Source organism: Paraliobacillus sp. X-1268 (genome assembly GCF_003426095.1).
Classification (GTDB): domain Bacteria; phylum Bacillota; class Bacilli; order Bacillales; family Amphibacillaceae; genus Paraliobacillus_A; species Paraliobacillus_A zengyii.
Genome location: NZ_QJSK01000009.1, coordinates 1 through 57,671 on the forward strand (window position 1 = coordinate 1; position 57,671 = coordinate 57,671).

Annotated in this window: 50 protein-coding genes and 1 tRNA gene (1 of these 51 running past the window's edge); 38 read left to right on the plus strand and 13 right to left on the minus strand. The window is 35.8% G+C overall.

The genetic code is table 11. The features are described 5' to 3' along the window. The first annotated feature begins 412 nt into the window (after positions 1-412). The 19 genes from D2K62_RS11340 to larE all read left to right on the plus strand — a co-directional run bounded on the left by D2K62_RS11340 (position 413) and on the right by larE (position 25,798). The gene (locus tag D2K62_RS11340) at positions 413-1,942 is read left to right on the plus strand and encodes an extracellular solute-binding protein (RefSeq protein ID WP_198671303.1); all 1,530 of its coding nucleotides are present in this window, start codon (positions 413-415) and stop codon (positions 1,940-1,942) included. A 286-nt stretch (positions 1,943-2,228) separates the two neighbouring features. After that, positions 2,229-6,836, plus strand: a complete 4,608-nt coding sequence (gene pelA, locus D2K62_RS18965; protein ID WP_198671304.1) for a pectate lyase — start codon at positions 2,229-2,231, stop codon at positions 6,834-6,836. A gap of 239 nt (positions 6,837-7,075) precedes the next feature. Then, the gene (locus D2K62_RS11370) at positions 7,076-8,044 is read left to right on the plus strand and encodes an ABC transporter permease (RefSeq protein ID WP_117161487.1); all 969 of its coding nucleotides are present in this window, start codon (positions 7,076-7,078) and stop codon (positions 8,042-8,044) included. Between the two features lie 21 nt (positions 8,045-8,065). Then, positions 8,066-8,956, plus strand: a complete 891-nt coding sequence (locus D2K62_RS11375) for a carbohydrate ABC transporter permease (protein WP_112179983.1) — start codon at positions 8,066-8,068, stop codon at positions 8,954-8,956. Between the two features lie 200 nt (positions 8,957-9,156). Then, the gene (locus D2K62_RS11380; RefSeq protein WP_117161488.1) at positions 9,157-10,275 is read left to right on the plus strand and encodes a hypothetical protein; all 1,119 of its coding nucleotides are present in this window, start codon (positions 9,157-9,159) and stop codon (positions 10,273-10,275) included. A 22-nt stretch (positions 10,276-10,297) separates the two neighbouring features. Further along, positions 10,298-11,506, plus strand: coding sequence for an MFS transporter (locus D2K62_RS11385; RefSeq protein WP_117161489.1), 1,209 nt, complete (start codon positions 10,298-10,300; stop codon positions 11,504-11,506). A 12-nt stretch (positions 11,507-11,518) separates the two neighbouring features. Continuing rightward, positions 11,519-11,833 carry a cupin domain-containing protein gene (locus D2K62_RS11390; protein WP_112179986.1) on the plus strand — a complete coding sequence of 105 codons (315 nt, stop codon included), beginning with the start codon at positions 11,519-11,521 and terminating at the stop codon, positions 11,831-11,833. A 37-nt stretch (positions 11,834-11,870) separates the two neighbouring features. Then, positions 11,871-13,400: a glycoside hydrolase family 28 protein gene (locus D2K62_RS11395; RefSeq protein ID WP_117161490.1), complete on the plus strand. Its 1,530-nt coding sequence runs from the start codon at positions 11,871-11,873 to the stop codon at positions 13,398-13,400. A 20-nt stretch (positions 13,401-13,420) separates the two neighbouring features. After that, positions 13,421-14,986 carry a glycoside hydrolase family 43 protein gene (locus tag D2K62_RS11400; protein WP_112179988.1) on the plus strand — a complete coding sequence of 522 codons (1,566 nt, stop codon included), beginning with the start codon at positions 13,421-13,423 and terminating at the stop codon, positions 14,984-14,986. Positions 14,987-15,012: 26 nt separating this feature from the next. Next, on the plus strand, positions 15,013-16,110 hold the full coding sequence (locus D2K62_RS11405) for a glycoside hydrolase family 88/105 protein (RefSeq protein WP_117161491.1): 1,098 nt from the start codon (positions 15,013-15,015) through the stop codon (positions 16,108-16,110). Between the two features lie 360 nt (positions 16,111-16,470). After that, positions 16,471-16,965 carry a hypothetical protein gene (locus D2K62_RS11410; RefSeq protein ID WP_112179990.1) on the plus strand — a complete coding sequence of 165 codons (495 nt, stop codon included), beginning with the start codon at positions 16,471-16,473 and terminating at the stop codon, positions 16,963-16,965. A 22-nt stretch (positions 16,966-16,987) separates the two neighbouring features. Further along, on the plus strand, positions 16,988-19,213 hold the full coding sequence (locus D2K62_RS11415; RefSeq protein WP_117149264.1) for a glycosyl hydrolase family 28 protein: 2,226 nt from the start codon (positions 16,988-16,990) through the stop codon (positions 19,211-19,213). Positions 19,214-19,242: 29 nt separating this feature from the next. After that, positions 19,243-20,088, plus strand: a complete 846-nt coding sequence (locus D2K62_RS11420) for a sugar phosphate isomerase/epimerase family protein (RefSeq protein WP_112182649.1) — start codon at positions 19,243-19,245, stop codon at positions 20,086-20,088. A gap of 26 nt (positions 20,089-20,114) precedes the next feature. Then, complete coding sequence (locus tag D2K62_RS11425) at positions 20,115-21,383, plus strand: nickel pincer cofactor-dependent isomerase, group 22 (protein WP_112179992.1); 1,269 nt, start codon at positions 20,115-20,117, stop codon at positions 21,381-21,383. Positions 21,384-21,406: 23 nt separating this feature from the next. Continuing rightward, positions 21,407-22,177, plus strand: a complete 771-nt coding sequence (locus D2K62_RS11430; protein ID WP_117161492.1) for an SDR family oxidoreductase — start codon at positions 21,407-21,409, stop codon at positions 22,175-22,177. Further along, on the plus strand, positions 22,177-23,655 hold the full coding sequence (locus D2K62_RS11435; protein ID WP_117161493.1) for a gluconokinase: 1,479 nt from the start codon (positions 22,177-22,179) through the stop codon (positions 23,653-23,655). The genes D2K62_RS11430 and D2K62_RS11435 overlap by 1 nt, the downstream gene beginning before the upstream one ends. A gap of 34 nt (positions 23,656-23,689) precedes the next feature. Then, positions 23,690-24,448, plus strand: a complete 759-nt coding sequence (gene larB, locus D2K62_RS11440) for a nickel pincer cofactor biosynthesis protein LarB (RefSeq protein ID WP_117161494.1) — start codon at positions 23,690-23,692, stop codon at positions 24,446-24,448. 24 nt (positions 24,449-24,472) lie between these two features. Continuing rightward, positions 24,473-24,952, plus strand: coding sequence for a nickel pincer cofactor biosynthesis protein LarC2 (larC2, locus tag D2K62_RS11445; protein WP_117161495.1), 480 nt, complete (start codon positions 24,473-24,475; stop codon positions 24,950-24,952). Between the two features lie 21 nt (positions 24,953-24,973). Continuing rightward, complete coding sequence (larE, locus tag D2K62_RS11450) at positions 24,974-25,798, plus strand: ATP-dependent sacrificial sulfur transferase LarE (protein WP_232828010.1); 825 nt, start codon at positions 24,974-24,976, stop codon at positions 25,796-25,798. Positions 25,799-25,880: 82 nt separating this feature from the next. Here the strand turns inward: larE and D2K62_RS11455 are convergent, their stop codons facing one another. Beyond that, positions 25,881-26,870: a LacI family DNA-binding transcriptional regulator gene (locus D2K62_RS11455; protein ID WP_117161497.1), complete on the minus strand. Its 990-nt coding sequence runs from the start codon at positions 26,868-26,870 to the stop codon at positions 25,881-25,883. A 250-nt stretch (positions 26,871-27,120) separates the two neighbouring features. On the opposite strand from D2K62_RS11455, the gene D2K62_RS11460 reads away from it, so the two are divergent. From D2K62_RS11460 to glsA, 4 genes are all read left to right on the plus strand, one after another. After that, positions 27,121-28,614, plus strand: a complete 1,494-nt coding sequence (locus tag D2K62_RS11460) for a tagaturonate epimerase family protein (protein ID WP_117161498.1) — start codon at positions 27,121-27,123, stop codon at positions 28,612-28,614. A gap of 26 nt (positions 28,615-28,640) precedes the next feature. Further along, positions 28,641-30,044 carry a glucuronate isomerase gene (gene uxaC, locus D2K62_RS11465; protein WP_198663171.1) on the plus strand — a complete coding sequence of 468 codons (1,404 nt, stop codon included), beginning with the start codon at positions 28,641-28,643 and terminating at the stop codon, positions 30,042-30,044. A gap of 406 nt (positions 30,045-30,450) precedes the next feature. After that, entirely contained in the window at positions 30,451-31,173 is a 723-nt protein-coding gene (locus D2K62_RS11470; RefSeq protein WP_112180000.1) for an NAD-dependent epimerase/dehydratase family protein, read from the plus strand. A gap of 145 nt (positions 31,174-31,318) precedes the next feature. Then, positions 31,319-32,248, plus strand: a complete 930-nt coding sequence (gene glsA / locus D2K62_RS11475) for a glutaminase A (RefSeq protein WP_117149260.1) — start codon at positions 31,319-31,321, stop codon at positions 32,246-32,248. 68 nt (positions 32,249-32,316) lie between these two features. Here the strand turns inward: glsA and D2K62_RS11480 are convergent, their stop codons facing one another. The 3 genes from D2K62_RS11480 to D2K62_RS11490 all read right to left on the minus strand — a co-directional run bounded on the left by D2K62_RS11480 (position 32,317) and on the right by D2K62_RS11490 (position 33,798). Then, positions 32,317-32,832 carry a hypothetical protein gene (locus D2K62_RS11480; protein ID WP_117161499.1) on the minus strand — a complete coding sequence of 172 codons (516 nt, stop codon included), beginning with the start codon at positions 32,830-32,832 and terminating at the stop codon, positions 32,317-32,319. 76 nt (positions 32,833-32,908) lie between these two features. Further along, positions 32,909-33,400 carry a large conductance mechanosensitive channel protein MscL gene (gene mscL, locus D2K62_RS11485; RefSeq protein WP_117161500.1) on the minus strand — a complete coding sequence of 164 codons (492 nt, stop codon included), beginning with the start codon at positions 33,398-33,400 and terminating at the stop codon, positions 32,909-32,911. A 62-nt stretch (positions 33,401-33,462) separates the two neighbouring features. Next, positions 33,463-33,798, minus strand: coding sequence for a winged helix-turn-helix transcriptional regulator (locus D2K62_RS11490; RefSeq protein ID WP_112180004.1), 336 nt, complete (start codon positions 33,796-33,798; stop codon positions 33,463-33,465). 116 nt (positions 33,799-33,914) lie between these two features. Here D2K62_RS11490 and D2K62_RS11495 point away from each other — a divergent pair, with 116 nt between their 5' ends. The 3 genes from D2K62_RS11495 (at position 33,915) to D2K62_RS11505 (ending at position 35,970) form a co-directional block, all read left to right on the plus strand. Next, entirely contained in the window at positions 33,915-34,973 is a 1,059-nt protein-coding gene (locus D2K62_RS11495) for an LLM class flavin-dependent oxidoreductase (protein WP_112180005.1), read from the plus strand. A 12-nt stretch (positions 34,974-34,985) separates the two neighbouring features. After that, a complete protein-coding gene (locus D2K62_RS11500; RefSeq protein ID WP_117161501.1) occupies positions 34,986-35,552 on the plus strand; it encodes an NADPH-dependent FMN reductase in 567 nt (188 codons plus the stop codon). 97 nt (positions 35,553-35,649) lie between these two features. Further along, positions 35,650-35,970, plus strand: a complete 321-nt coding sequence (locus D2K62_RS11505; RefSeq protein WP_112180007.1) for a hypothetical protein — start codon at positions 35,650-35,652, stop codon at positions 35,968-35,970. Between the two features lie 527 nt (positions 35,971-36,497). Here D2K62_RS11505 and D2K62_RS11510 read toward each other — a convergent pair. Continuing rightward, on the minus strand, positions 36,498-36,818 hold the full coding sequence (locus D2K62_RS11510; RefSeq protein WP_117161502.1) for a YppG family protein: 321 nt from the start codon (positions 36,816-36,818) through the stop codon (positions 36,498-36,500). A gap of 162 nt (positions 36,819-36,980) precedes the next feature. Between D2K62_RS11510 and D2K62_RS11515 the strand changes: the two genes are divergently transcribed. Together D2K62_RS11515 and D2K62_RS11520 are read left to right on the plus strand one after the other, a co-directional pair. Further along, positions 36,981-37,376: a DUF4181 domain-containing protein gene (locus D2K62_RS11515; protein ID WP_117161503.1), complete on the plus strand. Its 396-nt coding sequence runs from the start codon at positions 36,981-36,983 to the stop codon at positions 37,374-37,376. A gap of 89 nt (positions 37,377-37,465) precedes the next feature. Continuing rightward, positions 37,466-38,311: an MBL fold metallo-hydrolase gene (locus D2K62_RS11520; RefSeq protein ID WP_117161504.1), complete on the plus strand. Its 846-nt coding sequence runs from the start codon at positions 37,466-37,468 to the stop codon at positions 38,309-38,311. 45 nt (positions 38,312-38,356) lie between these two features. Here D2K62_RS11520 and D2K62_RS11525 read toward each other — a convergent pair whose 3' ends face one another. Beyond that, complete coding sequence (locus D2K62_RS11525; protein ID WP_117161505.1) at positions 38,357-40,075, minus strand: ABC transporter ATP-binding protein; 1,719 nt, start codon at positions 40,073-40,075, stop codon at positions 38,357-38,359. A 144-nt stretch (positions 40,076-40,219) separates the two neighbouring features. On the opposite strand from D2K62_RS11525, the gene D2K62_RS11530 reads away from it, so the two are divergent. The 5 genes from D2K62_RS11530 (at position 40,220) to D2K62_RS11550 (ending at position 47,590) form a co-directional block, all read left to right on the plus strand. Beyond that, positions 40,220-41,119: a 5'-3' exonuclease gene (locus tag D2K62_RS11530; RefSeq protein ID WP_117161506.1), complete on the plus strand. Its 900-nt coding sequence runs from the start codon at positions 40,220-40,222 to the stop codon at positions 41,117-41,119. 79 nt (positions 41,120-41,198) lie between these two features. Then, on the plus strand, positions 41,199-42,092 hold the full coding sequence (locus tag D2K62_RS11535; RefSeq protein ID WP_117161507.1) for a PhzF family phenazine biosynthesis protein: 894 nt from the start codon (positions 41,199-41,201) through the stop codon (positions 42,090-42,092). A 315-nt stretch (positions 42,093-42,407) separates the two neighbouring features. Further along, on the plus strand, positions 42,408-45,053 hold the full coding sequence (locus D2K62_RS11540; RefSeq protein WP_117161508.1) for a cation-translocating P-type ATPase: 2,646 nt from the start codon (positions 42,408-42,410) through the stop codon (positions 45,051-45,053). 143 nt (positions 45,054-45,196) lie between these two features. Continuing rightward, on the plus strand, positions 45,197-46,870 hold the full coding sequence (locus D2K62_RS11545; RefSeq protein ID WP_117161509.1) for a sensor domain-containing diguanylate cyclase: 1,674 nt from the start codon (positions 45,197-45,199) through the stop codon (positions 46,868-46,870). 96 nt (positions 46,871-46,966) lie between these two features. Continuing rightward, complete coding sequence (locus D2K62_RS11550) at positions 46,967-47,590, plus strand: SGNH/GDSL hydrolase family protein (RefSeq protein WP_112180017.1); 624 nt, start codon at positions 46,967-46,969, stop codon at positions 47,588-47,590. 72 nt (positions 47,591-47,662) lie between these two features. Here D2K62_RS11550 and D2K62_RS11555 read toward each other — a convergent pair whose 3' ends face one another. From D2K62_RS11555 to D2K62_RS11585, 7 genes are all read right to left on the minus strand, one after another. Beyond that, a complete protein-coding gene (locus D2K62_RS11555) occupies positions 47,663-47,797 on the minus strand; it encodes a lmo0937 family membrane protein (RefSeq protein WP_112180018.1) in 135 nt (44 codons plus the stop codon). 54 nt (positions 47,798-47,851) lie between these two features. Continuing rightward, on the minus strand, positions 47,852-48,124 hold the full coding sequence (locus D2K62_RS19475) for a P-loop NTPase family protein (protein ID WP_369974648.1): 273 nt from the start codon (positions 48,122-48,124) through the stop codon (positions 47,852-47,854). 13 nt (positions 48,125-48,137) lie between these two features. Then, positions 48,138-49,001 (minus strand): D-amino-acid transaminase, encoded by an 864-nt coding sequence (gene dat, locus D2K62_RS11565; protein ID WP_112180020.1) that lies wholly within the window; start codon positions 48,999-49,001, stop codon positions 48,138-48,140. Positions 49,002-49,102: 101 nt separating this feature from the next. Then, positions 49,103-49,999: a metal ABC transporter permease gene (locus D2K62_RS11570; protein ID WP_117161510.1), complete on the minus strand. Its 897-nt coding sequence runs from the start codon at positions 49,997-49,999 to the stop codon at positions 49,103-49,105. Next, positions 49,996-50,868: a metal ABC transporter permease gene (locus D2K62_RS11575; protein WP_112180022.1), complete on the minus strand. Its 873-nt coding sequence runs from the start codon at positions 50,866-50,868 to the stop codon at positions 49,996-49,998. Before D2K62_RS11575 ends, D2K62_RS11570 begins: the two co-directional genes overlap by 4 nt. 1 nt (position 50,869) lies before the next feature. After that, complete coding sequence (locus tag D2K62_RS11580; protein WP_117161511.1) at positions 50,870-51,622, minus strand: metal ABC transporter ATP-binding protein; 753 nt, start codon at positions 51,620-51,622, stop codon at positions 50,870-50,872. A 16-nt stretch (positions 51,623-51,638) separates the two neighbouring features. Further along, the gene (locus D2K62_RS11585; protein WP_117161512.1) at positions 51,639-52,568 is read right to left on the minus strand and encodes a metal ABC transporter solute-binding protein, Zn/Mn family; all 930 of its coding nucleotides are present in this window, start codon (positions 52,566-52,568) and stop codon (positions 51,639-51,641) included. 399 nt (positions 52,569-52,967) lie between these two features. Here D2K62_RS11585 and D2K62_RS11590 point away from each other — a divergent pair. The 5 genes from D2K62_RS11590 to trmL all read left to right on the plus strand — a co-directional run. Next, positions 52,968-53,041: transfer RNA gene (locus D2K62_RS11590), tRNA-Gly, on the plus strand. A 390-nt stretch (positions 53,042-53,431) separates the two neighbouring features. Next, entirely contained in the window at positions 53,432-55,123 is a 1,692-nt protein-coding gene (locus D2K62_RS11595; RefSeq protein ID WP_117161513.1) for an ABC-ATPase domain-containing protein, read from the plus strand. Between the two features lie 33 nt (positions 55,124-55,156). Further along, positions 55,157-56,302 carry a tRNA epoxyqueuosine(34) reductase QueG gene (queG, locus tag D2K62_RS11600; RefSeq protein ID WP_117161514.1) on the plus strand — a complete coding sequence of 382 codons (1,146 nt, stop codon included), beginning with the start codon at positions 55,157-55,159 and terminating at the stop codon, positions 56,300-56,302. A gap of 60 nt (positions 56,303-56,362) precedes the next feature. Next, positions 56,363-57,235, plus strand: coding sequence for an amidase domain-containing protein (locus D2K62_RS11605; protein ID WP_198663170.1), 873 nt, complete (start codon positions 56,363-56,365; stop codon positions 57,233-57,235). 52 nt (positions 57,236-57,287) lie between these two features. Next, on the plus strand, positions 57,288-57,671 hold the 5' portion of the coding sequence (gene trmL / locus D2K62_RS11610) for a tRNA (uridine(34)/cytosine(34)/5-carboxymethylaminomethyluridine(34)-2'-O)-methyltransferase TrmL (protein WP_112180027.1). The gene runs 96 nt beyond the window's last position; the window shows 384 of its 480 coding nt (coding positions 1-384); its start codon is at positions 57,288-57,290; its stop codon lies beyond the right edge, outside the window.

Genomic DNA, 57,671 nt, shown 5'->3' on the forward strand with positions numbered 1-57,671 from the left:
TTGATGTGTTATTGATAGATATTAAACATCATACAATGGCAGAGTATTTTATTTTACTGGTATATTTGGGTAATAAGTGTTTCTTCTTATTCAGCAATAACTGTCTACTCTAGTTTAGCAGTCACAACATGAGAAAAAACTAGAAATATAATCAGCTATAAAAAATGGGTTGATTGTTTCCTCCATGACTGGATTATGATATCTAGGAATAGAATAATCATTATGTAAGATACTTGATAATATAAAATATGTATTATGCAAAAATAAAAGGCTCAACCTTTTGAATATTGAGGTAATACTTGGGATTTCAAACGTTGTTATTTATATGTAATATTGATTATATACAATTTTTAACTTATGAAATAAGATTGGAGATGCAACAAATAATTGTATATCTATGGAGGTTAGTACAATGAGTATTTGGAGAAAGCTTGGTTTAGTCACATTGTTTTTAGTAGCAGTAGTAGTATTATTTGCATGCAATAATGAAAGCGCTTCCGAACAAGGTGGTGAAGAAGGATCAGATAACACCTCGGATACAGAAAATGGGACATATGAGTTTTCAATCATGGCGAATTTACACACACCTGAGGTGCCATCAGAAAAGGTACTAGAAGAAATTGAGAAATTAACAAACACAGATATTGAGATGCAGTGGATTCCTGATAACAATTATGAAGATCGTTTAAACACTGCATTTGCAACGAATACTTTGCCAGAAGCGGTATTTTTGAAGAACCAAAGCACATTTGTCCAATTTAGGGATGCTATTCAGGATGATCAGTTCTGGGATCTAACGGAATTGATTGATGAATACGAAAATTTAAGTAAATTAAAAGAAAATGTTGTAGATAATACAAGGGTTAACGGGAATGTTTATACATTATATCAAGGGCGACCTTTATCAAGACAAGGTATAATTTATAGAAAAGACTGGGCGGATAACTTAGGACTAGAAGCGCCAACGACAACAGAAGAATTTTATGAAATGGCAAGAGCTTTTACTGAAGATGATCCTGATGGGAATGGAAAGGACGATACATTTGGGATAACTGACAGGAGTGATTTGATTTATGGAGCATTTAAAACTGTCTCTTCTTGGTTCGGTACGCCTAACTATTGGGGAGAACAAGATGGAGAGTTGGCTCCTGAATTTATGTTTGATGAATACGTTGAAACAATGGATTTCTTTAAAGACCTACATGAAAACGGATATATTAATCAAGATTTTCCTGTAACAAGTAAAATTGATCAACAAGAATTTATAAAAAATGGAACTGCTGGTATTTACGTAGGTTCCATGGGTGACGTAGGCAGTCTTTATGATGATGCAGTTGCGATTAATCCTGATCTTGAATATGATGTCCAAAATCATATAGCAGGTCCAGATGGTGAATTTGGAATATGGTCAATTCCTGGTTATGGTAACTTGGTTATGTTTCCTAAAAGCGCAATCGAAACAGAAGAAGAGTTGAAGAAAATCTTGGGCTTTTTCGATCAGTTTATGTCACCAGAAGTTATGAACTTAGCTTATTGGGGAATTGAAGGTGAGCATTATGAAGTGACTGATGGAAGTGCGCTTCCTGTGGATGATGCATCATTATTTGAACGAGAAGTTAAACCATATCAGTCAATTGAAATTGGTGAACCTGCAACAAATGGCCGTTATGAAGGTGCATTTGATTATGATGTCAAAGCTAAGTCAGAGGAATTAAATTTAGATAATGAAAAGTATCTAATTGATGATCCTACTGTTCCGTTATACTCTGAGACATTTGCTCAAGACGGCGCTAGATTGCAGCAAATTATTACAGATGCAACTTATCAGTATATTTTAGGACAGTTAGATATGGACGGCTTTAACGATGCAGTTGAAAATTGGAAGTCACAAGGTGGAGATAACATTATTACTGAATATAATGCGGAGTATAGTGTGAATTAACCTTGTAATTTACTTTATGGCGAAATAAGTTTTTGGAGTGCCTGGTTCCTTCGATTTAATAAGGAGGCAGGCATTTTATTTAATCGTGTTAATTATCATAAAAGATTTTAGTCTTTCTTCTACTTCAAAGCTATATACTTTCAATTGAAAGACGTTCACAACTACATCGTGCTTCACATCTTTCCATCTAGAATTAGAGCATACATCATTTATGATTTTTTGTGCTAATAAAGCCAGTAATTGATGCTAATAGTTTAAAAAAGGTAGAAGGAAAGGTGAGAATTCTATGAATGTAGTAGGTAAACGAATTGGCTATCTTGTAATAGTAGCAATGCTTTTGTTTATTTCTGTTTCTTCTGCAACACAGCCAGTAAAGGTACTTGCAAAAGACGTTGTTGTTTTTCAAACTGATTTTAACGATGATACAACTGGTGATATACCAAAAGATATTGATGTGACGGAAAGTGGGGGAACGGTTCGTGTTGTGGATCTTCCTGACGAAAATAATAAAAGCGTTTTTTTAAATGATATTAGTGATGCAACTAATGTTAGTATCAGTAAATCTTTTGAAGACTTAGAAGGTATAGTGACAGTAGAAATGGCATTTATGCAACCGACGTACACAAGCTCGACAAAGGTCATGAGGGTGAAAGGTGACGCAACGCCAGTTATTATTGAAACGAAGAATGGAAGTATAACTTATCGGACTGGTGATAACTATCAACCTTTAATAGAGGTAGTAGAAAACCAATGGTACAAAATAAAAGTGACTATTAATTTAGATACACAAAAGGCAGATGTCACTATTAATGATGAACTTTTATTAGAAGCGACTTCATTAAATGAAGCGGCGACGAAAGTGAACTTTATTGAGACTTTCACACCAAATAGTAGTACAGATGGGCACTATATCGATGATATCAATATTCAGGGATCCTCATCAGAAGAAGAAGAGGAACCAACAGATCCTGAACCAGAGGAGCCAACAGATCCAGAACCAACAGAACCAGAGGAAGATGGAATTAATGGAATTTATGAAGCTGAATATGCAGCGCTTAATGGGGCAATTGTGGATAATCAACATATTGGTTTTACGGGAATAGGTTTTGTTGATTACAATCCAAATGCTCCTGGTGGAAGTATCGAATGGAAAGTTGATGCTCCATTAGACGGAGAGTACAATCTTGATTTTCGTTATGCACACGGTGGTACAGATTTACGTCCTGCAGAGATAATGGTTAATGGAAAGGTAGTGAATGAGGAACTAGTATTTGATTCAACTGGCGGCTTTGCAATATGGGATTATACATCAATTAAAGCAGAGTTAAAAGCTGGAGAGAATACCATTGTTGCAAAAGCTACAGGTGCTAGTGGAGGAGCAAATATTGATCATTTAAAAATTTATATGGAAGTTGATGATATTTATGAAGCGGAAGAAGCAACATTAGAGCCTGACACAGTTATTGTTGATAATCAACATATTGGATTTACTGGCACTGGCTTTATTGACTATAATCCAAATACACCTGGAAGTTGGGTTGAATGGACAGTTGATTTACCAATTGAAGGAGAGTATTACTTGGATTTTAGATATGCTCATGGCGGAACAGATTTACGTCCAGCTGAAATAATGGTAAATGGTGAAGTAGTTGAACCAGAATTAGCATTTGACCCATCTAATGGCTGGGCAACTTGGGTTTATACTTCTACAAAAGCAAATTTAAAAACAGGTGAAAATACTATTCGTGCAACTGGTGTTGGTGCAAGTGGAGGAGCAAATATTGACCATTTGCGAATTCATAATAAAGATGAGGTAGATACCGAAGCACCAGTTGAGGTAGAAGATGCTGAAATAGCAGAAATCGTTAGTGGATTGGAATTGAAGAAACTGAAAGAGTTAGGAATGGTTGTTGATCAAAAAGCTACTGATGAGCAATCGATTACTAGAATTGCCTTCATGTCTTTAATTAATGAAGTCTTTGGATACGTAGAAGAGGAGAAATTTAAAAATCTTAGTAACGATACTCATGTTTGGGAAGTTTCTCTTGAAGAATGGTATTCTTATGTACTGAAAGTAGCAAAGCAGAAAAGATATATGGACAGTCTAGTTGTGGATGGGAATATTAATCCTGATAAAGAGTTAACAAAACAGGAAGCTCAAGATATTATTGCTACTATTCAAGGAGAGTCAACTAGTTCTGTCGGTGAAGATATATTGACATGGGGAGAAGCAAAAGAATTAGTAGAACCTCTTCGAGAAAGTAATAGTAGTGAACAAGTTAATATTGTTGGGGTTCATGCAGTAGCGACTAATCTTATGGTGGTAACGTTTGACGGCTACTTTGAAACATTTGATGTATCTGATCTTGATGTTGTTATTCCAACAAATGAGTGGGAGCTATTGTCGCCAGGTTTTAAAAATTTACGTATTGATAAAGCTGCTCAAGGAATCAATGAATTTGGGCAAACGGTAGTGGTCTTACGCAGTTTAGATGAGTGGGATGAATATGCGGAATATGAGCAACAAATAGAGGAAGTTAGATTTTCGGGTGATCTTGATCAAGCGATTGAAGAAGCAGATAATCTATTAACTTGGCAAATGGACCACGGTGGTTGGACTAAAAATTGGCCGCAAATATACACACGCCCATGGGATGGTTTAGAGTCCCGTTCGGAATGGATAGAAGATGGTAAAGAATTAGGAACGATTGATAACAATGCCACAATTACAGAAATGTTATATCTTGCACAGGTGTATCAGGAAACAAAAGATTCAAAGTATCAAGACAGTTTAGAGAAAGCTTTGGATTTTCTATTTGAATTACAATATCCAACTGGCGGTTTTGCACAAGTATATCCAGCTAGAGGGAACTACTCTGACTATGTAACTTTTAATGATGAGGCAATGGTCAATGTTTTAGAATTAATGGATCTAGTAGCAGAACGCAAATATCCATTTGATTCTGATTTAATTAGTGATGAGTATCTTGTTAAAGTTAATAGTTCAATTGATTTAGCCGTTGATTATATTCTTCAAGCACAAATCGAAGTTGATGGAGTATTGACAGCATGGTGTGCGCAACATGACCCAATCACATATGAAGCAAAAGAAGCTCGCTCATATGAACATCCATCCATTTCTGGTCAGGAGTCAGTCGGCATTATTCGTTATCTAATGTCTAGGCCGCAAACAGTGAGAATTAATCAATCGGTTAAAGCAGCATTAGAATGGTTAGATGAAGTGAAACTTGAGAACACGCGTTATATTAGTGGGGATCCGAATGATGAATACTTTGTAGAAGATACAAATTCGACAGCTTGGTATCGTTTTTATGAAATTGGAACGAATAAACCGATCTTTTCAGGTCGAGATGGTGTTATTAAATATGACATTATGGAGATAGAAGAAGAGAGACGTAATGGCTATTCTTGGGGTGGTCATTGGGGAACATCGTTACTAGATATTGCACAGCAAACTGGTAATTACACAAATAAAGTATTTGTTCAAGTGGCTGAAACGAAATCAGTTGACACATTTGGTAGAACATTAGCCGAAGGAAATGTAAAGGAGTTGGAGGGACAAATGAAGCGTTTAGCCGAAATTGATAGCACAATTACAGTGGCACAAGATGGAAGTGGAGATTATGATACAGTGCAATCTGCAATTGATGCTGTACCTAGTAACAACAGTCAAACTGTAATGATATATGTAAAAAATGGGACGTATAAAGAAGTTATTACTGTTCCAGCTAATAAACCTTTCATTACATTAATTGGAGAAGACGAAAAAGAAACGGTTATCACGTATGATAATTATGCTGGTAGAGATAACGGAGTAGGTGGCACTCTTGGCACAAGTGGCAGTGCAAGTGCATACCTTCGTGCTGATGATCTGATTGTAGAAAATATAACATTTGAAAATTCTTTTGATGAAACAACAGATACTACTGGAACACAAGCGGTTGCGTTATACGCAAGTGGAGATCGACTTTATTTTAAAAATGTAAGTTTTATTGGCAATCAAGATACATTGTATGTAAATGCTGGTACGCATTATTATGACAATGTTTATGTGGAAGGAGATGTAGACTTTATTTTTGGAGCCGCTAGAGTAGTATTTGCTAATTCAGTGATACATTCCTTTGATAGGGGCTCTGAGTCTACAAATGGATATGTTACCGCAGCTAGTACTCTGATTTCAGATGAGTATGGCATGATGATTATGAATAGTAAATTAACGAGTGATGCAGCAGCCGGTACGGTTTATCTAGGAAGACCGTGGCCATCCGGTGGAAATCCCAATGCAATTGGAAGTGTTTTGATTAAAAATAGTGAACTGGGCGCACATATCAATCCAGATGGATGGACATCAATGAGTGGTTTGCAACCTGAAGATGCGCGATTATTTGAATATAAAAATACTGGTCCAGGCGCTGTAGTAAATGACTCCAGAAGACAACTAACAGATGAAGAGGCAGCTGAGTGGACAGTTGAAAATGTATTGAAAGGTTGGAATCCAGTTCCAGATCAAGAGGAACCGGAAGATAATCCTGATGTGGAACAACCAGAAGATGATCCTATTGATGAAAATGAAGAAGTAGATGAAGAACTGGAAGAGAAGGAAGATGAAGCCGTAGATGAAAATCAGCAAGACATAGAAGATAATGAATCTAGTCAGGGTGAAGATTTAGAAAAGGAAAAACAAGAAAGTGCAGTCACTGATAATAACATAGAAGATACTAATTCAAGTGACAAGAATGAAGAAGAAATAAAAGATTCAAAATCTTTGCCAGAAACCGCAACATCGATGTTTAATTGGTTATTGATTGGACTCGTTACATTATTCGCTGGTGTAGTTTTGTATAAGTTGAATCGTAGGAATAAACTAAATTAATTATTAAGGAGCATTCACACATATGAATGCTCCTTTTAAAGTAACGACCTATAACCAACGTGAATATAGGATAATCATTATCTTATATTCACGTTTAAATCATCCTTTCAATAATGTAAACGCATACTTAATTATAGTTAATAACATAATGATTATTTACGTAGTCATTATCTTACTCTACATTGATTGTAAGCAAGGATTGATGGGATAAAGAAAAAATTATAGAAAGGGTTTTGCTAATGGCTAATACAGTAGTAACAGAAGCTAATACAAAAATACCTGTTGATTACAAGAAAAAACGAAGACAAGAATTGTGGAGGCGTACGAAAAAAAATAAAATGCTTTATCTAATGATTCTTCCAGGGATTATTTATTTTCTAATCTATAAATATCTTCCTATGTATGGATTAATCATCTCCTTTATGGATTATAAACCGTATTTAGGTATAACAGGTAGTGAATGGGTGGGGTTTGAACATTTTCGTCGACTATTTTCCAGTCCAGAGTTTTGGAGTATTTTTAGAAATACGCTAGTATTATTTGTTTTACAAATATTCGTATTTTTTCCGATCCCAATTATTATCTCTCTCATGTTAAATGAGGTAAGACATTCATTTTATAAGCGAGGCATCCAGACATTAATTTATATTCCGCATTTTATGTCTTGGGTTGTTATTGTATCTATCAGCTTTGTAATGTTTACTTTGGACGATGGTATTATTAATTCAATGCTGGAAGTTTTTGGATTTGAGAAAATTAATTTTCTAATGAGCTCTGATTGGTTTCGTCCAATGTATATTCTCCAAGTTATATGGAGAGAAGCTGGCTGGGGAACAATTATTTTCTTGGCAGCAATAACCGCAGTGGATCCGCAGTTATATGAAGCTGCAAAAATAGATGGTGCCACTCGTCTTAGGCAAATGTGGCATATTACACTTCCGGCAATTCGAAGTGTCATCATAGTATTACTTATTCTTAAAATTGGTGATGTACTTGAACTTGGTTTTGAGCATGTATATCTATTGTTAAATTCTTCGAATCGAGAAGTAGCTGAAATCTTTGATACGTATGTATATGTCGCTGGTATACAGCAAGGACAATTTAGCTACAGTACAGCCGTTGGATTTTTTAAAGGAGCTGTAGGGTTGGTGATGGTAATATTTGCTAATAAGTTAGCTAAGTTATTTGATGAAGAAGGAATCTATTAATTGGCATAAGGAGTGAAAAACATGACAAAAAAACGAAGAAAAAATAGAGTGTCAGTCGGCAGTAAGGTATTTGATACATTTAATTATATACTGTTGGGACTTATTGGGCTGATAACTATCCTACCATTTATTCATGTATTGGGAAGTTCTTTCGCCACAAGTGCCGAAATTGCTGATACGACGTTTTTACTATTTCCGACTGAATTTAGTTTGAATGCTTATCGTTATATTTTCTCCACTGATACTATTTTTAAAGCATTAGGTGTTTCTATTTCAGTAACGATTGGTGGAACTATATGGAGTATGTTCTTATCAACATTAACTGCTTATGGTCTTTCGCGTAGGGATCTTATAGGTAGAAGGCATATAAATTTTCTTATTGTTTTTACGATGTTATTTAATGGTGGGATGATTCCAACGTTTTTAGTTGTTCAACAGACGGGGTTGTTAGACTCACTTTTGGCACTAATTGTACCTGTTTCGATTAATGCTTTTAATATGATTATTTTAAGGAGCTTTTTCCTTAATCTCCCACAAGGTTTAGAAGAGTCCGCAAAAATAGATGGTGCCAATGACTTTGGTATATTATTTCGAATCGTAATTCCAATTTCATTGCCAGCCATTGCAACGATTTCACTTTTTTATGCAGTTACGTACTGGAACACTTATATGCATGCGATTCTTTACTTGAGTGATGCAGGAAAGTGGCCAGTTCAAGTTCTTTTAAGACAAATTGTGGTACTTGCAAGTGGTATTAGTTATGATGGATCGTCATTTACAGATGTCCCACCACCAGAGGTTACTGTAAAAATGGCAACAATTGTTGTCGCAACAGTCCCAGTTTTATTAGTATATCCCTTCTTACAAAAGTATTTCACCAAAGGTGCATTGCTAGGATCTGTAAAAGGTTAACAAAGAATAGTTGTTTTTCAATATTCAGACTTGATATATAGTACGGCGTAGTGAAACTTTCTTAAGGCTATGTCAGTAAACGGATTCCCTTTCTATGCCTGTGGAAAGGGAGCCAATTTAATTTGAGAAGCGTGTAATTTACGTTGGAATATATAACGATTTATGTCATGAACACAGTCTTTTAGAAAGCGGGTGGGAGCATGTCTACTTACTCAAATGGTTATCTGGGGTTATTAGATAAGATGGATGATTTATTTCCAGATTTGTTTTCTTGGTTAGCAAAGCAATATGATCCAAGTACTGGTGGATTTTATTATGCAAGAAGTTCGAAGACAATCGATGGATTGATCCCAGATATAGAATCAACTGCTCAAGGATTAAATATTTTGATCAGAAATAACTTATTAGATAGTCTATCTGAGGATATGAAAGAACAAATGATTGTTTTCTTTCAAAAGAAACAAGATAGTAAAACGGGCTACTTTTTTGATGACAATCGAGCAATGAGAAATGATGAAGTTATGGTTCACCGTGCTATTAGTTATGCAACAGGTTCATTAAAAAATCTAGGTGCTGGACCTTTGTATCCATTACCAATGGATCAAGATACAGCTCCAGCGTATGTGAAAACAACCGCTTCTTACTTAGAGAAATGGAAAAGTATTGATTTACGTAATAGTTGGCGCGGATGTGACTTATTTGCAAATTCTTGTGTTTATATACGTGAGCTTAAAGAAGAACAACAGCAAGTATATCTAAACCAAGCGGTTTCGTATTTGAAAAGTATACAAGATAAACAAACAGGATTATGGGGTCAAGGTAGTTTATATGTAAGAATTTCTGGGACGTTTAAACTACTGACGTTTTATAATAAATTCCGATTAAAAATGCCTAATCCAGAGTGTATTTATCAAAGTATTTTACAATGTCTTCGTACAGAAGAAGCGGAGGACATGTGTTATATCCGTAATCCTATTAATCTCCTTTCTTACTTGGATATAGCGATACCACCGCCTGATTTAAAAGAGATTATCGAGATAACTAATAATAATATGAAAAAGTTTAAAAAGAAGGATGGAGGATTTTCTAGAGAAATAGTTTGTTCGCCATCTGCACCAAATGTTGCTCAAGTAAAAAGCGGTGAATATTATCCTGATATGCCAGACCCTGTACATTTAGGATTAGGTTTAGAAGAAGGGGATATGAATGCAACTACACAGGCTACATTGATACGCCTGCAACTTTACCAATTGTGTAAAAAAGAGATTCTACCGCTACCAGAAGTGAGTGAATTTCACCATTATCTCAGCAAATATTAATTGAAAGAAGTGCATGAAATAAATGAAAAAATGGAAAATGAATCGAAAGAAGAAATTGTCTTCACAAGCGGTGCAAATTCTATTTAATCATGGGATTTATCAATTTGGAAATTCTTTATCAATTATATTTGTCAATCTATACTTATGGCGCCTTACAAATAGCTTATGGATTAGTGGAATGTACAATTTAATTGCGATATTGGCACAAGCGGTAACAACGATCTTGATAGGAAAGCGTTCTAAAAAAATTGGACGCACGTTGATGTATCGGTATGGAATTTTACTAACCGCACTATTTTATTTATTTATTGTTGTATTACAGGAAAATATAATTCAGCACTTTTATTGGTTCGCATTGATTAAAGGAATTGCTCAGGGTATGTATTGGGTAGCGTATTTCACTATTGTTCATGAATTTTCTTCTGATCAAAATAGGTTTCGTTATTTGGGATGGAACCAAATTGTGATGGGTGGATCTAATTTACTTGGTCCCGCAATTGCTGGTTTTATTATTAGTTTATCAAATGAGCTTAGCGGCTATATGATTGTATTTTCATTAGCATTTTTAATGTTTGTTATTGCTACAATAGGTAGTTTTCAAATTCAAAAGGAAAAGATGCCACACAAGTCATATTATATGAAATATTTAAAATTGATCATTATTCGAGAGCCAAACTTTTTAAAAGCACTTATTGGCTGGTTTGTTCTTGGGTTTCCACAAGGTATTCTCATGTACATTCCACCAATTTTGATTTATAGCATTTTTAATAATGAAAGCGTTGTAGGTTATTTAAACATAGTGTTTTTAAGTTTATCAATCTTATCTAGTTATCTAATTTCTAGATTAGCAGAGATTGAAGCAACAAGAGGATATTTGTTACTTGCTGCTTTAGGGTTTATTTTAGCTAGTCTGTTTTTAATTTGGGATATAAATATGATTACAGTAATTTTGTTTATGTCTGTGCATCATTTGTTTAAACCATTACAAGGAAACGCCTATGCGGCTTTTTACTTCCAATGGATAGATTTGTTGCCACTAAAAGGTGCGTTTCGCGTAGAATCTATTGTGCTTCGTGAAACGTTTATCAATTTGGTTAGGGCGATGGGAATTATTACTTTTATGATTTTTTCAGCAGAGATTGATGGTTCGATTGTAGCCTACGTTATTCTCGCAGTGATGTTGATGCAATTGATCCTTCCTTTCTTTGCAAAGAATAGCCCACATAAATGAGGAGGAATTGTTATGTCGCATATTGGTGAATGGGAAATAGTGGATCCAGGAGTCACGAGAAAGATTCATCCGACTGGTAATGAATTAATGATGATGGAAGTGAAATTTGATGAGGGAGGAGTCGGAAAGATACACAGTCATCCGCATGAACAACTGACATACTGCTTAAAGGGAAAGCTTGAATTTACATTAAATGATTCGATTCATATCTTATCAAAGGGAGAGTCACTGTATATTCCAAGCAATACGGAGCATGGTGTGATTGCATTAGAACCAAGTAGTCTATTAGACACATTTACACCATTACGTGAGGATTTACTTTCTTAGCAATACGTGAAGGGTATAAATAAAGGAGGTCTAAACCATGTATGCTTATAATGTTGTAGAATTTGGAGCGATAAATGATGGTCAAAAAGATAATAGTCTGGCGATTGCAAACACAATAAATGATTGTAGTAAGAATGGCGGTGGGATTGTTTATTTTCCAGCTGGCACTTATAAAACAGGTGTAATTCAGTTAAAAAGTAATATTACTTTGTACATTGATGCTGGTGCAAAGATTTTATTTACGGATGACTTTACTACGTATGATCCTGTACAGACGAGATGGTCTGGCTATCAATGTTATGGATTTTCTCCACTTGTTTATGGAAGAGGATTGAAAAATGTTGCAATTAAAGGTGATGGTGTCATTGATGGGCAAGGGATGGCATGGTGGGAAATTAATAAAGAATTGAAAAATGGTGTCGATTATCAATCTGAAATGACAGATAAAATTAGAGAATTAAATAAGGATTTTACCGAACCAAATGAAACGAATTTAGTTGAGTGGCCGTCACAATTTCTACGACCACCATTAGTACAATTGATTGATTGCGAACAGGTCAAATTAGAAGGTGTTACGTTACAGAATTCTCCTTTTTGGAACACCCATCTAGTATATTGTAATAATGTAACTGTTCGAGATCTGACTATTAAAAATCCATCAGATACCCCGAATGGTGATGGATTAGACATTGACTCATGTTCGAACATAAGAGTGTCTGATTGTCATTTTGATGTTGGGGACGATTGTATCGCAGTTAAATCTGGAATTAATGCAAATGGTAGAGAGATTGGAATACCATCTGAAAACATAACAGTTACTAACTGTACCATGTTACATGGCCATGGCGGAATTGTTATGGGGAGTGAGAACTCTGGAGGAATAGAAAATGTTACTGTATCAAATTGTGTTTTTATTGGTACAGATAGAGGAATTCGGATAAAAACAAATCGTGCGCGTGGTGGCTATATTCGTAATATTCTAGTTAATAATATCGTAATGGAAGATTGTTTATGTCCGATAGCTATCAACGCATTTTATCGGTATGGTGTCGACTTAGATGATCCTTCGATGGTAAAGCATGAGCGAATACCTGTAAGTGAGAAAACGCCGGTAATTGAACACATTCAATTAAGTAATATAAACGCTAAAAACTGTCGCGCAGCAGCTGGTTTCATTTATGGATTGCCAGAGATGCCTATAAAAGATATTTCATTAAATCAGATAACAATAGAAATGATTACGGATGTAGATGCAGTAGGCGGTGAACCTGATATGGTAAAAGAACAACTATATATGGTTGGTGATGGCATCTATGGAAGATACATTGATGGAATTGAATTAGACAGGATTCGGGTAGAGACAAGGCAAGGATCATCTTTATTATTAGAGAATACCAAAAATGTTGACATAAATAATTTCACAACCAAGACCGTTCATCTTGATACGCCAATTATTCAATTAAATCAAGTCAAAGGTGTAAGTATCACTGGTAGACAATTCACTAATCTATCAAAAAGTTATTTAAAGTTAGTGAAAACTGATCTTGATAACGTAATCTTCTATTAATGAGAAGAAGGAGGAAATAAATGAAAACGTTTAAAAACCCAATAATTGCAGGCTTTTACCCAGATCCATCAATTTGTCTTGTTAACGATGACTACTACTTGGTGACATCAACATTCGAGTACTTCCCAGGAGTTCCAATCTTTCATAGTAAAGATTTAGTTCATTGGAAACAGATTGGCCATGTTTTAGACAGACCTTCCCAACTGAACCTTGATGAAACGCCATATTCTAAAGGTATTTATGCACCAACGATTCGATACGACGATGGTATTTTTTATATGATTACGACTTTTGTAGTTAGTCAAACTGGTGCAAGGAAAAATTTTTATGTTACTGCAACAGATCCAGCAGGTCCTTGGTCTGATCCAAACTGGTTAGTCGATGCTCCAGGAATAGATCCGTCTTTGCTTTTTGATGATGACGGAAAAGTATATTATACCGGTAATCGTCGCCCACCTAACGGCAGTGAATATCCGAAACATAATCAAATATGGTTGCAAGAGCTTGACCTAGAGCAGAGAAAACTAGTTGGTCCAACTTTTGCTTTATGGGAAGGTGCATTGAAATATGCGCATGCGCAAGAAGCACCACATCTATATAAGATTGATAATTACTATTATTTGCTGATAGCGGAAGGTGGAACTGGTTTTACACATGCAGTAACGATCGCACGTAGTGAAAATATAACAGGACCATATGAGTCAACCGAGACAAATCCAATTTTAACTCACCGTCACCTTGGAAGGGATCATGAGATCGCTAATGTTGGTCATGCAGATATCGTTCAAACCCAAACAGGCGATTGGTGGATGGTTTGTCTTGCTTCACGTCCATATGGTGGTTACCGAAACCTTGGTAGAGAAACCTTCCTTGTTCCATTTAAGTGGGAAAACGGTTGGCCAGTAGTTAATCCTGGAAAAGGAATGATTGAATCTGAAATGGCATTTCCGAATTTATCAGAACACAAGTGGCCATCGTTGCCTGCTTGTGACCCATTTGAGAAAGAAGTGCTTGATTTACGATGGAACTTTTTGCGAACACCAAGAGGAGATTTCTGGTCATTGACGGAACGACCTGGTTTTCTAAGGTTAAAGCCAAAGAAGGAAACAATAATGGAAGCTAGTAATCCAGCTTTTGTTGGACGACGTCAACAAGATATTAGTTTTTATGCGAGTACAGTAATGGAATTCAAGCCAGAAGACCCTAGTGAATCAGCGGGATTAGTATTGCTACAAAATGAGGGTTTCCAGTTTCGTATGGAGCGAATTTTAAAAGATAATAAACAATATATTCAACTCGTACGTCGAGAAGCTGGTAAGGATGAATTAATTGCTTGTCAGGAACTAGATGATCTAAAAAAACTGTATCTAAAGGTAGAAGCATATGGTCAAGCATATAGTTTTTATTATGGAACAATAGTAGATGAGTGGAGAGCACTAGCAACTGATCTAGATGGAACAATTCTTAGTACGGATAAAGCGGGAGGATTTGTTGGAGCGTATATTGGCTTATATGCCAGTAGTAATGGAAATACAAGTAGTAATTATGCTGATTTTGATTGGTTCGAATACAAAGGCACAGAGTGAAAAACAACTTGTAAGGAGGCAGAGAAATGAAGGAATATCAAGGGAAAACAGGATTGGGTTGGGCAGAAACAGCTTGTCGTAGTTTAATGGATCGATATGAACCAAACTTCCTTCCACCTAAAAATCGTTGGCATTATCACCAAGGGGTTTTTCTTTGTGGTATGTATGATGTATTTTTGCAAACAAAAAACAAAATCTATTTTGATTATGTAAAAGAATACGTGGATAAGTTAGTTGATGAACAAGGGAATTTTCTTTTTGCACGGGGTGAATTAGATGCAATTCAACCTGGGTTACTATTACTACCTTTGTACCAAGAAACCGGTGATAAACGCTACCAATTAGCCGCTCTAAAGCTAAGAAGCTTATTGAAGACATTGAATCGAACGAAACAAGGTGGATTTTGGCACAAAGACAAATATCCATACCAAATGTGGCTCGATGGCTTATATATGGCTGGTCCATTCGCTATTCAATATGGCCAAATGTTTCGGGAACCTGAATTAATTGATTTAATCATGCATGTGGAAAAATTGATGAGAGAGCATACAATGGATGAAAAAACAGGATTGTATTTTCATGGTTATGATGAAAGTAAAGAAATGTCGTGGGCAACAACTAAGGGCCATGCTCCTGAAATATGGGGACGTGCGCTCGGTTGGTATAGTATGGTGTTAGTTAACTTTATTGAACTTTTGGAAGAAGGACATCCAAAAAAAGAGGAGTTACGTGTAGTAGTGCAACAATTAATAGACCGTTTACTACATTATCAGGATAAAGAAACGGGTTTATGGTATCAGATAATAGATAAAGGAGAACGAGAGGATAACTGGCTTGAGAGTTCATGCTCCAGCTTATTTGTTTATGCGATAGCCAAGGCTGTTAACAAAGGCTATATTAGTGAAAAATATTTTAAAAGTGCAAAAATCGGTTATGAAGGTATTTTGAAACATAAGGTGAGTTTAGATGAAAGCGATGGATTTCAGCTGCATGGTATTTGCATTGGAACGTCTATTGGAGAATATGATTACTATATTAATAGAGAGACGAGCGTTAATGATCTTCATGGTGTAGGTGCTTTTATTCTTGCTAGTGTTCAAATAGATCAACATGATGCTGTCTAATATTCCAACTTTCTCATCAGAAAAAAAATGTGAAGCGTTGACTACTTTATTTAAGTTTTAATTACATCTCTTATGTTACTTGACAGTTTCAAAATAAGCCTGCTTCCGAGTTAGCTGAAGCCGTGCCTGCGGAAAGGGAGTCAATTTCATTTGAGGAGCGGGTAAGAAAGAATGACTACAACGGATTTCTTTAATTTCGTAAGATGAAACGTAATAATAATTACAAAAGGAGCAACAAGTCAATCTCAACTTTGGATTGTGAGACTTTATAGTATTACCATGACTTGAAGGCCTGTTTTGCGACACGAAAGTTGAGTAGTAATATTTAACTAAGGATTTCTAAAGAAGGGCAGGTTGAAGATGATGCAGATTTTTAAACGATGGACAATACTTATAGCTTTTAGCTTCCTATTGGCAGGCTGTGGTGATAATGAGGAACAAGTGGATTTACTGTTTTTTACAGATATCGAAGAGACGGAAGTAGAAAAATTACGCACAACGGTTCAAGGACAACTTGATGATAGTCTAAGTCAATCAATCGATCTAGAAGTCTATTCACCTGTCTATGAACGACTAATTTCAGAGATTGCAACTCATAATGGAGACGTTATTCTAGTGGAAGCAGATATGATTTCACCTGCTGTATTAGATCCTGAAGGTTTGGTTGAGCTCGATGATATCGTTACAGATAGCCAAACATATATAGCAACAAATCCAAAAACTGAAGAAGAACATGTATACGGCATAACTATAAGTGCAAGCGAGTACAGTAGCCATGAGCTTGTAGCACTTATACCAATATATAGTGATTATGCAAAGCAGGCTATTACGGTTTTAGAGAAATTGAGCGAGTAGAGGTAAGGGAGGGCGTGAAAAAATGAACGTATTTTTAGCTGGTGACTCGACGATGTCTTATTATCCAGTAGAAAGATATCCGAGAACTGGATGGGGCCAAGTTTTTCAGGACTATTTTAATGATGACGTAATGGTTATTAACGATGGAGCTTCAGGACGATCTACGAGGACGTTTATTGATGAGGAACGTCTAGATAAGATTGATGGGCAACTTAGAGCAGGAGATTATCTATTTATTCAATTTGGTCATAATGATGCAAAAGCAAATAGTGAGCGATATACAGAACCACAAACAACGTATAAACAGAATTTAACTAAATTTGTTGAAGTTGCTTGGAAACGTCAAGCGAATCCAATCTTGTTAACACCAGTACAAAGAAGAAACTTTTATGCTGATGGTACAGTACTAGATTCGCATGATCAATATGCTATCGCTATTAGAGAACTAGCAGAAGAATTAGACGTTCCTTTACTTGATATAACCAGATCAAGTACGGAACTACTTGAGAAAATTGGTGACGAAAAGTCAAAAAAATTATTCATGTGGATAGAACCAAATCAATATGAATATTATCCTGATGGAGAAAAGGATAATACCCACTTTTCTAGAGAAGGTGCAAAGGAAATTGCTAAATTAGTTATAGAGGCTATTAAACAGCAACAACTTCCATTATGTCATTACTTGAAAAAAACGTGGGATAAACAACAACTACCGACTTTTTCAGTTAATAGTCCAGATATACCTAGTAAACAATTTGATATAACGGAATTTGGTGCAATTGGAAACGGAATTTTTGATAATACAGAAGTGATTAAGAAAACAATTGATGCATGTGTTAAAGCTGGAGGAGGAAAGGTGATTGTTCCTGCGGGCATTTGGCTCACTGGATCAATTCAGTTACAAAGTAAAATAAATTTTCATGTAAAAAGTGGTGCTCTTGTACGATTCACAGATAACTTTAATGATTACCCATTAATAGTGTCTAGCTTTGAAGGTAAGGAGACAGTCCGTTGTCAGTCACCAATAGATGGAGAAGGACTTGAGGATATTGCAATCACAGGAAAAGGTATATTTGATGGGGCGGGTCATCAATGGCGACCAATTAAAAAATGGAAGATGACAGGATTACAATGGAAGGAATTAATTACGTCAGGAGGAGTGATTGATGAACAAGCACAGATTTGGTGGCCTACAGAGAATGCTAAGAATGGGGCAAGGATAGTTGATGAACTGGAAAAAAGATCAAATATAAAGATTGATAATTTCTTGCCTGTACGTGACTATTTAAGACCTAATCTTGTAAGTATAAGAAAATGCACTAGAGTATTATTAGACGGTCCAACTTTTCAAAATTCACCAGCTTGGAATATCCATCCGTGGTTATGTGAGCATGTAAAGATCAAAAATATAAAAGTTAGGAATCCTTGGTATGCTCAAAATGGAGATGGATTGGATTTAGAATCATGTCGTTATGCAATCGTGTCTAAATGTGAATTTGATGTAGGTGACGATGCTATCTGTATCAAATCTGGTAAAGATGAAGTTGGGCGCAAGTTGGCAGTACCTAGTCAAGATATATTAATCGAAAAATGTACTGTTTTTAATGGTCATGGGGGTTTTGTTATTGGGAGTGAGATGTCAGGAGATGTACGAAATATTCAAATAAAGGATTGTGTTTTTTCAGGAACAGATAAAGGTGTTCGTATAAAAACAGCAAGAGGTCGAGGCGGTATTATTGAGAGCATTGTAATTCAAAATATCAAAATGCATGATATCTCTAAAGAGGCAATTATTATACAAATGTATTATGAAAGTGAACAAGTTGGAGATGCACAACCATTTACTGAAAAAACACCTATCATTCGAAACATATGGTTAGAAAAAATTAATTGTTATGCTGCAAAAGTAGCAATTGTCTTAAAAGGGCTACCAGAAAGTCCAATAACCGCAATAACCTGTAAAGAAATGTCGCTCACATCTCAAGAAGGGATAACATGCTTATACACAAGTTCCTTGAGACTAGAATCTTTTGAAGGGAATATTGCTCATGACCCTTTGATTCAATTAGATAATTGTGATCATATCCAGATTAGAAAATTCAGAAACAAAAACAAGGTAAAAACATTGGTCAAATTAACTGGCAAAAACACGGAATTAATTGATTTTTCAGGACTTCTTGATACCGAACAATTAGTTGAGATCGGTAGAGAAGTTGATGTTAATCAAATTGTAGGATCCAATAAATAAAGTTACTCACAAAAATGGTAGGTGATCAAATGGAATTAAATCTAGGAATACGGGCACATGATATTAATTATCATACAGCAGAGGAAATAGCTAATGAAGTGGCGAATAAAGGATTATCAGCAATTCAATTAGCACTTCAAAAATCATTTAATCAACTTTCGTTTGAGAAGGGTTTTTTAAATCCTGGCTTTGCAAAACATATAAATAAATCGTTTCAAAATAAACAAATCGATATCGCTGTCTTAGGTTGTTACATTAATATGATCCATCCGAATCAAGAAGATAGAAGGAAAGCATTAGAGCGATTTAAAGAACATATTCGCTTTGCACGTGACTTTAATTGCAGTGTTGTAGGTACGGAAACTGGGAATGTTCATGCGAAAATGGGTTATACAACTGATAATTTCACTGAAAAACCTTTTCTTGCTGTTGTTGATAGTGTTAAGGAACTCGTCAACGAAGCAGAAAAATTCGGAGTTATTGTTGGGATTGAAGGTGGTGTTAATCATCCAGTCCATACTCCCGAATTAATGAAAGAACTAGTAGACCGTGTTGACTCAAATAATCTACAAGTAATCTTTGATCCTGCGAATTATATTACGATTGATAATTATAAACAACAGGAAAAGTTATTTCAAACAGCAGTAGATTTGTTTGGAGATCGAATCGTAATTATTCATGCTAAAGATTTTATAGTTGAATCGAATCAAATTAAGATGGTGCCTGTTGGAGAAGGGCTACTAGATTATCACCAGATTTTCTCTTGGGTAAAAAAAACCAAACCAGCTATTCATGTTTTATTAGAGAATACTAAAGAACCATATATTGAAGCAAGTATTAGTTATTTAAAACAAACATTTGAGATCAGCAAGTAAATAAAAGAAAGGGGTGTGGAGGAGTAATGGGAATTTTACAAGACTTACTAAAAGATATTCCAATTCCGCAAATGGCAGCAGTAAAGCAAACATTTGCAAATCAGCAAATTGATAATTTGTCTGAGGAACTACGTAGTCGTCTCGATCAAGACGGATTAAAGGAGCAGATAAAACCAGGAATGGAAATAGCGGTGGCTGTCGGTAGTCGTGGTCTTGATCGACTTGTTGAATTAACGAAAGAGACGATTCTTTTTTTACAAAGCTTAGGAGCAAAACCATTCATTGTGCCAAGCATGGGTAGTCATGGCGGTGCAACTGGAGAGGGACAAAAGGCAGTACTTGAACATTTAGGGATAACACAAGAGAGCGTCAACGCTGAAATCCGTTCATCGATGGAAGTAATAGAAGTGGGAAAGTTACCTAATGGATTACCAGTTTATATCGACAAACTAGCAGCAGAAGCAGACGGTATTGTTGTGATCAATCGAGTCAAACCTCATACTGCCTTTCGCGGACCAGTGGAAAGTGGCATTATGAAGATGATTAGTATTGGTTTGGGTAAACAAAAGGGTGCTGAAGCCTGTCATCAACTAGGGTTTAAACACATGGCCGAACATGTACCAGCGATGGCAAAGTTAACCTTAGCAAGTATGCCGATTCTATTTGCTGTTGCAACCGTGGAAAATGCATTTGATAAAATTGCTAGGGTTGAAGTTTGGAAACCAGATGAAATTGAAGAAAAAGAAGCAGGTATGCAAGAATTATCGAAACAGTTGTTACCAAAACTGTTCTTTGAAAAAATTGATGTACTCGTAATTGACCAAATTGGAAAGAACATTAGTGGTGATGGTATGGATCCAAATATTACGGGACGTTATCCTACACCTTATGCATATGGAGGACCAGAAGTAACGAAAATGGTCGTACTAGATTTGACTAAGCAAACTGAAGGAAACGCCAATGGTGTTGGTACGGCTGATTTCACAACTCAAAAACTAGTAGATAAAATGGATCGGGATACAACTTATGCTAATGGCTTAACGTCGACAGTTGTAGGACCGACAAATATATCAACAACACTTCCAAATGATAAGCAGGCAATTCAAGCAGCGATCAAAACGTGCAATATTTTAGATTTTACAAAAGTAAAGCTTGTACGAATTAAAAATACGTTGGATATAGGAACAATAGAAGTATCTGCAGCGTTATTAAATGAAGTGGAACAACATGATAATTTAGAAAAACTAACTGATTTGAAGGATATGAAGTTTAATAGTTTAGATGATTTACTGTGATGAACCATAAATGGAGGGGTATAATGAGTGATTTATTTAATTTAAGTGGTAAAGTAGCGGTTGCAATTGGTGGAAATAGCGTTTTAGGTGGCGCAATAGCCAAAGGTTTTGCTCAACATGGTGCAAAAGTAGCGATAGTGGGGAGGGATTTAGAGAAAGCTGAATTGATAGTGAAAGAGATTATCGCAAGTGGTGGTGATGCAAAAGCATTTCAAGCAGATGTAAGTGATTTAAAAACCGTCGAACAAGTGGCAGAAGAAATAGAGGATTGGAGTGGAGGTTGGGATATCATCCTTAATGCACCAGGGCAAAACAGCGCTACACCATTTATGGAATTAGAACCAGATGAATGGGATAGCATTATGGACGTGAATTTAAGAGGACTTGTATTTTCAACGCAAATATTTGCTAAACGAATGATCAATCAAAAAAGAAAAGGTAGCATCATTAATATATCATCTGTTTCATCTACGACTCCTTTATCTAAGGTCTTTACGTATTCAGCCTCTAAAGCTGGTGTGAACAACATCACCCAATTTTTAGCGAAAGAATTTGCCGCAAATGGAATTCGTGTCAACGCGATTATTCCAGGCTTTTTCCCAGCGGAGCAAAACCGTAAAATTTTAAGCGAGGATCGGGTCAATTCAATTATGAATCACACGCCGTTAAATCGTTTTGGTGTTCCTGAAGAATTAAAAGGAGCAGCAATTTATTTAGCTTCAGATAAGGCTTCAGGATTTGTAACAGGTACATTCTTACGCGTGGACGGTGGATTTGGAAGTATGACGATATAATGGTTGAATTGAAAGCGTTTAAAAGAAGAAACGTTGTTATTGGTGTAGATATTGGTACAACGAGTACGAAAGCAGTATTATTTGATTGCAATGGAGGTTTCATTTTTCAAGCAGAAGAGAAGGTAACAACACTTTATCCTGAACAAGGTTATGCCGAGCAAGGACCTGAAGAAATTGAGCGTAAAACAAAACAAGTTTTGCGACAGGTAATTGAGCAAGTTGTCTCTAGAAATGAAAAACTACTAGCGATTGGATTAGCAACAGCAATGCACTCTTTAATTTGTGTCGATGAGAAGAAACAAGCACTATCTAACGCAATTATCTGGTCTGACAGTAGAAGTAGTAAGCAAGCTTCGGAATTGAATAACGATGAAGGGAAGGAGTTCTATTGTAAAACGGGCACACCAATTCATCCAATGTCTCCATTTCTGAATCTAATTTGGATGAAGGAAACAGAGTATTATGCCTATCAAGAGGCTTCCTATTTCATGACAATCAAGGATTATCTGGTATGGAAATGGTTTGATGAAAGATGGATTGATGAAGCGATGGCCTCATCAACAGGATTATACAATCTAAAGAAACATGCTTGGGATCGTGATGCTTTACAGTTAGCGGGCATAACAGAAGCACAATTATCCAAAATAGTTTCGCCAGATACAGTTTTAACTTCCGTCCAGATCGCTAAAGAACTTGGAATAGGAGTAGATATACCATTTATAATTGGGTCTGCTGATGGCCAGTTGGCAAATCTTGGTGACGGCATGATTTTACCTGGTGAAGTTGCAATCTCAGTCGGGACTAGTGGTGCTATTAGACAGTTTATCGACGGTACAGAGGTTGATCCGTTTGAGGAGACTTTTACCTATGCTTTTACAAAGGAGACATCAATTGTTGGTGGTCCGACGAACAATGGTGGAATTGTTCTTCAATGGTTAAAAAATTTATTAGAATTTGAAGGTAGCGACCAGCAATTGATTGCATTGTCAGATGGAGTGAAACCAGGTGCTGATGGTTTGTTCTTTTTACCATATATAAACGGGGAACGTGCACCGTTTTGGAATCAAGATGCAACAGGAAGTTTTGTTGGATTAACAATTAGACATAAAAAAGAACATTTAGTCAAGGCGGTATTGGAAGGTATTTGCTTTAATTTATATCATATCGGTGAGTCATTAGAAAGAGTTGCAGGCGTACCAAAACAGATTTGTGCAAATGGTGGCTTAACCCAATCAGAAAAATGGGTGCAAATTCTTGCTGATGTATTCGGAAAAGAAATTCATCTATCTGAGACACATCATAGTGTTGCGTGGGGAGCGGCTTGGACCGCATTATTTGGTATAAAAGAAGTTGCATCATTTGCAGCGATTAAGGAGAAAAGTGGTCCACAAAAGGTGGTGCAAACAATACGAGAAAACCATCAACAATATCGTCAAATTTATCAAAAATATCGAGACTTAACAAAACTTTTATCGTGAGTTTAAAATTGTAGTTTAACTGAGGTGCTTGAATATGCTAGAGGATATTTTACAACAAGTAAAAGCAGGAACGTTAACTGTTAAAGAAGCAAGTAAAAAGCTAGGGTCTTATGAGAATCTTGGTTTTGCGAAAATTGATCATCAAAGACAACAGCGTACAGGATTTCCAGAAATTATTTATGGAGAAGGTAAAACAATTGAACAACTTAGTACGATCATTGAAGCAATTAAACAAAAAAATAATACCGTTTTAGCTACACGTATTTCGGAACAAAAAGCAACAGCGATTTTAGAGCGTTTTCCGTCTTGTGTCTATGATGCATGTTCACAAATTCTATTTTGGAAAGAAGAGAAAGAAGAGAAAAAAACAAAAGATGGTTATATTGCTATTATTTGCGCTGGTACTTCTGATTTAAAAGTAGCAGAAGAAGCTGCGATTACAGCTGAGGTATTAGGTAGTCAAGTTCATCGAATATATGATGTAGGTGTCGCGGGTTTACATCGATTACTAGATAATTTAGAAGAAATTCAAGGGGCTACCGTTTCGGTTGTCGTTGCAGGAATGGAAGGGGCACTTGCTAGTGTTGTAGGAGGTCTTGTGGCACATCCGGTACTTGCCGTTCCAACTAGTGTCGGTTATGGGGCTAATTTTCAAGGATTATCAGCGCTATTGGCGATGTTAAATTCGTGTTCTTCTGGGATCAGTGTTGTTAATATCGATAATGGTTTTGGGGCTGCTTATAATGCGGTTATGATAGATCGCTTAGCATATTCACATGATTATGCTAAATAAAATATCAAACTTGGAGGTAGCTAAATGGTGAAAAGACATCCCCCTGATCATGAACATGTTGATGATCAAATGATGAAAATGGAGATTAACTTAGACGATACACCGAGTGAATGGCTTGGTTATGTTATGGAACTCCTATTTGAAGCGGGTGCTAATGACGTTTACTATACCCCTATTTATATGAAAAAAAACAGACCTGGAATTCAAGTACAGCTTCTTTGTGCAAGTGATCAGGTTGAGCAGATGAAAGAGATTTTATGGAGAGAGACTACTACTCTAGGAATCCGTTATTATCCTTTAACTGTCCATCGTATGGCGCGGAGATTTATTAAAGTAGCTACTGAGTGGGGAGAGATAACAATAAAACAAGGAATAAGAAACGGAGTAGTTTGGCAAAGTGCACCAGAATATGAGGAATGTAAAGCAATTGCTATGAAACACCAAGTACCACTAAAACAAGTCTATCAAGCTGTTTGGGAGAATACCAAAGTTCGAGAAGAATAAATGAGAGTGAGGAGAATAAAAATGCTAGAAAAAAACCGAAAATTAGGAGAAACACTTTGTGAGATGAGACGTGTGCTTGTTGCTTTTTCTGGAGGAGTGGACAGCACATTCTTATTAAAGAGAGCGCATCAAGAATTAGGTTCTGATAATGTTTTAGCAGTTGTTGTAGCATCTGAATTATTTCGTAAAGAAGAATTTAAAGGGGCAGTTAACCTAGCAAAACAAATGAATATTCCTGTTTTAGAAACAGAAATAAAAGAACTGGAAGACGATTCTATCGTAGCAAATTCACCAGATAGTTGGTATTACAGTAAAAAAATGCTATATAATCACCTCAATAAATTAGCGAAACAAAAAGGTTTTCACTATGTACTGGATGGCATGATTATGGATGATTTAGATGATTTCCGTCCTGGATTAAAAGCGCGAACCGAAGCGGGCGTTAGAAGTATACTTCAGGAAGCTGGCCTTTATAAGCGAGAAATTCGTATCTTAGCAAAAGAACTAGAAGTCCCTGTTTGGGATAAACCAGCATCTTGTAGCTTAGCTTCTCGGATACCTTATGGAACAGTAATAACGAAAGAAAAAATTGATCAAGTCAATCAGGCAGAACAATATATTCAGTCGCTAGGGTTTAGTGTTGTACGTGTACGTCATCATGGGGATGTTGCAAGAATTGAAGCTTTACCAGAAGATATAGAGGCTTTACTTGCGTGTAAAGAAAGGATAGGACAGAAATTACAATTGCTAGGATTTACGTATGTTTCTGTTGATCTATTTGGCTATCGTGTAGGAAGTATGAATGAAGTTTTAGATGAGAAACAGAAACATTCTGAAGTTAGTTAGACGAGGTCTTTATAATAAAAACTAACAAGAGGCGTCTCTAGTAATTATCGAGTAGCGCCTCTTATTATATGTTAGGATAGAATCAATTTTTTACATATGCGCATGAAGATCTCTCTACTAGGGTTGGGTTCATTTTTTTTGTAATTGGATTTACCTGTTCTGTGTCTATCAAAGCGATCATTGCTTCAACAATTTCTTTAGCTAGTTCTTCCAATGACACACCAATTGCTGTTAAAGGTATTTCCAGTGTTTCCATTTGTGGGATATTGTCATAGCTAATCACTGACATATCCTTAGGAATACTAATATTGTTCTCTCTTAAGCAACGGATAACACCGCCACTTATATCATAACTGCCACTCACAATAGCGGTAGGTAATGGATTTGTGTTTATTAGTTTTTTAATTGCTGTATAACCATCATACCAATTCAGCCCATTTGTATTTATTACATGACTATTATCAAAGAATAGTTGATGCTGCTTTATCGCAGTTTCAAAACCTCGATACTTTTCCATTTGTAGTGGATCAGTGGGAGAAATATTCCCGATATAAGTTATTTTTCGATGTCCTAATCGATATAAATAAGCAATGGCTCTTTTCATTGCTTGTTCATGATTAGCATCAATTATTGGGTAGGCAGCCTTTTTTTTACTTGATACACCATAAGAAATGAGTGGGATATTCTGTTCACTAATCGCAACGTTGTTATTTTCTTCAAATAATATAATGCCATCAACCTGAAACTTTCTAAATGTTTCAAGAGCTTTAGGAACAGGATCTACTGATAGAATCATTGAATAATCGGTTTTATCGATTTCATTACTAATGTTCGTGACAAGCGTTGATAAAACGGTTCTTTCTATTGTAGGCCATATTAAACCAATTATTTTTGTTTTCTTACTTACAAGCCGTTGGGCGGCAAAGTTGGGCTCATACCCCATTTTATTTGCTAGAGTAACAATTTTTTCTTTTGTTACTTTTTTAACAAGCGGGCTATCATTAAGAGCTTTGGAAACTGTTGAATAGCTAACACCTGCAACACTTGCTATGTCTTTAATTGTTACTGTCATTTTACATCACCTATCGACTTATATTCTTTTATATCGAGTTATCCCTATAATGTACCATAACTTTAATGCGTTTTCACTTAAAAAAATATAATCTTAAATTTACTAATAAAAACTGTTGTTGAATCATTTTAAATAGGTTATTATTAAAATAACAACGTTGTTATTTTAAATTATAAAAAGGAAAATCAATTATTTGAAAACGGTATCAATTGGGGGAGTAAAAATCATAATTAAAGGGAGAAGTGGAGAAATGGATTCTTTAGTTACAGTACTTCAAACATTAGCAGAAGGAAAAGTTGCCATCTCGAATGAACAGGTTAAAGTTTATCGCGACTCTTTTACAGAATATAAAAAAGATAAGTTGATCATGGTCAAAGATTTAGAAGCGAAATGGATCTTAGCTGTAGGAGATGGTGTACTCTATGAATCACTAACAGGTGAAACGCTAAAGGGATATGGAAAAAGATGTGCCTTATCTCATGAAAATCGTCTAGTCTTAAATCAGTATTTTCCATACACAGTGCCACAGGCTTTTGGAACTGAAATAGCAACAATGGGATTAGGGGATCGTCTTGGATTAGCCTCACCTGGGCATATTGAAACAATTAAACCGTACCGCGTTAAACCGATTTTAGCTCAACAAAGTATTCGTGAATTAACGCTTACTAATCGATCCATGATAGATATTCTCGATGCAGCTGCCTTTGCCGTTTTTCAAGAAGGTTATAAAGATGGGTATGGTGCAGATGGAGATCATATTAAGCTCGAGAAAGATATTGAATATGCACTATCTTTAGGCATATCTTTTCTGACATTAGATTGTTCTGATCAGATTAGAAACGACCTAGAAACTATATCTGTTAGCGATATAGAAGGAGAATACGAGAAGTTGCCTGCAGCAACAAGGGATTATTACTATGAAACCTATTTTAATAAACAATTCGATGTGAATGGGTTAGAAATTGACTATGATAAAGTAGATGTAATTAAGAATGCATTATTATATGGCGAAGCTTTAGATTATACAGAGCACGTCTATAAAACTTATATTCAAAATGCTGAGAAACAAATAGACTTCGAGATATCAATTGATGAAACCGAAACGATAACCTCACCTGCAGCTCATTTTTTTGTTGCTAATGAGTTAATAAGAAGAGGCGTTAATGTCACTAGCTTGGCCCCAAGGTTTTGTGGGGAGTTTCAAAAGGGAATTGATTATATTGGTGATATTACTCAATTTGAAAAGGAATTAAAAGCACATGCGATAATTTCCCAATACTTCGGTTATAAATTAAGCATCCACTCAGGAAGCGATAAATTTAGTGTGTTCCCTAGTATTGGCGAACATACAAATGGATTACTTCATATTAAAACGGCAGGAACGAACTGGCTTGAAGCAGTCAGAGTTATTGCTGCTATTAATCCTGAATTATATCGAAGAATGCATGTTCATGCCCTAGAACATTTTGAAGAAACACTACAATACTATCATATCACGCCAAACCTAGATACAATTGCGCCGTTGGAAGAGCAAACGGATGAATTGTTACCTGCATACATGAATCATGATGCTGCTCGCCAGTTATTTCATGTCACATATGGTATTTTGTTAACGGCAAAAAATGATCAAGGTAAATTTCTATTTAAAGACGCCTTCTTTCAAACATTAAATGAAAATGAAGACGCTTATCGTCAAGCGCTTGTTAAACATATCGGAAAACATCTTGAATTATTGGGATTATAATCTTAGCGACAGAAAGGAAATGTGGAATGAAGCAGTTTATGGATGAAGATTTCCTATTGGAAAGTGATTTAGCTAAAACGCTATTTAATGATTATGCGAAGGATCTGCCAATCATTGATTATCACTGTCATTTGAGTCCGAAAGAAATATATGAAAATAAGATGTTCAAAAATATTACGGAAATATGGTTGTACGGGGACCACTATAAATGGCGAGCAATGCGAGCAAACGGTGTTGATGAAGCATATATAACAGGTGATGCGAATGACTATGATAAGTTTATTGCCTGGGCAAAAACAATTCCAATGCTGATTGGTAATCCATTATATAATTGGACGCACTTAGAGCTCCAACGTTTTTTTGATATTGATACTGTATTTAATGAAGAAACAGCTCCAGATATTTGGGGAGCGGTTAATAAAAAGTTAACGAGTGGTAAGTTCGGTGCCCGTAATTTAATTGAAATGTCGAATGTAGAAGTGATTTGTACAACGGATGACCCGATTGATGATTTGCAATATCACCAAAGACTACAACAAGATGATAGCTTTTCGGTTAAAGTTTTACCAAGTTTCCGTCCAGATAAAGGATTGGAAATAAATCGAGACGGTTTTCAAAATTGGACGAAATCATTAGAAGAAGTATCTGGCGTTGCGATTGCGTCTTACGATGATTTTTTAAAAGCGCTAGAATCAAGAGTGGAGTTTTTTCATGCTATTGGTGGTCGAGTTTCCGATCATGCACTTGACGCAGTGATGTATAGCGAGTCTACGAAAGAAGAAGTAGAGGCAGTTTTCAAACGTGCTATTAATGGAGAAAAAGTTTCCGAAATAGATGAAGGTAAATTTAAAGCGCAAACACTTTTATTCTTGGGAAAACTGTATACCAAGTTTAACTGGGCGATGCAATTTCATATCAATGCGTTTCGAAATAACAATACAAGAATGTTTAATCAATTAGGTCCTGATACAGGTTACGATGCAATGAATGATGGTTTAATTGCCAGACCATTAGTTAAGTTACTCGATTCGTTAGAAAGAGAAAATGCTCTTCCAAGGACAATTCTATATTCACTAAATCCAAAAGATAATAGCACCATAGCAACAATTAGTGGTAGTTTTCAAAGTGGTGGAATTCCAGGCAAAATTCAATTGGGAACTGCATGGTGGTACAACGATACAAAAGCTGGAATGTTAAGTCAGATGGAAACCTTAGCGAGTATTGGTGTATTCAGCCGTTTTATTGGTATGTTAACGGACTCCAGAAGTTTATTATCCTATCCAAGACACGAGTATTTTAGAAGACTAGTATGCTCGTTAATTGCAAAGTGGGTAGAAAATGGAGAAGTGCCAGAAGACGAGGAATCCTTAGGAAAAATTGTTAAAGGTATTTCTTACTATAATGCAAAGAATTATTTTCAATTTGAGTAATGCCACAATTAATATTTTTTAAGACTCTTGTTTAATAAAAGCAAGGGTCTTTTTTTGTCTTTGAAAGAAAAGAAAGAATATAATCTTAGTGCCATTATGTAGTTATTTTATCCGTAGGTCTGGCTACGGAAATACACTAAGCGTTCCTGGGACATAACCTCAGCTAATTTTCAGAAGAAGATCGCTTCTGAAAATGGATCTTCGGTTCGTGGGATTGCGATTACTCATCCCATCGAAAACATTTGCTGTTCCCAAGGAGTCTCCGTGTATTTCCTTCGCCATGATCATGTTGATTGCTTAAAAAGTAAAACACTAGATGCTAACTCTTCTTAGTTTTTTTGTGATAATTACAAATCAACGGGCAATGATAAAAACAAGTGAACAAGAGAAGGGAATTAACCGTTAAATGAAAAAAATCGCAATTATAGGTGGTTCTGGAACCGTAGGCCAGATTTTATACAAAGGTTTAAGTGAAATACATGATTGTTATGTGTTAGATAATCGTATTGAAATGGATCATGCTCATTTTATTTATGTTGATGCTACTGACTATCAGCAACTCTTAGAGAAGATTCCCTCACAAACAGATGTGATTATAAATCTACTCCGGATGGAAACAGATCATGCAATTGAGAATATCGAAGCATTTGATAAAATGACAGCTGTCTTCTTTCAAGCGAGCTATTATATTTTACAGGCTGCAAATCAATTAAACATCTCTAAGGTCATTTTTGCTAGTAGTAATCATGTATCGGATTATTATGAAGAAGACGGGAATTCGTTATTAAATCGAGAAATTAATGTCAAGGATTACCCGTATCCAAAAGGGTTATACGGTGTTCTAAAGCTAGCTTCTGAACAGCTTGGATTTATTTATTATTTAAATAATGACATGTCAATTATTAATATTCGGATTGGTTCTGTACCTGCTGAAAGTGAGCAAAAGGCTATTGAGGAAAATAGCCGCTTAGAAAAGACAATCCTACACAAGGGGGATTTGATTGACTTATTTTCGGCAGCTATTACAGCAAAAGTTAGGTTTGGAACCTATTATGGCGTATCCGATAATCCAGATAAGCCATGGGATATTTCGAATGCGGTAGCAGAACTAGGCTATCAACCAGAGTGAAACAAATATTCTTACAGACAAAATAGACAGGTGAATATATTTATGTCAGTACATTAATATCCAATTTTATATTAGTGTTCTGTCTTATAAAAGTGCATTTTAATTTATTAAAGATATTGGTTCATACTATCAATGGGTGATGTATATGTTTTGTCAAACAAATAAGGAGTTAGAAGCATTAGTGGAGGAAGCAAGGAGTTACACACAATATGGAAAAGTTGCAGATTATATTCCGGCACTAGGAAAGGCAAATCCAACTGATTTATCAATTTCTATAAATTATCCTGATGGTCGTTGTGTATCAGCTGGAGATGTTCAGAAGAAGTTTACGCTTCAAAGTATCTCAAAAGTAATTAGTTTGGCTTTCGTCCTGATGGATAGGGGATCAAGCGAAGTATTTGAGCATGTTGGAATGGAACCAACTGGAGATCCATTTAACTCTATCGCTAAACTAGAGAAAATGATTCCGGCTAAACCGCTTAATCCGATGATAAATGCAGGGGCGCTTGTTGTGACCCACATGATAAAAGGAAATTCAGTAGAAGATAGATTTAAACGGCTTTTATCCTTTATTCAGGAGTTAGCAAACGATGCGACGATTAGTTATAGTGAGGGGATAGCACAGTCTGAGTTTGAAACAGCTGATTTAAACCGAGCATTATGTTACTTTTTAAAACAACATAATCGATTGGATGGGAGTGTGGATGATCTCATTAAACTGTATACAAAACAGTGTGCAGTTGAAATGAACTGTTTGGATTTGGCTCACATTGGTCTAGTATTTGCAATGAACGGATTTGATCCACAAACCAATAAACAAATTATACCTCAGAATGTAGCACGTATTTGCAAAACCTTTATGGTAACCTGTGGCATGTATAATGCTTCGGGTGAGTTCGCAATGAAAATAGGTATCCCAGCAAAAAGTGGTGTGGCAGGTGGTATTATGGGTGCGACACCTGGAAGATTTGGTATTGGAATCTTTGGACCGTCTTTAGATGAAAAAGGTAATAGCATTGCAGGCATACAGTTATTAGAGATGTTATCAAAGAAATATAGCTTGAGTATGTTTTGAGGGGATCCATACGTTTTCAAGATTATGATAAATAAAAATGAGGCTGCTAGTAGCAACCTTATTTTCATTTAAACTAATGAATTAAAGTGTTCAATAATTTTTCTTTGAGTTGCTTGTGTTGCTTTAGCAGAAGGTGCCCAATCTTTCTCTTTTATAAAGTTACTAATGTAATTCATGTAGGTAGCCTGTTGAACAGCCATATTATAATGAACATGTTTAACATTTTCATTCTTCATCATTAAAGCTGAATTAAAATTTGTATGCGCCATCGATTTTGCTGTTGATTGAAGTTCTAGTGTAATTCGTTTAGTTAGGGTATTAAAATCCGAATGAATTGGCCATGAAAAAGCTAATTCTTCTTCTAGATTTATGTTCGGTAGTTCAATCCAGTTTTCATTAGAAGGATTTAATAATTCTAACATTACGCGGATGTGTGTTTTAAGTAACGTTTGCTGTATAGTTACTATTTTTTTTAGATACGTGGCTGAAGATTCGGTTTGATAGAGATCTAATTTTCCGAGGAGACCTTCGTGTGTTGAAAGATGTTCGTTCATTAATCCGACATCTATAATTGGTAATAGCATGCATAACACCCTTTCAGTAAATCATTAATACATGATATGAAAGTGGAGTGAAATGGTTCTTTGTACTAGAGAGTTACTATTTAACTCTCACATAGGGTTTCTTCGTTCGTTTATTATTTGGTAGCACGTCAAGCGTAGATGAACAATTTGGACAAATAATAGCTTGGTTAGGTATCATTGTACAACAATACGTACACTCTTTTTTAGTCATGGCATCTAATGGACTTTGGTGTGGTTTTTTCCATCGATTTATTTGACGGATTACAAGGAAAACAACAAATAACACAATGACAAAACGAACTGACGCGGTGATAAATAAGCCATAATTAACTGTTGCAATACCAGCTTCCTTTGCGTCAGCCAAGGAAGAATAGCGCGTACCACTTAGACTAATGTACATGTTCTCGAAATTCATTCTTCTATATATAAGACCAATAGGTGGGAGTAGGATATCTTTAACCAATGAATCAATAAGACCACTAAATGCAGCACCTAATACTACCCCAACTCCCATATCGACCGCATTTCCCTTCATTGTAAATTGCCGGAATTCGTGTAACAGTCCCATACTAATCCCTCCTCTTAATAATTCTATGAGTGAATAGGACAGACTATGAGAAAGTCATGCTGCTAATTTAGTTTTTGCTTTTTGTGTAGGGTATGTTTCGTACCCCATTCATGCATGGCTTCTAAAATAGGCTCCAAACTCCGACCATAATTTGTAATGGAATATTCAACTTTAGGTGGAACTTGTGCATAAACAACACGCTCGATAATATCCTCGTTTTCTAATTCACGTAATTGTTTTGTTAACATTTTTTGCGTAATTCCTGGCATACTACGTTTTAATTCATTGAAACGTTTTGTGCCATTCTGTAATAAGTGTAATAAGATAACTGGTTTCCATTTTCCAACTAAAATTCCTAATGCATCTTCTACACGACAATATTCTGGTGCCTTGTCCACGTTATCTCCTCCAATAGTATCTTTTTGTATACTATACCACTATAAAGTGCTTACTTACTAAAATGTATTATATATTCTATAATAGCAACATAACATAAAAAAGGATTGATATATATATGGAAAAATATCGGATTGATCAAAGTAAAGGATTAGAGTTTGGGATATATACGTTAGGTGATCATTTGCCTAATCCATTAACAGGAGAACGAATTTCTGCGGAACAACGGATTCATGAAATAATTGATTATGCGAAGCTGGCAGATCAAGCAGGCATTGATTTCTTTAGTGTAGGTGAAAGTCATCAAGAATATTTCGCAACACAAGCACATGCTGTTGTGTTATCTGCTATTGCTCAAGCAACAGAAAAAATTAAAATTGCAAGTTCATCAACGATCATTAGTACGTCAGATCCAGTACGTGTATATGAAAATTTTGCAACGTTAGATTTAATTTCAAAAGGTCGAGCGGAAATTATTGCAGGACGTGCATCAAGAGTAGGGCTGTTTGACTTATTGGGTTATAACATTAGAGATTACGAAGAGCTGTTTGAAGAAAAATTTGACTTATTACGACAGATTAATGAAGAAAATATTGTTAATTGGAGTGGAGAATTTCGTGCCCCTTTAAGAGACGCACAAGTTCTTCCACGTCCGCAAAGTGGATCAATGCCAATTTGGCGTGCGGTTGGTGGCTCACCTGCAAGTGCAATGAAAGCGGGTTATGCTGGTGTTCCAATGTTTATGGCGCATTTAGGTGGACCGGTTAGTGTTTTCAAACAAACAATTGATGCCTATCGTGGTGCTGCTGAACGTGGTGGTTTTGATCCAACAGAACTACCTGTTTCAACTGCAGGTTTTTTCTATGCGGCAGAAACATCTCAGCAAGCGTTAAAAGATATGTATCCTCATATTAACGAAGGTATGAAACGAACAAATGGACAAGGATTTCCTAAGCAACACTTTGCACAGGGTGTAGATCCACAAAACGTTATGAATATCGGTAGCCCACAAGAAATTATCGAAAAGATGCTCTATCAACATGAACAATTTGGACATCAGCGTTATATTGCTCAAATAGATTTTGGTGGCATGCCTTATGATAAATTAATGAAAAACATTGAAATTATTGGTACGGAAATTTTACCAGCAATTAAGAAACACACTGCAAAAAAGTAGGAGGTTGAGATAATGAAGATTGTAGGATTGTCAGGATCAAATGTAGGGTCTAAAACGCGAACCGCTATGGATTATACAGTTAAATCAATTAAAGAAAATCATTCAGAAGTTGAAGTGACACTAATCGATTTAGCGGACTATGATTTGCAATTTAGCGATGGTCGTAATTATTTAGAATATAAAGGAGATACAGGATATGTTGTACAAACGATAATGGAGGCAGATGCCATTATCATTGGTACACCTATCTTTCAGGCCTCTATTCCTGCTACACTGAAAAACATTTTTGATTTATTACCTGTTAATGCTTTTCGTGATAAAGTTGTTAGTATGTATGCAACGGCTGGTTCACAAAAACATTATTTAATCATAGAACAACAATTAAAGCCGATAGTAAGCTATATGAAAGCTCAAATTGTTCAGTCCTATGTATTTATTGAAGAAAAGGACTTCCAACGAAAAGAAATTATCAATGAGGATGTCTTCTTTCGAATTGATCGTTTAGTAGAAGATACAGTAGTACTTACAGAAACATATAAAAAAATCCGCGAAGCCAAAGAGGCTGCATATGATTTTTAATAGAATAAATAAATACCCTTAACAGTAGTTAAGGGTATTTTAAGGTTTTGCGCTTAGGCTATGATTATAGGAATAATAATCATAGGAGTTGAAAACGTTGAATATTTCATCAGTTGGTATAAATAATAGTACATCACAAAGTACTTCGATTACTTCAGTTAGTGACTTAGAAAAGCAAAAAACACAGCTTCAAAAAGAAATAAATGAAATTAATGCCTCATCTCAAGATGCTGAAACAAAACAAGAAAGCCTTAAGCAATTGCAACAAAAAATGCAACAAATAGAAACTAAAATACAACGTTTAAAAGCAAATACAGAGGAACAGGTTGAAGTAACTAAGAACAAGGATCCCCAAGATACTCTTGAAATTAGTGATCAGGCAAATTCACTATTTCTCGAGTTACAAGGAGCAGATTAATTAATAAACTTTATTCTAAAAGTTCGTTGATTTTGGAGAGTAACTTACCTTGCGTCGGAATAACCTTCAACAGCGACACAACTTATACAGTTACTACGCTCTGAAAATCCACTATGCTTTCCGCAGGCACGTCTTCAGCTAACTTCATAAAGCAAAAAACGCTTTATGAAGTGGATCTTCAGATCGCACTGTTCCTGCAGGAGTCGTAGTGGATTTTCATCGCTGGTCGGTAATATGTTTATTGATGAAGTTACAATATCAACAATTACAGACCTTTTCGGACTTTAAATTCTTTCTAGCGAAGGTTGTGCCCACGGAAAGCGAAACCATTTGCTGACGAAGCGGGTAAGACTCTTCTGTTACGTCACAGTTTCTATCTACTGTGTCTCTTAATAATTTGACAGGGGTTTATAAAAAAACAGTGGTTTAATAAGCTGTTATAAAAACACAACGTTTACTTATAGCGTTGTGTTTATTATCTATACTTTTAATTATGGTTTAAATAGCTGTGTTTTATTTCTAACTATTTAAAAAAGGCCTCTTACCATTTTAATTACGGGTCCTGCCTGGCTTGCTACGCCCATAACATTTCTAAAACCTTTCCCTACTTTGCCCATATCTAATTTCCCATTTTCATCTGTTATTAATGATCCTAATCCTTGTGTAAGATTGTTTTGACCTTGAAGTTGTTGTCTTTGTGGGATCATGAAATCTCCTCTAAACGGACTATTGACCTGCCCAAACGGGCTATTATTTTGGAATGGAAAAGCATTTGGTGGTAAAGCTCTTCTACCTTGTCGTTGATTACGATAAGGACGACGTTGTGGTGGGGGTCCTAGCTGTAACATATTATCTCCTCCTTCCTATCTTCAAGTACTTTGATCCCATGGTATGTCTAATCAATTGATAGCGGCACGGTAAAAGAACTAGTTTAAAATTTTGGAATTTGCACCTATTTAACTCAAGTTTTTGATACTATAGTAGTATGGTATAAAAAGGGAGAGCATAGTATGCAAACGCTATTTATTTTATTTGGTATTTTTATATTAATACAAATTTTTCTTAATATATGGTTGCGCAAAAAATTAGAAGTTAGAAAGAAAGATTGGTTCTCTTATAATCATGTAAATAAGCTACATAAATGGCTTGATTGGTCATTACGACTCGTAATGGTGTTTGTTTTGCCAATTAGTTATTTTATACCTTTTACTGTTGAAACGAATGAATACGCTGGGCTACCATTCATTATTCTCATGGTATATTTTATTTTAGACGGCTTGCTAAGAACGTTTATGGAGTGGAAATACTATCCTGGACGAAAAGATTATATTGTGACATTGATTAATACAATAGTTTTATTTTTCTTTATTTGTATGTTTTATATTTGGATAATCAATCAGTTCTAAAACTATTTCTTTTAATAAACCTATACATAAGATTTTAAAAAGTCCTCATAGTATAGATATTCCTATACAAAAGAGGTGGACTACTAGAAATGGATAATGAAATGTCATACGGAGAAGATTATAAAGCAATTCCTGCTACATCAATAGGTAGTGGTGTTGGAGTTTCTGTTTTACCGGATTTATTTTGTTATACGGTACAGATTGTGAATGTCTGTTTATTTGGTGATGAAGAATCAAATGATTTTGTTTTAATTGATGCAGGTATGCCAAACTCTGCTGAAGAAATTATTAAGATGACTGAAGATCGTTATGGTGTTAATAGTCGACCAAGAGCTATCATTTTGACGCATGGCCATTTTGATCATGTAGGAGCTATTTTGGAATTGATTAACTATTGGGATGTTCCAGTTTATGCTCATGAACTAGAAATACCGTATTTAACTGGAAAAAAGAGCTATCCTGAGCCGGATCCGAGTGTTGAAGGTGGTCTGATTGCAAAGTTTTCTGGACTTTTTCCAAATGAACCGATAAATATAACGGGCCACGTAAAAGCACTACCAGAAGATAACAGTGTTCCTCATATGCCAGGCTTTCGTTGGGTACACACGCCGGGACATACAGCAGGGCACGTCTCGTTTTTTAGGGGAAAAGATAAGGTGCTTATTGCTGGAGATGCGTTTATAACTGTTAAACAAGATGCATTATATAAAGTCTTCACACAAGAATTAGAAATAAGCGGTCCGCCGAGGTATTTGACACCAGACTGGAAAGCAGCACAAAAGTCGGTTGAGCAATTAGCGAAACTAAAACCATCAATTGTGGTTACAGGTCATGGACAGCCAGTTTCTGGGGAAGAACTAACAAAAGGGTTGAAAAAATTAGTTGATAATTTTGAAACAGTGGCAATTCCTGATTATGGTAAGTATTTAAATTAAAAAAAGCAGGTGTCTTTTATTTTAATAGACACCTGCTTTTAACGTTTAACGATCCGCAAACTGTATTCGATGTAAGTTGGCGAAGATACCATCTTTGTTTAATAGTTCTTGATACGTACCTTGTTCTGCAATACCGTCATTGGTTACGACCACCACACGATCAGCATCACGAATGGTAGCTAGACGATGGGCGATAACTAGTGTTGTACGATTTAGAGCTAGTTGATCTAATGATTTTTGAATTATTTTTTCCGTCTGTGTGTCAAGTGCCGATGTTGCTTCATCCAATATTAAAATCGGTGGATTTTTCAAGAATGTTCGAGCGATAGCTAGGCGCTGTTTTTGTCCACCAGATAGTTTAAGACCACGCTCACCGATTTGTGTATCATAGCCATTTGGTAGGTCTGCGATTACATCATCTAAGTGTGCTTGATGGGCAGCTAATTGTATTTCTTCGATTGTTGCGTCTCTTTTTCCATATGCGATGTTTTCACTTACTGTTCCAGCAAATAAAAATACGTCTTGCTGCACGATACCTATTTGTGAGCGAAGCGATTTTTTAGTCATATCGCGTATATCTGTCCCATCGATGGTGATTTCGCCTTGATCAATATCATAAAAGCGCGGAATTAAGGAACAAATAGTTGTTTTCCCTGCACCGGATGGACCAACGAACGCAACGGTTTCTCCAGGTTGGATTGTTATATCAATATCTTTCAAGACATTTTTATGTTGGTCATAAGAAAAACCAACCTTGTTAAATTTAATATTCCCTTCAAAAGTTTCAACATCTATTGCATCAGGACGATCTTGAATGTCTGGCTCTTGTGCGATTAGTTCTTGGAAACGTTTAAATCCAGCCATTCCTTTTGGATAAAGTTCTAACAGTGCACTTACTTTATCAATTGGTTTAATTAATACATTCGTATAAAGGATGAAACTAACTAATTCACCGTACGATAGATTATCATTAAAGCTAAGCCATGCCCCAACAACTAATACGAGCAATGTTAAAAGTCGTGTCATCATATAAATACTAGAATGGGTACCAGCCATGACACGGTATGCTTTTATTTTTGCGGTCCGAAATAGTCCGTTATCTTTTTTAAAACGTTCAATTTCAAAATCCTCGTTTGTAAAAGATTGGACAACGCGCACACCAGAAACTGCATCTTCTACGCGACTATTCACATCGGCAATTTTCCCGTACATATTATGCCACGCTTTGTTCATTGCTATATTGCAATAAGTAACCAACGCAATAAGAAATGGCACCATTACAAGCGCTATTAAGGCAAGAGTGGGATTAATCGTGAACATGATCCAAAACGCACCAGTAAAAGTCATAATAGAAATAAACAAGTCCTCTGGTCCGTGATGGGCAAGTTCACCAATATCGAACAAATCATTCGTGATTCTACTCATGATATTACCTGTTTTGGTATTATCAAAAAAACGAAAGGACTGTCGTTGAACATGACCAAATAATTCCTCACGCATGTCGGTTTCAATATTAATACCTAACTTATGACCAAGGTAGCTAACGATGTATTGTAACAACGTACTAAATAAGTAGATGACGAGTAATAGAATACTAACGGTCACAATAACATGCCATTTACCTTCGTCTAATAAATCATCGATAAACCATTGGACAGCCAGAGGGAATGCAAGTTCCAATAGTGCGACGATTACTGCACTGCTGAAATCGATGATAAATAAGCGTTTGTGCGGTTTATAATAAGAGAAAAATTGTTTTATCATGTATGTAACTCCTTATCTAATTCAAATCTTACATATTATATCAAAAATTGACGCAAGATGCTTGAATATTGCTATTTTCCTTATTCAAAGATAAGTTCAAATGTTACAATAGTATAGATGTTAAGCGTACAAGGGGAGATAAGGATGTTAAAAGAGAAGTTATTATTAGTTGATGGATTTAATCTATTAAGTAGAGGCTATTTCGCTACAGCATATAACAAATCAGAAGAAGATCTAACAAAAACAAGTGACGGTATCTATACAAACGCACTACGTGTATTTTTTCAAAAGTTGTTTAACTTGATTGATCAACATGATATTAGTCACCTCGCGATTGCTTGGGATGTAAAGCGTGAAGAAACAAGTAGAAGAGTAAAATACGACTTTTATAAGGCTAGTCGTAATGCATTACCTGAGCCACTTATCCAGCAATATGAAACATTAACACGTGTTCTGGAGGCTATTGGCATAACACAACTGGTCGTCCCACCGTATGAAGCGGATGATGTTATTGGGACGTTATCAACAAAATGGTCCAATGATACGGATAATCACTGTCTTATTTATAGTAACGATAAGGACCTGTTACAGTTATTAGATAAACAAACAACGCAAATCATTGCACAAAAACGGCAAGAAACACTCTATACTATCGATCATTTTCAAACGGAATATGGAATTGATTCAAGTCAGTGGATTGATGTCAAGGCATTATTAGGCGATGCAAGTGATAATATTCCGGGATGTCCAGGAGTCGGAGCGAAATCAGCACTTCCGTTAATTCAGCAATATTTGAATGTCGAGCAATTATTTGAGCAATTAGATGGTTTAGATCCAAAATTCAATCGGTATAAGAAGAAATTAACTGAGGGGAAAGAATCTGTTTTTATTAGTAAAGAGCTTGCGACAATAGAAAGAGATATTTCTCTATTCGATACGTTTGATTTAAATGAATTGAAGCTTGAAGTGGAACATCATATGGTAGAAGAAGCAATGAAAGGATTGGAATTACGGATTAAATACAAAGGAAAACAAGTGGGATGAATCTTATTAGTAAAGGTTCATATCTAGGGAAATATATACTTCTTTCGGTATATAATATTAATGATCAAGGAGGAAAGAGATGAAACCTGTAACAGTTTATCATTATGATACATTTAGTTCTGAAAAGAATAAGGGAAATCCTGCAGGAGTGGTGTTAGATACAGAAGGTCTAAAAGAAGTGGATATGCAAAAAATTGCTCTTGAAGTAGGTTTTAATGAAACTGTGTTTGTAGGGCCATCTTCAGTAGCGGATTATCATTTGCGTTTTTTTACACCAGGTCATGAGATGCCTTTATGTGGTCATGCGACGATTGCGTCCATCTATGCTTTACAAACAAAAGGCATCTTGAAAGACAAAGTAGACATTACAATTGAAACAAAAGCAGGTATTTTACCGATTTATATAGTAGATGATCCATCGGCTAAAAGAATATATATAAAGATGGAACAGGTAGCACCGAAGTTTAAAGACTTCAATGGTTCAAAACAAGAATTAGCAGAGTCAATGGGACTATTAGTAGAAGATATTGATCACGACTTACCAATTGTATATGGCAATACGGGAACATGGACACTTCTGGTTCCAATCAAAAAGTTAGCTAGTTTTGTAGAGATGAATCCGGATAATAATCGTTTCCCAGCGATTTTAAATGAGATGCCCCGTGTCTCTGTTCATCCGTTTTGTTTCGAAACACATGATGCAAAAGCTACAATGCATGCACGTCATTTTTCATCACCTTTTTCAGGAACAAAAGAAGATGCTGTTACAGGTACTGCATCAGGTGTAATGGGTGCATACTATGCTACCTATGTCGCACCAGCTAGCTCTGAATTTAATTTAATCGTCGAGCAAGGATTAGAAATGAATAAAGACGGGCGTGTTCATGTATATGTCAAGAAAAAGCAGGCAGAACTTGCTGTCAGTATTCAGGGGACTGCTGTTTATGTAACAAGCTTTATAGTGAAAATATAACTTGACAAGTATTTCTATTAATCGTATGATGAATTTAATATTAAAGGGGAGTAGCTGCTACAATTATGTCGTCATTACGAGAAGAATCTCCGGCATAGTTGGCAACCGACGTTGTTAGCAAGACCTTTATCGTTTGTGTTTACAAACGGTAAAGGTCTTTTTTTTATTGGTTTTAATCTGCAGTTTTGGTTTAAACTATATCTAATAGGGCTAATGATGGAAATAGCAGTATTTTGGAAAAGGATATTAGAAATAGCAATTTATTAATAGCACTTAACTAAAAGCTAGTAGATTTAAGAGGAGATGATAAAACAAATGGAATTTTATCGTGCAGATAAAGATACTGTTCTAAAAGAAGTTGAAGCAACGGAAGAAGGACTCTCATCAGCAGAAGTAACACAGCGGGTGGAACGAGATGGTTATAACGAATTTGAAGATAAAGAAAAAGTACCGACTTGGAAATTATTCTTAGAAACATTTAAAGATGCCATGGTAATTGTCTTATTGGTTGCAGCAGGTGTGCAGCTGTTACTAGGTGAGGTTGTTGAAACAATCGTCATTGTATTTGTTTTAATAATGAATGCAATAATTAGTGTTGTGCAAACTAAGAAAGCAGAAAGTTCACTCGATGCTTTAAGGGATATGTCTGCACCGGAAGCAAAAGTTATGCGAAATGGAACGAAACAAACTGTTCCAGCTAGGGAATTAGTTCAAGGAGATATTGTATACTTAGAAGCTGGTGATTTCATTCCAGCAGATGGCCGCATTTTAGATAATGGTTCCTTAAAAGTAAATGAAGGAATGCTTACTGGTGAATCAGAAGCTGTCGAAAAAACGGTAGGCGTAATTGAGGAAGAATCCGCATTAGGTGATCGAACAAATATGGTTTTTAGTAGCTCCCTTGTGGTATACGGACGTGCAACTTTTGTTGTAACAGGTACAGGCGAGAAAACTGAGATCGGTAAAATAGCAACTTTACTATCTACAGCCGAACAAAAACAAACACCACTTCAGCGTAAATTAGACGTATTTAGTAAAAAACTAGGAATTGGAATCTTACTATTATCCGTTGCCATTTTTGCTATACAAGCAGCACGTATTTGGCTAGGTGATGAAAATGTTGATGTAACAACAGAAATATTAAATGCTTTGATGTTTGCAGTAGCAGTAGCTGTTGCTGCAATTCCAGAAGCGCTTAGCTCGATTGTAACAATTGTTTTATCTGTAGGAACGAATAAAATGGCGAAGCAACATGCGATTATTAGAAAGCTGCCTGCGGTTGAAACACTCGGTTCGACTAGTGTTATTTGTACAGATAAAACCGGAACATTAACACAGAACAAGATGACGATTACAGATTACTTTATTCCTGGAGATGGTGAGAAAGAACATCTGCCTGAAAGTCCGGCTAATTGGAATGAATCAGAACGTCTATTAGTTGATATTGCAGTTCTTTGTAATGATTCATACATCAATAATGATGGAAAAGAAGTTGGCGATCCAACAGAGGTTGCTTTAATAAACTTTGCTAATAAGAATAATCAAGATTATCAAGAATTGCGTGATACGCATAAGAGGGAAGCAGAATTACCTTTTGACTCTGATCGTAAACTGATGTCTACACTTCATACGATTAAAGGCGAGAAATTGATGCTAACAAAAGGTGGACCTGATGTTGTCTTCAACCGTGCAAGCTATATCTTAGTTAACGGCGAAGAACAACCACTAACAGATGAATGGAAAGAAAAGTTGCATATAGCGAATGAAGATTATTCTAAACAAGCATTGCGTGTGTTAGCTTACGGTTATAAACGATTTAATCAAGATAAAGATACAGTAGAACTTGATGATGAATATGATTTAGTTTTAGTCGGTCTTACGGCAATGATGGATCCGCCACGGGATGCTGTCTTTGGATCAATTGAACAAACGAAAAAAGCTGGTATTAAAACGGTTATGATTACTGGCGATCATAAGACGACAGCAGAAGCAATTGGAAGACAAATTGGTCTGATGGATGAGGATGACATTGCCTTAACTGGACAGGAACTAGATGCTTTATCAGAAGAAGAACTAAATGAAAAATTAGAAAAAATTTCCGTTTATGCTCGTGTATCTCCTGAAAATAAGATTCGGATTGTTCGCGCATGGCAGAATAAAGACCAAATTAGTGCGATGACAGGTGACGGGGTAAATGATGCACCAGCTCTAAAACAAGCCGATATTGGTATTGCAATGGGAAGTGGAACAGATGTAGCAAAAGACTCTGCTGCAATGATACTAACAGATGATAATTTTGTATCAATTGTTAGTGCAGTTGGTGTAGGTCGTACTGTCTTTGATAACATCAAAAAAGCAATAGGTTATTTATTTGCTGGAAACTTAGGTGCGATTATTGCTATATTATTTGCTGTTATATTCGGATGGGCAAATCCATTTACAGCGTTACAACTTTTATTCATTAATCTTGTAAATGATTCATTACCAGCAATCGCGCTAGGTATGGAAAAATCAGAACCAGATGTAATGAAACGAAAACCGCGTCGTGTTGATGAAGGGATTTTTGCAGGTGGAACAATGCGGTCGGTTGTGACACGTGGAACCTTGATTGGTATTGCGGTAATAATTTCTCACTTTATTGGTTTACAACATTCCGATGAAATGGGTGTAGCGATGGCATTTACGACGTTGATTTTATCTCGTACCCTACAAACGTTTGCCGCTAGATCAAATACACAAACAATTTTTGGTGTTGGTCTATTAACGAATAAATATGTACTTGGTGCTGTAGCTCTTTGTTTCGCTTTGTATAGCCTAACAATCTTACCGTTCACGCGTGATATTTTCGCTATTCCAACAACATTTGGTTGGAATGATTGGATTATTGCAACTGGACTAGCTATTGGTGCAGTAATTATGATGGAAGTTGTGAAAGTTATCTTTCATAAATTCAAAAAATAATATCAAAAAAATCCTTGGTTAAAAGCCAAGGATTTTTTTTGGTATTTTCAATATACTATAATGTAGTTATCTGATTATTAGTGTTATAATTGATATAGGTAAAAATTACTATTTGAATATTTTTTTATAAAGGGGTTAGCTACTTGAACTACGATCAACTATGTTACCAGGATGTTTTAAATGGAATACAGGATATGGTGTTTGTAATGCGTGTCAGTGACGATCTAGAATATTTTTACTATGAGTTTGTTAATAAGCGAGCGATGTTAATGACTGGTTATAAATCAGACGTAATTGGACAGGAAATAGCTAATGTTAACTCACATAATCTTACAAAATTCTTATACGAAAAATATAGAGAAGTAGTCAAAGGAAGAAAACCACTTACATATGAAGACAATTTCCATTCGAATAATAGAGAAGAAAAAATTAGTGAAAATACCTTAACCCCATTAATTGTTGACGATAAGGTTGTAAGAGTTGTTACTGTAACACGTGATATTACGCAACTAAAACGGGCAGAACTGAATAGAGAAAGATCAGATGAAAAATTAAAGATTAGTCGGCAACGCTATAAATCATTATTTGAACACAATCCAGATGCCATTCTCCATTTAGATTTGAATGGTAAATTAATGCGAGAAAATCATGTGTTTAAACACCTTACTGGAAAGAAACCAGGAAGTTTAAAAGGTATTTCGATGCTTAAACTTATTGCTGAAAAGGATAAAGATAAAGTTAAACAAGCATTTGCTGAGGCAATTAGAGGAAAACCAACTTATTTTGAAACGATCCTATCTACAGCTTATGTGAAAGAGGCGTTTTTACAGGTTAAATTAGCACCTATTATTTTAAAAGATACAATTAACGGCGTCTATGCGATTATAAAGGATATGACAACAGAGCATAGGGCGAAAGAGAATTTAATTGAAAGCGAAGAAAAGTTTCGTCTTATTACGGAGAATTCTTATGATTTAATTACGCTAGTAAATAAGTGTGGGAAGATAATTTATGCGTCACCCTCACATACATTTGTTCTCGGTTTCCCTTCACAAGCTTTTATTGGTAAGTCATTATTACATTTAGTTCATAAAGCTGATGAGCCTCTAGTTGAAAAGGCATTAGCAGAATCTATTAAGGATAAATTTTCATTTTCTATTGAATTTAGAGTAATGAATAGTGAAAAGGAATGGCTTTGGTTTGAACTAAATGGACAACCAGTATTCTCACAAAATGGTGAACTAAAGCATATGGTTGCTGTTGGCCGAGATATTACAGTTAGAAAACGATATGAAGATAGTTTAAAAAGATTAGCATATCGGGACTTTTTAACAAATTTACCGAATCGACGTTTGTTTCAAGATCATTTATATAAACTACTTGCTTCTTATGAGAGAAATGAAAAAGAATTTGCTGTTATGATACTTGATTTAGATGATTTTAAAAAGATAAATGATGAAATGGGTCATGATGCTGGAGATGAAGTGATAGTTGAATTTGGACGTCGTTTGCAATTTTCCACTCGAGAGATGGACATAGTAGCTCGGATGGGCGGGGATGAATTTCTCATTTTATTAACAGAAATAGAAGCGGATAAAAATGTAGTACATGTAGTTGAACGAATCGAATCAGAAATTTCAAAACCTTGGGAAATAGCAGGGCGGATCTTTCACATGAGTTCAAGTATTGGGGTGGTCATTCCAAAGTGTAAAGGCTTTACAGTAGAGGGGTTAATTAAACAAGCTGACCTAGCGTTATATCAAGCCAAAAACACTGGAAAAAATAAGTCAATAATCACTGTTTGTAATAGTAAGTAAAAGTGATTGAAATTATATGGTATCCTTTTTACCATATAATGTGTCATAATATATGGTAACGCTTACTTGTAAAATAAATTAACTTGGAGGAAGAAAATGATGAATAAAAGGATTGTATTTATAGGTGACAGTATTACAGAATGGGGGAAAGAACAGGGTCTAGACAATATAGGAACTGGTTACGTAAAATATATTTATGACTATTTGTTAGTAAGCGATCCACAAGATTTCCCTGAAATAATTAATTGCGGAATTGGTGGAGATCGAATTACAGATTTAGCTAACCGTTGGCAACAAGATGTAGTTGATCTTCAGCCAGACATATTATCTATTTCTGTTGGAATAAATGATGTTTGGAGACAACTTGATGAACCAGAAATAGAACAAGTTATGCCAGAGAAATTTGAATTGATTTATCGAGAGCTTTTGCTAAAAACATTAAAAGAAACAAATGCAACGATTATTATTATGGAGCCAACAGTTATTGGAGAAGAAATAAAATCTGAAGGTAATAAAAAACTACAAGCGTATGTACAAATTATTGCTAAACTTGCAACTGAATTTAATCTTATAGTTGTCCCAACACATCAAGCTTTTCTTACTTATTTACAAGCTAACAATGAGCATGAGCTCACAATAGATGGAGTGCATATGAATGATGTTGGTAATCTATTAATGGCAAAAACATGGTTAGAAACATATAATAAATTAAATGCTTAACAAAAGAAAGTGAGCGATCAAGGCATAAAAGATTAAACTTTGATCGCTCAAGACTTTCCTTTATTAAATTCACTATCTACGCAACATTTTGGCAATAAATACAACCAAAGCAATTACTAGTAGAATGTGGACAAGGCCACCTGCAACTTCAAATGCAAACCCAAGTATCCATGCTAGTAATAAAATTCCTATAATAGTCCAAATCATTTATTTTCACACTCCTTTATACTTCATAACTTACCCGTATATACTAAAAGTAAACTATTTGGATATTTTAGTGAGAAAAGTTTTTGTTTGTTTTGGAGAAGTGAATTCTAATAATTGGGCATGCTGAGCACTATTCAAGCGTTCTCGAATTGATGGTAGTTTATCTTTTTTAAATCTAGCTAGCTCGGATCTTTCAATCGGGTTCCAACCAGGTTTCCAAAAATAAGCATCCAAATGGTAAACTGGTATATCTAGAATTTCTCCTAAAGTTTTAGCGAGTGTAGATTTACCAGAACCACCACTTCCAATTATCATTATTTTTCGCATAGTCTGCTCCTTTTTACTTAAGTAGAGAAGAAATAAGGCCAGCATCTAGTTGGTAGGCTGCTTGTAATGCTCGTGTTATCGATCCAGGTTGTCCATTTCCAATCTCTGTTTGATCTACCTCAACAATTGGCATCACTTCAGCTGTACTACTCGTTAAAAAAACTTCATCTGCATAGGCTAAATCATCCGTTACGAACGCAGTTTCAGCTAATTCCATATCTAAAGCGTGAATGAATGTCTTTATTCGATCTCGCACACATCCATGCAATATTTGATTTGTTTCTGGATGTGTATAAATTATATTGTCTTTTACTAAGTATACGTTCGAAGAGCTACATTCTGTTACGATTCCATCGCGATGTAATATCGCTTCAAAACATCCTTGTTCAAACGCTTCTTGTTTAGCCATAACATTTGGTAATAAATTCAAACTTTTAATATAACAGTTTTGCCAACGGATATCAGGTAATGTAATTGCCTTCACACCAAATTGAAGCTTTTCAACGGGACGTTCTAATTCCTCCACATAGGCATAGAAATTCGCTTCAACTGCTGGGAAAATATGATCACGTTTTGCCGATCCGCGTGTTACTTGCAAATAAATTTTCCCGTTAGTAGTTAATTGATTAACCTTTACTAGTTGTTTTAACTCAATTCGTACTTGCTCTTTGGTGAAAGGTAAAGTTAGCTTAATTGCTTCTGCTGAACGAAATAAACGATCGATGTGCTTTGAAAGCAAATAACAATCTCCATTATAAACGCGAATTACTTCATAAATGCCATCCCCGAATTGTAAGCCGCGTTCTTCGAATGGATAATGCAATTGTGTACTATTTATTAATCCAGTCTGGGTCAGGATCATCGGATTATCAATCATTATTATCAACTCCCTTATTCATTAATTTAGTAAAGTTTATTATAACAAAAATTTATAATAATAGCGTGAGAGTTTACTAACTCTCACGCTTTACGATAGTTTCAATGGTTTTGTATTTCCCTTTCTTTACGTTTCGAACGATTATGCCAAGTTTTAAATAAAATACCATGCTTCGGACTAAAGAAAAAAGCAAGAGCAAACAAGATACCAACTGCTGTTGCCATTGAACCCGCAATCGAAACATTCCAATAAACAGCTCCTAGATATCCTAATAATGCAGATACAACACCAATTACTCCGCTCAGTATTAAGATATTTAAGAAGCGGTCTGTTAACAGATAAGCAGTTGCACCAGGTACAATTAACATGGCAACGACAAGTATTGCACCTACACTATCAAATGAAGCAACAGTCGATAAAGAAACCATTGTCATTAGTAAATAGTGCATAAAGACAACGGGTACCCCGATTAACGTAGCAAACTGTGGATCAAATGTAGAAGTTTTAATCTGTTTATAGAATAAACCGATTAATACGAAGTTTATTACAAAGACACTGCTTAGCATCCAAACTGCTTTGGGCCCATAATCATTACCGTTAATTTGAACAGTATCCCACGGTACAAAAGCTATTTCTCCCATTAAAGCATGTTGTGTATCAAGGTGCACTTGATCACCAATAAAGGAAATAAATACAACAGCTAAGGCGAATAATGTGGTGAAAACAACGCCGATTGCTGCATCGGACTGAACGCCTGAGTTATCCAATGCTTCTACTAAAAATGCGGTTACCAAACCAACAATAGCTGCACCAATCAGCATTGGAATGCCATTTAAGGATTGTGTAATAAAGAATGCACCGACAATTCCTAAAAGGACAGTATGACTAATTGCATCTGCAATCATAGACATTTTTCGTAAGACTAATAAGGAACCAGTTACCCCACAAGTTAGTCCTACAAGGCAGCCTGTAAGAACAATCCAAAATGTATAGGTCATACTATTCTCAACCCCTTTAGTAAAATGCCTTTACGCTTACCAAATAACAAACTAATGAAAAAAATAAAGGAGGCACTTAAAACGATCATAGGTCCAGTTGGTAAGTCACTTATAACTGTACTCATACTTGCACCAACCATCCCGGAGATACCCCCAAATATTCCTGCTAACCAAGCCATAACACTCAGATTTTCAGTCCAATATCGAGCAGCTAATGGAGGAGTAATTAATAAGGCCGCAATTAATACGACACCTACCATTTGAATTCCAATCACAACAATCCCGACAATAAGAAAAAGTAAAACGCCATTAAAGAAGCTTACAGGTATACCTATCCCACGTGCGAATGATGGGTCAAAAATACTTATCTTAAACTCTTTAAAACAAAACGTGGTAACAATCATTAATAAAAGGGAACTAACAGCAATTAATTGAACGTCGCTTTTAATTAAAGAGGCAGCTTGCCCAAAGATAAATGAATTTAATCCTGCTTGATTCCCACTAGAGTTTTGTTGAATATATGTTAATAAAACAATTCCAAAGCCAAAGAATACCGAAATAATGATACCTATTGCTGCATCTGTCTTTATTCTAGAGTGCTTGATAATAACCTGAATAGCTTGTGTAGCTAGCAAACTTGTAATAGCAGCACCTATTAATAACAATGGCATCGATTTTTCTTGAAATATAATGAAAGCAATACAGACACCGGGAAGTGCAGCATGTGCCATAGCGTCACTGATGAGACTTTGTTTTTTTAACAAAACAAAACTTCCTATCATGCCACTTGCAAATCCCAATAATAAACTGCCCATTAAAACCCATTGAACATTTGCACTTGAAAACAACGAGACAACTTCAGTCCACATCTTACAATCCTCCCTGAAGTACGATTGGAGTCTTTTGTAAGAATGATATTTTCCCGCCATATGTTTGTTCTAAGTTATCTAAGGTAAAAACTGATTGTGTCTCACCGTATGCGATTGGAGTTTTATTAAGCAACAATACGTGATCAAAGTAATCTTCAACTGTTTGTAAATCATGATGGACAACTAGAACTGTTTTTCCTTGATCTTTCCATTCTTTCATTAATTTTATAATTGCCTTTTCTGTTGCAGCATCGACTCCAGCAAAAGGTTCATCCATAAAGTAAATTGTCGCATCTTGAGCAAGTGCCCGTGCTAAGAAAACCCGTTGCTGTTGTCCACCTGAAAGTTGACTGATTTGTCTCTGTGCATAATCTAACATACCAACTTTATCTAGACATGTTCGTGCCCAATCTATTTCTTTCTTTTTTGCTCTTTTGAAGAATCCAATTTCACGATATCTGCCCATTAAGACAACATCCAGTGCATTTGTCGGAAAATCCCAATCAACTTCACTTCGTTGTGGAACGTAACCGATTAGTTGCTTTTGTTGTGCATAAGGTTTCCCAAAAACTTGTACATCGCCTGCTTGCATAGGAATGAGGCGTAATATTGATTTAATTAATGTTGATTTACCTGCCCCATTTGGACCGATAATACCTGTAAGTGATCCAACTGGTACACGAAAAGAAACATGCTCAAGTGCGGGTTGTTTATCATACAAGACTTTCAGGCCATTTATTGTTAAAGCATCCATTTTACATATACCTCCTTTATTTTAGTGCCTCTACAATCGTATCAACGTTATGTTTAAACATTCCTGCATACGTACCTTCTTCAGTTCCAGCTTCACCCATAGCATCAGAATATAATTCTCCACCAATGGAGACATCATGACCTGCTTCTTTTGCGCCTTCAACGACTGCGTTGATAGAACGGTCAGAGACACTACTCTCAACAAAAACACCTTTTACATTTCTATCAATTAATAGATCAATAATTTTTTGGACATCATTCACACTATAATCGGATTCGGTGCTTAAACCTTGTAAACCGACCACTTCAAATCCGTAAGCTTTGCCAAAATAATTAAAAGCATCATGAGCTGTTACTAAAACTCTACTTTCTTCAGGGATTTCTTCAAAACGTTCTTTTGCGTAGATATCTAACGCTTCTAACTCAGCTAAGTAGTCAGCGGCATTTTGACTATAGCTTTCTTCGTTGTCTGGATCGATATCGATTAAATCATCACGTACTGCCTCCACACTATATGACCACATCGATATGTCGAACCAGACGTGAGGATCAGTGATAGTAGGGCTCTCTGGATCACTTAATAATTTACTTTCGGGAATGTTTTCTGACACTGGTGTAGTTGTTTTATCTTGTTCCATTTGTTCAAAGATTTCCCCCATTTGGCCTTCCAAATGAAGTCCGTTATAAAAGATGATATCAGCTTGATCCAGTGTTTGGATGTCTCCTTGAACTGCATTGTATAAATGGGGGTCAACACCAGGACCCATAAGGCTTGTTACATCTACATGTTCTCCTCCAATATTTTCAACTGCATCTGCAATTTGTGCGATGGTGGTGACTACTTTTAGTGGTTCTTCTGATTTATTAATTGTTTCCTCATCTTGAGTAGAGCATCCAAATAGTCCAACTAAAAGGAATCCTATACTAACAATTAAGCGTTTTTTCATTTAAACTCCTCCTTATAAATTAGCTTTGCTTAAATTTTATGCGTTAAACTAAAAAAGTTTCCTTAAGGCAAATTATATTCTTTAAGGAAATAAAGTCAAGAGGTATTCTGGAATTTTACAAAGAAAATAGTCAAAGTTAGCAAGAAGGGGTTGCATTCATAAATTTAGGTAGGTATAATAGAAAACATCATTTCAAACAGCGACAGATTATGTGACGATGAATTTTTAGGAGTCCATTTAAAAATGCGGGTGTAGTTTAGTGGTAAAACCTCAGCCACGAGCATAAGCTTCATGAATTAACATCGAGTTGTCCCGAAGCATGAATCATCACTGAATAAGCTAGAAGATACAGGGACATGATTTGTGGGTATAGATTAAAGAAAAAGAACAATTTATAATGCGGGTGTAGTTTAGTGGTAAAACCTCAGCCTTCCAAGCTGATGTCGAGGGTTCAATTCCCTTCACCCGCTCCATACATATGTGTACAACGCAGTGTTTCGTTGATTTACAACGAAGTATTGCGTTTTTTTGATTGTTGCTACTATTAGAAACTAAACTCTCACACAAAAAATAAGTGTTACTTGGTGATAGTAATAACCGACTACATTTAAAATTTGTCTAGCGAAGGAAGCAAATGGATGAGACTCCTGTGCCCACGGAAAGCGAGTTCATCAGATGAAACGCCATCATGATTACAATAGGGTACTAAGTAAACTTCAACTTTGAATTGAGAGACTTATCTAGCACTTTTATTCTGTAAAAGTTGTGTTAGTAATATATAGTTAATTAGATATATTACTTGATACATGCTTAAGAAAGGTTGTATTCTAAGAGGGCACAATGTATGAGAAGGTGGTTTGAAAATGAAACAATTACAAGAAAAGTTACAACAAATAGATGGTAAAGGTTATAAAGCATATAAATCAATTTACGGGAGATATTCATTTCATCGATTTGAATTATGTGTGGATTATGTTCAAGGAGATCCATATGCTACTCCATCAAAAGTACGAATAATTATACCAACAGCTTACCGGAAAATCAGATCGGACTGGAAGGAAGACCGTAATCGGAAAATATATGTAGAAGATTTGATTGCGCGAAGTTTAGCGAAGTCTATTACTGAAAACACCTTAAATAATAGAGAAAAAGGTTTAATTACTATTGATGAACCAGGACAAGAAATTTTAGAACGTACTGCAGTGTCAGTTGATGCCGAACATGTAACGATTTGCTTAACTGTTAACCTGCCAGCAAACGGTCGTCGAATTAATGGAAAAGAAGCAAAATATCTTTTCTTTGAAATGATGCCCAATGTATTAACAGGATCGATTTTTGCTATTAAAGATGAATCGTTTCAAGAAGTAGTAGAATTATCTGATCAACACCAAGCTATCAGAGCTGAAATGAAGAAGAATAAGTGGATTACCTTTGTTGCAGATAATGCAATTCTGCCGCGGGAAAGTGGTATTAGTAACCGCCCATTAAAGAACGCTGTACCGTTTAAGAGTCCAATTGCTAATCAGGTGAAGATAGACCTGCCACATCGGGAGGAAGCAATTTCTGGATTGGCGATATCGGAGGGAATTACACTTATCGTTGGCGGAGGATATCATGGTAAAAGCACACTATTACAAGCGATGGAGCGTGGTGTTTATCATCATATAAAAGGCGACGGACGTGAATATGTTCTAACTGATCCTACTGCTGTAAAAGTACGCGCTGAAGACGGCCGAAAAGTTAGTGGTGTGAATATCTCTGCTTTTATTAAGCAGTTACCACATCAGCAACATACAACGAAGTTTACAACAGATAATGCAAGTGGAAGTACTTCACAGGCAACAAACATTATGGAGGCTCTTGAAGCGGGAGTAGGTACGTTGTTAATTGATGAAGATACGAGCGCAACAAATTTCATGATCAGAGACAGACGGATGCAAGAATTGGTTGCGAAAGAAAAGGAACCAATTACCCCATTTATAGATAAAATTAATCAATTAAAAGATCAACTTGGAATATCAACAATATTTGTTATGGGTGGATCTGGTGATTATTTTGACATTGCTGATCAAGTGATTATGATGGATGAATATAGACCGAAAAACGTAACGAAAGTAGCGAAAGAAATAGCTAGTAAGTATCCTGCAAATCGTTTAGAGACAAAAGAAACAGATTTTGGCGACATACCAAATCGCATTCTCTTACAAAATAGTATACAAACGTATAAAGGCAAGAAATCAAGAGTACAAGCAAAAGGGCTGTCAACAATTATTGTTGGAAACACAGCTATTCAATTGGATTATCTTGAACAGCTTGTTGATAGTTCTCAAACGAATATGATTGCTATGCTTATTCATTATTTGGATAAAAACCAAATTTTAAAAAGTGAAATGACAATAGCCGACTTATTAGATGAAATAGAAATGCAATTTGAAACAGAAGGTCTTGCTTCATTTGCTCCTTTTGCTGATAAACATCCAGGTGAATTAGCTAGACCACGTCGGTTTGAAATAGCTGGTGCTTTAAATAGAATGAGAACTGCAATAGTAAAATAGCGTTTATCAGGGATAAAGAAAGGAGGTAATATGATGGCTTATGAACAATTAAAAGCAGAGATCATCGCGTATAGTAAAGAAATTGGTATTGATAAGATAGGATTTGCTGCTTCAAATGAATTCTCAGAAATGAAATCCCGTTTGAAATTACAACAAGAAGATGGCTATCAGTCTGGTTTCGAAAAAGGAACGATAGAAGAGCGAACAGAGCCAGAACTTTTGTTAGCTAATGCGCAGTCAATAGTAGCAATTGCAGTAGCTTACCCCTCCAGATTAAAGAACCCGCCAAAAAGTAAAAAAGGAGATCGCCGTGGTAATTTTTGTCGAGCTTCATGGGGAACGGATTATCATACAGTTCTAAATGAAAAGTTAGATAAATTGAGTGCCTTTATTGCGACAAAAATAACAGGATTCCAATTTCGATCAATGGTAGATACAGGTGAATTATCAGATCGAGCGGTAGCAGAGCGAGCAGGTATTGGTTTTAGTGGAAAAAATTCAATGATTATTACACCTGAGTTTGGATCTTATGTCTATTTGGGTGAGATGATAACAAATATTCCGTTTCCTCCTGATCAACCAGTTGATGATAGTTGTGGTGAGTGTACAAAATGTTTAGATGCTTGTCCAACAGGTGCACTAGTTGCACCTGGAAGGTTAAATGCACAAAATTGTATTGCATTTGTTACACAAACAAAAGGATTCTTGCCAGATAAATATCGTGAATTGATGGGCAATCAATTATATGGCTTTGATACATGCCAGTTAGTTTGTCCGAAAAATAAGCAAGTGGATACCCACCTACATCCTGAATTAGAACCTGATCCAGAACTTGTAAAGCCTAAATTACTTCCATTACTCTCCATGTCAAATCGTGAATTTAAGGAGAAATTTGGTTCAATGGCAGGAAGTTGGAGAGGGAAAAAGCCAATTCAGCGTAATGCTATTATTGCATTAGCTCATTATAAAGATGAAACAGCACTAGATGAGTTAACACGCTTAATGAAAGAAGATCCACGTCCGGTAATACGAGGAACTGCCGCATGGGCTATTGGGAAAATTGGTGTAACTTCAGGTTATGATGCAATTCGTGCTGCTCAATTAAACGAAGTGGATGGGGAAGTTTTAGAAGAAATGGAAAAAGGATTAAGATTTGAACAAACAAAAGTGAATGTATAACCTCAATGTTCATGCTCTTCTCACTAAGTTCATATAGATAGTGTAGAGGAGTTGATATAAATGCCATGGACAAAAAAACTTCAACACTATTGGCAAGAACAATTAGCCGTAGATCGTGCTTCAGTAGCCGATAATTGGATTGTATCAAAGAAAAAGTTACATGAACAAAGAGGTAATAAAGTACCGCACATGTATGGGCAAGGTAAAGTTATTAGAAGTAGATCAATAAATCAAAAAGAAGTACAAATTGACTATTTGTTAAGTGTCACGTTCTTAATTAAACAAGAATCAGATTTCTATCAAGAAGAGGAACAATGTGAACATCAATGTTCCTTCTATAAAGGAACGCTAGTAGAGGATAAACCTAAAATTGTAGAAACGACGCCATCAAAGGAAGTAGTTAAGACAGGTGCAGATGAACCGTTGCTAAAGATAAGGGAACAGCGGTTTTCTTATGATCGACGTAAAGCTGTTCAATATGCTGAACGTTGGTGGAACGATTATAATCCAGCATACAAAAAATTTGATGTAGATTGTACCAATTATGTTTCCCAATGCTTACATGCAGGGGGGGCTCCAATGAGGGGGTATTCTAATCGTTCCAATGGTTGGTGGTATCAAAATGAAAATTGGAGCTACAGTTGGGCTGTTGCCCATTCACTTAGGTGGTATTTAAGTGGATCGTCACAAGGTTTGAAAGGAAAAACCATTGAAGAGGCAAATCAATTACTTCCAGGTGATGTTATTTGCTATGACTTTGAAGGTGATGGGAAATGGGACCATAACACGATCGTTGTTAGTAAAGATGAAAGTGGAATGCCTTTAGTAAATGCCCATACAAACAATAGTAGACATCGGTATTGGGATTATCAAGACTCTTATGCATGGACACCAGAATGCAAATATAAGTTTTTTCGAATTGGTGAAGATTAAATGAATTTTATGCTATAATAAGCTAGTTATTATTGTTCTAGAGGTGAAAAAAATGGGCTTGCATGTCGTATTATATCAACCAGAGATCCCTGCCAATACAGGAAATATTGCACGGACTTGTTTAGCAACAAATGCAACATTACATCTTATTCATCCATTAGGATTTTCCACGGATGATAAAATGCTTCGTCGTGCTGGGCTCGATTACTGGCAAGATGTTAAAATTATGTATCATGATTCAATTGAAGAGTTATATGAGAAATTCCCTGTAAGTGAATTTTACTATATTGAGAATTTCGGTAAGAAGTATTACAGTGATTTTGATTTTAGTGATGCAGAAAAAGAACTTTTCTTTGTATTCGGTAGAGAAACAAATGGCATACCGAAATCTTTATTAGAAGGAAAAGAAGATCGCTGTTTACGAATTCAGATGGCG

What these genes read in the sequence shown, in the direction of transcription:
- D2K62_RS11340 (WP_198671303.1), top strand. Translation starts at nt 413, where the DNA reads ATGAGTATTTGGAGAAAGCTTGGTTTAGTCACATTGTTTTTAGTAGCA.
- pelA (WP_198671304.1), top strand. Translation starts at nt 2,229, where the DNA reads ATGAATGTAGTAGGTAAACGAATTGGCTATCTTGTAATAGTAGCAATG.
- D2K62_RS11370 (WP_117161487.1), top strand. Translation starts at nt 7,076, where the DNA reads ATGGCTAATACAGTAGTAACAGAAGCTAATACAAAAATACCTGTTGAT.
- D2K62_RS11375 (WP_112179983.1), top strand. Translation starts at nt 8,066, where the DNA reads ATGACAAAAAAACGAAGAAAAAATAGAGTGTCAGTCGGCAGTAAGGTA.
- D2K62_RS11380 (WP_117161488.1), top strand. Translation starts at nt 9,157, where the DNA reads ATGTCTACTTACTCAAATGGTTATCTGGGGTTATTAGATAAGATGGAT.
- D2K62_RS11385 (WP_117161489.1), top strand. Translation starts at nt 10,298, where the DNA reads ATGAAAAAATGGAAAATGAATCGAAAGAAGAAATTGTCTTCACAAGCG.
- D2K62_RS11390 (WP_112179986.1), top strand. Translation starts at nt 11,519, where the DNA reads ATGTCGCATATTGGTGAATGGGAAATAGTGGATCCAGGAGTCACGAGA.
- D2K62_RS11395 (WP_117161490.1), top strand. Translation starts at nt 11,871, where the DNA reads ATGTATGCTTATAATGTTGTAGAATTTGGAGCGATAAATGATGGTCAA.
- D2K62_RS11400 (WP_112179988.1), top strand. Translation starts at nt 13,421, where the DNA reads ATGAAAACGTTTAAAAACCCAATAATTGCAGGCTTTTACCCAGATCCA.
- D2K62_RS11405 (WP_117161491.1), top strand. Translation starts at nt 15,013, where the DNA reads ATGAAGGAATATCAAGGGAAAACAGGATTGGGTTGGGCAGAAACAGCT.
- D2K62_RS11410 (WP_112179990.1), top strand. Translation starts at nt 16,471, where the DNA reads ATGATGCAGATTTTTAAACGATGGACAATACTTATAGCTTTTAGCTTC.
- D2K62_RS11415 (WP_117149264.1), top strand. Translation starts at nt 16,988, where the DNA reads ATGAACGTATTTTTAGCTGGTGACTCGACGATGTCTTATTATCCAGTA.
- D2K62_RS11420 (WP_112182649.1), top strand. Translation starts at nt 19,243, where the DNA reads ATGGAATTAAATCTAGGAATACGGGCACATGATATTAATTATCATACA.
- D2K62_RS11425 (WP_112179992.1), top strand. Translation starts at nt 20,115, where the DNA reads ATGGGAATTTTACAAGACTTACTAAAAGATATTCCAATTCCGCAAATG.
- D2K62_RS11430 (WP_117161492.1), top strand. Translation starts at nt 21,407, where the DNA reads ATGAGTGATTTATTTAATTTAAGTGGTAAAGTAGCGGTTGCAATTGGT.
- D2K62_RS11435 (WP_117161493.1), top strand. Translation starts at nt 22,177, where the DNA reads ATGGTTGAATTGAAAGCGTTTAAAAGAAGAAACGTTGTTATTGGTGTA.
- larB (WP_117161494.1), top strand. Translation starts at nt 23,690, where the DNA reads ATGCTAGAGGATATTTTACAACAAGTAAAAGCAGGAACGTTAACTGTT.
- larC2 (WP_117161495.1), top strand. Translation starts at nt 24,473, where the DNA reads ATGGTGAAAAGACATCCCCCTGATCATGAACATGTTGATGATCAAATG.
- larE (WP_232828010.1), top strand. Translation starts at nt 24,974, where the DNA reads ATGCTAGAAAAAAACCGAAAATTAGGAGAAACACTTTGTGAGATGAGA.
- D2K62_RS11455 (WP_117161497.1), bottom strand. Translation starts at nt 26,870, where the DNA reads ATGACAGTAACAATTAAAGACATAGCAAGTGTTGCAGGTGTTAGCTAT.
- D2K62_RS11460 (WP_117161498.1), top strand. Translation starts at nt 27,121, where the DNA reads ATGGATTCTTTAGTTACAGTACTTCAAACATTAGCAGAAGGAAAAGTT.
- uxaC (WP_198663171.1), top strand. Translation starts at nt 28,641, where the DNA reads ATGAAGCAGTTTATGGATGAAGATTTCCTATTGGAAAGTGATTTAGCT.
- D2K62_RS11470 (WP_112180000.1), top strand. Translation starts at nt 30,451, where the DNA reads ATGAAAAAAATCGCAATTATAGGTGGTTCTGGAACCGTAGGCCAGATT.
- glsA (WP_117149260.1), top strand. Translation starts at nt 31,319, where the DNA reads ATGTTTTGTCAAACAAATAAGGAGTTAGAAGCATTAGTGGAGGAAGCA.
- D2K62_RS11480 (WP_117161499.1), bottom strand. Translation starts at nt 32,832, where the DNA reads ATGCTATTACCAATTATAGATGTCGGATTAATGAACGAACATCTTTCA.
- mscL (WP_117161500.1), bottom strand. Translation starts at nt 33,400, where the DNA reads ATGGGACTGTTACACGAATTCCGGCAATTTACAATGAAGGGAAATGCG.
- D2K62_RS11495 (WP_112180005.1), top strand. Translation starts at nt 33,915, where the DNA reads ATGGAAAAATATCGGATTGATCAAAGTAAAGGATTAGAGTTTGGGATA.
- D2K62_RS11500 (WP_117161501.1), top strand. Translation starts at nt 34,986, where the DNA reads ATGAAGATTGTAGGATTGTCAGGATCAAATGTAGGGTCTAAAACGCGA.
- D2K62_RS11510 (WP_117161502.1), bottom strand. Translation starts at nt 36,818, where the DNA reads ATGTTACAGCTAGGACCCCCACCACAACGTCGTCCTTATCGTAATCAA.
- D2K62_RS11515 (WP_117161503.1), top strand. Translation starts at nt 36,981, where the DNA reads ATGCAAACGCTATTTATTTTATTTGGTATTTTTATATTAATACAAATT.
- D2K62_RS11520 (WP_117161504.1), top strand. Translation starts at nt 37,466, where the DNA reads ATGGATAATGAAATGTCATACGGAGAAGATTATAAAGCAATTCCTGCT.
- D2K62_RS11525 (WP_117161505.1), bottom strand. Translation starts at nt 40,075, where the DNA reads ATGATAAAACAATTTTTCTCTTATTATAAACCGCACAAACGCTTATTT.
- D2K62_RS11530 (WP_117161506.1), top strand. Translation starts at nt 40,220, where the DNA reads ATGTTAAAAGAGAAGTTATTATTAGTTGATGGATTTAATCTATTAAGT.
- D2K62_RS11535 (WP_117161507.1), top strand. Translation starts at nt 41,199, where the DNA reads ATGAAACCTGTAACAGTTTATCATTATGATACATTTAGTTCTGAAAAG.
- D2K62_RS11540 (WP_117161508.1), top strand. Translation starts at nt 42,408, where the DNA reads ATGGAATTTTATCGTGCAGATAAAGATACTGTTCTAAAAGAAGTTGAA.
- D2K62_RS11550 (WP_112180017.1), top strand. Translation starts at nt 46,967, where the DNA reads ATGATGAATAAAAGGATTGTATTTATAGGTGACAGTATTACAGAATGG.
- D2K62_RS11555 (WP_112180018.1), bottom strand. Translation starts at nt 47,797, where the DNA reads ATGATTTGGACTATTATAGGAATTTTATTACTAGCATGGATACTTGGG.
- D2K62_RS19475 (WP_369974648.1), bottom strand. Translation starts at nt 48,124, where the DNA reads ATGCGAAAAATAATGATAATTGGAAGTGGTGGTTCTGGTAAATCTACA.
- dat (WP_112180020.1), bottom strand. Translation starts at nt 49,001, where the DNA reads ATGATTGATAATCCGATGATCCTGACCCAGACTGGATTAATAAATAGT.
- D2K62_RS11570 (WP_117161510.1), bottom strand. Translation starts at nt 49,999, where the DNA reads ATGACCTATACATTTTGGATTGTTCTTACAGGCTGCCTTGTAGGACTA.
- D2K62_RS11575 (WP_112180022.1), bottom strand. Translation starts at nt 50,868, where the DNA reads ATGTGGACTGAAGTTGTCTCGTTGTTTTCAAGTGCAAATGTTCAATGG.
- D2K62_RS11580 (WP_117161511.1), bottom strand. Translation starts at nt 51,622, where the DNA reads ATGGATGCTTTAACAATAAATGGCCTGAAAGTCTTGTATGATAAACAA.
- D2K62_RS11585 (WP_117161512.1), bottom strand. Translation starts at nt 52,568, where the DNA reads ATGAAAAAACGCTTAATTGTTAGTATAGGATTCCTTTTAGTTGGACTA.
- D2K62_RS11595 (WP_117161513.1), top strand. Translation starts at nt 53,432, where the DNA reads ATGAAACAATTACAAGAAAAGTTACAACAAATAGATGGTAAAGGTTAT.
- queG (WP_117161514.1), top strand. Translation starts at nt 55,157, where the DNA reads ATGGCTTATGAACAATTAAAAGCAGAGATCATCGCGTATAGTAAAGAA.
- D2K62_RS11605 (WP_198663170.1), top strand. Translation starts at nt 56,363, where the DNA reads ATGCCATGGACAAAAAAACTTCAACACTATTGGCAAGAACAATTAGCC.